This window comes from Vibrio paracholerae (genome assembly GCF_037672085.1).
Taxonomy (GTDB): Bacteria; Pseudomonadota; Gammaproteobacteria; order Enterobacterales; family Vibrionaceae; genus Vibrio; species Vibrio cholerae.
Window position 1 is genome coordinate 1 of sequence record NZ_JBBHLM010000002.1, and the last position, 57,671, is coordinate 57,671.

Annotated in this window: 52 protein-coding genes, 1 tRNA gene, 2 rRNA genes, 2 pseudogenes and 1 riboswitch (1 of these 58 running past the window's edge); of the genes and pseudogenes, 24 read left to right on the forward strand and 33 right to left on the reverse strand. The window is 49.7% G+C overall.

The features are described 5' to 3' along the window. The 10 genes from mnmG to R4537_RS05340 all read right to left on the reverse strand — a co-directional run. Positions 1-1,341: tRNA uridine-5-carboxymethylaminomethyl(34) synthesis enzyme MnmG (gene mnmG, locus R4537_RS05295; protein WP_340100842.1), on the reverse strand; the 1,341-nt coding region annotated here is incomplete at its 3' end. Between the two features lie 472 nt (positions 1,342-1,813). After that, entirely contained in the window at positions 1,814-2,248 is a 435-nt protein-coding gene (gene mioC / locus R4537_RS05300) for an FMN-binding protein MioC (RefSeq protein WP_000581313.1), read from the reverse strand. Positions 2,249-2,257: 9 nt separating this feature from the next. Further along, entirely contained in the window at positions 2,258-3,619 is a 1,362-nt protein-coding gene (gene mnmE, locus R4537_RS05305; RefSeq protein WP_000205963.1) for a tRNA uridine-5-carboxymethylaminomethyl(34) synthesis GTPase MnmE, read from the reverse strand. Between the two features lie 93 nt (positions 3,620-3,712). Then, positions 3,713-5,338: a membrane protein insertase YidC gene (gene yidC, locus R4537_RS05310; RefSeq protein WP_071178286.1), complete on the reverse strand. Its 1,626-nt coding sequence runs from the start codon at positions 5,336-5,338 to the stop codon at positions 3,713-3,715. A 2-nt stretch (positions 5,339-5,340) separates the two neighbouring features. Continuing rightward, positions 5,341-5,598 (reverse strand): membrane protein insertion efficiency factor YidD, encoded by a 258-nt coding sequence (gene yidD, locus R4537_RS05315; protein WP_001886301.1) that lies wholly within the window; start codon positions 5,596-5,598, stop codon positions 5,341-5,343. Continuing rightward, positions 5,565-5,888, reverse strand: a complete 324-nt coding sequence (gene rnpA, locus R4537_RS05320) for a ribonuclease P protein component (RefSeq protein ID WP_235859095.1) — start codon at positions 5,886-5,888, stop codon at positions 5,565-5,567. Before rnpA ends, yidD begins: the two co-directional genes overlap by 34 nt. A 45-nt stretch (positions 5,889-5,933) precedes the next feature. Beyond that, the gene (rpmH, locus tag R4537_RS05325; protein WP_000044781.1) at positions 5,934-6,071 is read right to left on the reverse strand and encodes a 50S ribosomal protein L34; all 138 of its coding nucleotides are present in this window, start codon (positions 6,069-6,071) and stop codon (positions 5,934-5,936) included. A 241-nt stretch (positions 6,072-6,312) separates the two neighbouring features. Beyond that, positions 6,313-7,050, reverse strand: coding sequence for an amino acid ABC transporter ATP-binding protein (locus R4537_RS05330; protein WP_071178288.1), 738 nt, complete (start codon positions 7,048-7,050; stop codon positions 6,313-6,315). After that, complete coding sequence (locus tag R4537_RS05335; protein ID WP_071178289.1) at positions 7,047-7,718, reverse strand: amino acid ABC transporter permease; 672 nt, start codon at positions 7,716-7,718, stop codon at positions 7,047-7,049. The genes R4537_RS05330 and R4537_RS05335 overlap by 4 nt, the downstream gene beginning before the upstream one ends. A gap of 77 nt (positions 7,719-7,795) precedes the next feature. Then, the gene (locus R4537_RS05340) at positions 7,796-8,542 is read right to left on the reverse strand and encodes an amino acid ABC transporter substrate-binding protein (RefSeq protein ID WP_000683499.1); all 747 of its coding nucleotides are present in this window, start codon (positions 8,540-8,542) and stop codon (positions 7,796-7,798) included. 311 nt (positions 8,543-8,853) lie between these two features. Between R4537_RS05340 and dnaA the strand changes: the two genes are divergently transcribed. The 6 genes and pseudogenes from dnaA (at position 8,854) to R4537_RS05370 (ending at position 16,637) form a co-directional block, all read left to right on the forward strand. After that, entirely contained in the window at positions 8,854-10,257 is a 1,404-nt protein-coding gene (dnaA, locus tag R4537_RS05345; RefSeq protein WP_000099214.1) for a chromosomal replication initiator protein DnaA, read from the forward strand. A gap of 57 nt (positions 10,258-10,314) precedes the next feature. After that, complete coding sequence (dnaN, locus tag R4537_RS05350) at positions 10,315-11,415, forward strand: DNA polymerase III subunit beta (RefSeq protein WP_071178290.1); 1,101 nt, start codon at positions 10,315-10,317, stop codon at positions 11,413-11,415. 17 nt (positions 11,416-11,432) lie between these two features. Continuing rightward, positions 11,433-12,524 (forward strand): DNA replication/repair protein RecF, encoded by a 1,092-nt coding sequence (gene recF / locus R4537_RS05355; RefSeq protein ID WP_001884355.1) that lies wholly within the window; start codon positions 11,433-11,435, stop codon positions 12,522-12,524. Positions 12,525-12,544: 20 nt separating this feature from the next. Further along, positions 12,545-14,962 carry a DNA topoisomerase (ATP-hydrolyzing) subunit B gene (gyrB, locus tag R4537_RS05360; protein ID WP_071178291.1) on the forward strand — a complete coding sequence of 806 codons (2,418 nt, stop codon included), beginning with the start codon at positions 12,545-12,547 and terminating at the stop codon, positions 14,960-14,962. Between the two features lie 418 nt (positions 14,963-15,380). Next, positions 15,381-15,804: pseudogene (locus tag R4537_RS05365) on the forward strand (transcription elongation factor GreAB). Between the two features lie 395 nt (positions 15,805-16,199). Beyond that, complete coding sequence (locus R4537_RS05370) at positions 16,200-16,637, forward strand: Hsp20 family protein (protein ID WP_001261062.1); 438 nt, start codon at positions 16,200-16,202, stop codon at positions 16,635-16,637. Between the two features lie 86 nt (positions 16,638-16,723). On the opposite strand, the gene R4537_RS05375 is transcribed toward R4537_RS05370, so the two are convergent. The 3 genes from R4537_RS05375 to glyQ all read right to left on the reverse strand — a co-directional run bounded on the left by R4537_RS05375 (position 16,724) and on the right by glyQ (position 21,312). Continuing rightward, a complete protein-coding gene (locus R4537_RS05375) occupies positions 16,724-17,980 on the reverse strand; it encodes a valine--pyruvate transaminase (RefSeq protein ID WP_071178293.1) in 1,257 nt (418 codons plus the stop codon). Positions 17,981-18,298: 318 nt separating this feature from the next. Then, on the reverse strand, positions 18,299-20,380 hold the full coding sequence (glyS, locus tag R4537_RS05380; protein ID WP_071178294.1) for a glycine--tRNA ligase subunit beta: 2,082 nt from the start codon (positions 20,378-20,380) through the stop codon (positions 18,299-18,301). A gap of 14 nt (positions 20,381-20,394) precedes the next feature. Then, positions 20,395-21,312 (reverse strand): glycine--tRNA ligase subunit alpha, encoded by a 918-nt coding sequence (gene glyQ, locus R4537_RS05385; protein ID WP_001174901.1) that lies wholly within the window; start codon positions 21,310-21,312, stop codon positions 20,395-20,397. A gap of 213 nt (positions 21,313-21,525) precedes the next feature. Beyond that, positions 21,526-21,636: riboswitch (yybP-ykoY riboswitch) on the forward strand. A 91-nt stretch (positions 21,637-21,727) separates the two neighbouring features. On the opposite strand from glyQ, the gene R4537_RS05390 reads away from it, so the two are divergent. Both R4537_RS05390 and R4537_RS05395 read left to right on the forward strand, forming a co-directional pair. After that, positions 21,728-22,282 carry a TMEM165/GDT1 family protein gene (locus R4537_RS05390; RefSeq protein ID WP_000114372.1) on the forward strand — a complete coding sequence of 185 codons (555 nt, stop codon included), beginning with the start codon at positions 21,728-21,730 and terminating at the stop codon, positions 22,280-22,282. Between the two features lie 105 nt (positions 22,283-22,387). Continuing rightward, complete coding sequence (locus tag R4537_RS05395; RefSeq protein WP_000957998.1) at positions 22,388-22,645, forward strand: hypothetical protein; 258 nt, start codon at positions 22,388-22,390, stop codon at positions 22,643-22,645. An 86-nt stretch (positions 22,646-22,731) separates the two neighbouring features. Here the strand turns inward: R4537_RS05395 and tusA are convergent, their stop codons facing one another. Continuing rightward, positions 22,732-22,980, reverse strand: a complete 249-nt coding sequence (tusA, locus tag R4537_RS05400) for a sulfurtransferase TusA (RefSeq protein ID WP_000143765.1) — start codon at positions 22,978-22,980, stop codon at positions 22,732-22,734. 135 nt (positions 22,981-23,115) lie between these two features. Between tusA and R4537_RS05405 the strand changes: the two genes are divergently transcribed. Then, positions 23,116-23,301 carry a hypothetical protein gene (locus R4537_RS05405; RefSeq protein WP_000958278.1) on the forward strand — a complete coding sequence of 62 codons (186 nt, stop codon included), beginning with the start codon at positions 23,116-23,118 and terminating at the stop codon, positions 23,299-23,301. A 162-nt stretch (positions 23,302-23,463) separates the two neighbouring features. Here the strand turns inward: R4537_RS05405 and acuI are convergent, their stop codons facing one another. The 6 genes and pseudogenes from acuI to ilvG all read right to left on the reverse strand — a co-directional run bounded on the left by acuI (position 23,464) and on the right by ilvG (position 30,972). Beyond that, positions 23,464-24,444 carry an acrylyl-CoA reductase (NADPH) gene (gene acuI / locus R4537_RS05410; protein WP_000481259.1) on the reverse strand — a complete coding sequence of 327 codons (981 nt, stop codon included), beginning with the start codon at positions 24,442-24,444 and terminating at the stop codon, positions 23,464-23,466. Positions 24,445-24,691: 247 nt separating this feature from the next. Further along, positions 24,692-26,225: pseudogene (gene ilvA, locus R4537_RS05415) on the reverse strand (threonine ammonia-lyase, biosynthetic). A 3-nt stretch (positions 26,226-26,228) separates the two neighbouring features. Further along, a complete protein-coding gene (ilvD, locus tag R4537_RS05420; RefSeq protein WP_071178295.1) occupies positions 26,229-28,070 on the reverse strand; it encodes a dihydroxy-acid dehydratase in 1,842 nt (613 codons plus the stop codon). A 9-nt stretch (positions 28,071-28,079) separates the two neighbouring features. Continuing rightward, positions 28,080-29,018, reverse strand: coding sequence for a branched-chain-amino-acid transaminase (ilvE, locus tag R4537_RS05425; protein WP_071178296.1), 939 nt, complete (start codon positions 29,016-29,018; stop codon positions 28,080-28,082). A gap of 11 nt (positions 29,019-29,029) precedes the next feature. Then, the gene (ilvM, locus tag R4537_RS05430; protein WP_001190201.1) at positions 29,030-29,314 is read right to left on the reverse strand and encodes an acetolactate synthase 2 small subunit; all 285 of its coding nucleotides are present in this window, start codon (positions 29,312-29,314) and stop codon (positions 29,030-29,032) included. A gap of 11 nt (positions 29,315-29,325) precedes the next feature. Continuing rightward, entirely contained in the window at positions 29,326-30,972 is a 1,647-nt protein-coding gene (ilvG, locus tag R4537_RS05435; RefSeq protein ID WP_000145258.1) for an acetolactate synthase 2 catalytic subunit, read from the reverse strand. Positions 30,973-31,505: 533 nt separating this feature from the next. On the opposite strand from ilvG, the gene R4537_RS05440 reads away from it, so the two are divergent. Beyond that, positions 31,506-33,029: a YifB family Mg chelatase-like AAA ATPase gene (locus tag R4537_RS05440; RefSeq protein ID WP_071178297.1), complete on the forward strand. Its 1,524-nt coding sequence runs from the start codon at positions 31,506-31,508 to the stop codon at positions 33,027-33,029. 94 nt (positions 33,030-33,123) lie between these two features. Here R4537_RS05440 and R4537_RS05445 read toward each other — a convergent pair whose 3' ends face one another. From R4537_RS05445 to R4537_RS05460, 4 genes are all read right to left on the reverse strand, one after another. After that, positions 33,124-33,729: a thiol:disulfide interchange protein DsbA/DsbL gene (locus R4537_RS05445; RefSeq protein ID WP_071178298.1), complete on the reverse strand. Its 606-nt coding sequence runs from the start codon at positions 33,727-33,729 to the stop codon at positions 33,124-33,126. 30 nt (positions 33,730-33,759) lie between these two features. After that, positions 33,760-34,746, reverse strand: coding sequence for a serine/threonine protein kinase (locus R4537_RS05450; protein WP_000189620.1), 987 nt, complete (start codon positions 34,744-34,746; stop codon positions 33,760-33,762). Positions 34,747-34,793: 47 nt separating this feature from the next. Then, the gene (gene ccoG, locus R4537_RS05455) at positions 34,794-36,218 is read right to left on the reverse strand and encodes a cytochrome c oxidase accessory protein CcoG (protein WP_071178299.1); all 1,425 of its coding nucleotides are present in this window, start codon (positions 36,216-36,218) and stop codon (positions 34,794-34,796) included. Between the two features lie 276 nt (positions 36,219-36,494). After that, positions 36,495-36,761 (reverse strand): YihD family protein, encoded by a 267-nt coding sequence (locus R4537_RS05460; RefSeq protein ID WP_000649654.1) that lies wholly within the window; start codon positions 36,759-36,761, stop codon positions 36,495-36,497. A gap of 152 nt (positions 36,762-36,913) precedes the next feature. Here R4537_RS05460 and R4537_RS05465 point away from each other — a divergent pair, with 152 nt between their 5' ends. From R4537_RS05465 to trhA, 3 genes are all read left to right on the forward strand, one after another. Then, complete coding sequence (locus R4537_RS05465) at positions 36,914-37,144, forward strand: hypothetical protein (protein ID WP_001051796.1); 231 nt, start codon at positions 36,914-36,916, stop codon at positions 37,142-37,144. A 300-nt stretch (positions 37,145-37,444) separates the two neighbouring features. Beyond that, positions 37,445-38,236 carry a sporulation protein gene (locus R4537_RS05470; protein WP_071178300.1) on the forward strand — a complete coding sequence of 264 codons (792 nt, stop codon included), beginning with the start codon at positions 37,445-37,447 and terminating at the stop codon, positions 38,234-38,236. A gap of 83 nt (positions 38,237-38,319) precedes the next feature. Then, complete coding sequence (gene trhA, locus R4537_RS05475) at positions 38,320-38,961, forward strand: PAQR family membrane homeostasis protein TrhA (protein ID WP_071178301.1); 642 nt, start codon at positions 38,320-38,322, stop codon at positions 38,959-38,961. A 38-nt stretch (positions 38,962-38,999) separates the two neighbouring features. Here trhA and R4537_RS05480 read toward each other — a convergent pair whose 3' ends face one another. The 6 genes from R4537_RS05480 to def all read right to left on the reverse strand — a co-directional run bounded on the left by R4537_RS05480 (position 39,000) and on the right by def (position 45,268). Then, the gene (locus tag R4537_RS05480) at positions 39,000-39,551 is read right to left on the reverse strand and encodes a DUF3157 family protein (protein WP_071178302.1); all 552 of its coding nucleotides are present in this window, start codon (positions 39,549-39,551) and stop codon (positions 39,000-39,002) included. Positions 39,552-39,562: 11 nt separating this feature from the next. Beyond that, positions 39,563-41,008 carry a TrkH family potassium uptake protein gene (locus R4537_RS05485; protein ID WP_000933527.1) on the reverse strand — a complete coding sequence of 482 codons (1,446 nt, stop codon included), beginning with the start codon at positions 41,006-41,008 and terminating at the stop codon, positions 39,563-39,565. 11 nt (positions 41,009-41,019) lie between these two features. Continuing rightward, positions 41,020-42,396: a Trk system potassium transporter TrkA gene (gene trkA, locus R4537_RS05490; RefSeq protein ID WP_000691366.1), complete on the reverse strand. Its 1,377-nt coding sequence runs from the start codon at positions 42,394-42,396 to the stop codon at positions 41,020-41,022. Positions 42,397-42,457: 61 nt separating this feature from the next. After that, a complete protein-coding gene (gene rsmB / locus R4537_RS05495) occupies positions 42,458-43,738 on the reverse strand; it encodes a 16S rRNA (cytosine(967)-C(5))-methyltransferase RsmB (RefSeq protein WP_001102805.1) in 1,281 nt (426 codons plus the stop codon). 55 nt (positions 43,739-43,793) lie between these two features. Further along, the gene (gene fmt, locus R4537_RS05500; RefSeq protein ID WP_071178303.1) at positions 43,794-44,741 is read right to left on the reverse strand and encodes a methionyl-tRNA formyltransferase; all 948 of its coding nucleotides are present in this window, start codon (positions 44,739-44,741) and stop codon (positions 43,794-43,796) included. Between the two features lie 17 nt (positions 44,742-44,758). After that, a complete protein-coding gene (gene def / locus R4537_RS05505; RefSeq protein ID WP_000115010.1) occupies positions 44,759-45,268 on the reverse strand; it encodes a peptide deformylase in 510 nt (169 codons plus the stop codon). Positions 45,269-45,407: 139 nt separating this feature from the next. On the opposite strand from def, the gene R4537_RS05510 reads away from it, so the two are divergent. The 4 genes from R4537_RS05510 to R4537_RS05525 are packed head-to-tail and all read left to right on the forward strand — an operon-like array spanning position 45,408 to position 48,700. Further along, entirely contained in the window at positions 45,408-46,535 is a 1,128-nt protein-coding gene (locus R4537_RS05510; protein WP_071178304.1) for a LysM peptidoglycan-binding domain-containing protein, read from the forward strand. Next, positions 46,535-47,650, forward strand: a complete 1,116-nt coding sequence (gene dprA, locus R4537_RS05515; RefSeq protein WP_071178305.1) for a DNA-processing protein DprA — start codon at positions 46,535-46,537, stop codon at positions 47,648-47,650. The genes R4537_RS05510 and dprA overlap by 1 nt, the downstream gene beginning before the upstream one ends. A 2-nt stretch (positions 47,651-47,652) precedes the next feature. Further along, complete coding sequence (locus tag R4537_RS05520) at positions 47,653-48,129, forward strand: DUF494 family protein (protein WP_000979770.1); 477 nt, start codon at positions 47,653-47,655, stop codon at positions 48,127-48,129. A gap of 4 nt (positions 48,130-48,133) precedes the next feature. Beyond that, entirely contained in the window at positions 48,134-48,700 is a 567-nt protein-coding gene (locus R4537_RS05525; protein ID WP_071178306.1) for a DNA topoisomerase family protein, read from the forward strand. A gap of 73 nt (positions 48,701-48,773) precedes the next feature. Here the strand turns inward: R4537_RS05525 and R4537_RS05530 are convergent, their stop codons facing one another. Both R4537_RS05530 and purE read right to left on the reverse strand, forming a co-directional pair. After that, positions 48,774-49,907 carry a 5-(carboxyamino)imidazole ribonucleotide synthase gene (locus tag R4537_RS05530; protein WP_071178307.1) on the reverse strand — a complete coding sequence of 378 codons (1,134 nt, stop codon included), beginning with the start codon at positions 49,905-49,907 and terminating at the stop codon, positions 48,774-48,776. A gap of 3 nt (positions 49,908-49,910) precedes the next feature. Next, positions 49,911-50,396 carry a 5-(carboxyamino)imidazole ribonucleotide mutase gene (gene purE / locus R4537_RS05535; protein ID WP_071178308.1) on the reverse strand — a complete coding sequence of 162 codons (486 nt, stop codon included), beginning with the start codon at positions 50,394-50,396 and terminating at the stop codon, positions 49,911-49,913. A 166-nt stretch (positions 50,397-50,562) separates the two neighbouring features. On the opposite strand from purE, the gene tsaC reads away from it, so the two are divergent. The 4 genes from tsaC to R4537_RS05555 all read left to right on the forward strand — a co-directional run bounded on the left by tsaC (position 50,563) and on the right by R4537_RS05555 (position 53,226). After that, positions 50,563-51,120, forward strand: coding sequence for an L-threonylcarbamoyladenylate synthase type 1 TsaC (gene tsaC / locus R4537_RS05540; RefSeq protein WP_069647589.1), 558 nt, complete (start codon positions 50,563-50,565; stop codon positions 51,118-51,120). Positions 51,121-51,138: 18 nt separating this feature from the next. Continuing rightward, the gene (gene hemF / locus R4537_RS05545; protein ID WP_071178309.1) at positions 51,139-52,056 is read left to right on the forward strand and encodes an oxygen-dependent coproporphyrinogen oxidase; all 918 of its coding nucleotides are present in this window, start codon (positions 51,139-51,141) and stop codon (positions 52,054-52,056) included. A 61-nt stretch (positions 52,057-52,117) separates the two neighbouring features. Next, complete coding sequence (gene aroE / locus R4537_RS05550; protein WP_071178310.1) at positions 52,118-52,954, forward strand: shikimate dehydrogenase; 837 nt, start codon at positions 52,118-52,120, stop codon at positions 52,952-52,954. Beyond that, a complete protein-coding gene (locus tag R4537_RS05555) occupies positions 52,951-53,226 on the forward strand; it encodes a DUF1488 family protein (RefSeq protein ID WP_071178311.1) in 276 nt (91 codons plus the stop codon). Before aroE ends, R4537_RS05555 begins: the two co-directional genes overlap by 4 nt. On the opposite strand, the gene R4537_RS05560 is transcribed toward R4537_RS05555, so the two are convergent. Beyond that, positions 53,207-53,758 carry a gamma carbonic anhydrase family protein gene (locus R4537_RS05560; RefSeq protein ID WP_071178312.1) on the reverse strand — a complete coding sequence of 184 codons (552 nt, stop codon included), beginning with the start codon at positions 53,756-53,758 and terminating at the stop codon, positions 53,207-53,209. The two genes, R4537_RS05555 and R4537_RS05560, sit on opposite strands and share 20 nt — an antisense overlap. Before the next feature lie 508 nt (positions 53,759-54,266). On the opposite strand from R4537_RS05560, the gene R4537_RS05565 reads away from it, so the two are divergent. From R4537_RS05565 to R4537_RS05575, 3 genes are all read left to right on the forward strand, one after another. Further along, positions 54,267-55,809, forward strand: a 16S ribosomal RNA gene (locus R4537_RS05565). A gap of 62 nt (positions 55,810-55,871) precedes the next feature. Continuing rightward, positions 55,872-55,947 (forward strand) — tRNA-Ala (locus R4537_RS05570). A gap of 301 nt (positions 55,948-56,248) precedes the next feature. Continuing rightward, positions 56,249-57,671: ribosomal RNA gene (locus tag R4537_RS05575) — 23S ribosomal RNA — on the forward strand (it continues 1,464 nt past the right edge of the window). The 16S and 23S rRNA genes sit together here with 1 tRNA gene alongside, the layout of an rRNA operon.

Here is a 57,671-nt window from a genome sequence, read left to right on the forward strand (position 1 = left end):
ACGCAGATCAGCGTTGTCTTCACGCAGCAGCAGACGATATTCCGCGCGCGAAGTGAACATACGGTAAGGCTCTTTCGTGCCCATGGTCGAGAGATCGTCGATCAACACGCCCATGTATGCCTGATCGCGACGTGGGCTCCAGCCTTCTTTGTCTTGGCTGTACAAGCTGGCGTTTAGACCCGCCATTAAGCCTTGCGCAGCGGCTTCTTCGTAACCGGTAGTGCCGTTGATTTGTCCTGCAAAGAACAAACCATGGATAAATTTGGTTTCATAGGTTTGCTTCAAATCACGTGGATCGAAGAAATCGTATTCAATCGCGTAACCGGGACGAACAATATGTGCGTTCTCAAAACCTTTCATTGAACGTACGATCTGCACTTGCACGTCAAATGGCAAACTGGTGGAAATGCCGTTCGGATAGAGTTCAGTGGTGGTTAAACCCTCCGGCTCAATAAAAATCTGGTGACTGTCTTTATCGGCAAAACGCATCACCTTATCTTCGATCGATGGACAGTAACGAGGGCCGATCCCTTCGATGATCCCGGCATACATTGGGCTGCGATCAAGGTTAGCGCGGATCACATCATGGGTGCGCTCATTGGTGTGCGTGATGTAACACGGAATTTGGCGTGGATGCTGCTCACGCTTGCCCATAAAGGAAAAAACTGGGGTTGGATTATCACCGTGCTGCGCTTCCAATACCGAGAAATCAACGCTATTGGCATCGATACGTGGTGGTGTGCCGGTTTTTAAGCGATCAACACGAAATGGCAGTTCACGCAGTCGGTGCGCCAAAGCGATCGATGGTGGATCCCCAGCACGACCTCCCGCATAGTTTTCAAGACCGATATGGATCTTACCACCCAGGAAAGTCCCGACCGTTAACACAACCGCTTTGGCATGAAACTTAAGACCCATCTGAGTCACTACACCGCGAATGTGATCATTCTCAACGATCACATCATCTACTGCTTGCTGGAACAAGGTGAGATTTGGAGTATTTTCTAACACATTGCGCACATAGGCTTTGTACAGGGCGCGATCAGCTTGTGCACGAGTAGCACGTACAGCAGGGCCTTTTGAAGCGTTCAGTGTGCGAAATTGAATACCTGCGTGATCAATAGCTTGCGCCATTAAACCGCCCATTGCATCCACTTCTTTGACTAAATGACCTTTACCGATACCGCCTATTGCGGGGTTACAGGACATTTGGCCTAGAGTGTCAATATTGTGGGTAAGAAGTAACGTACGTTGTCCTGTACGAGCTGCAGCGAGAGCGGCTTCCGTTCCTGCGTGACCGCCACCAACCACAATGACGTCAAATGTTTCGTGATAAAGCATGAACGACCTCAGGTATTCATCGAGACTATGAGTTAACAAAAGAGGCGTATTCTAACCTCTTTCGGTTGGCTAGAAAATCGCTTTCCTGTTTTTTCGATCAAGAGGCTAATTAAATATATATAAAGATCTATATAGAGATCTTTTTATTAGATCTACTATTAAGGAGCAGGATCTTTGTGGATAAGTGAAAAATGATCAACAAGATCATGCGATTCAGAAGGATCAGATCGTGTGATCAACCACTGATCTGATCAAGTATTAGCTGGGATCAAAATCCTATGTTATACACAGTCACCTTGGGATCTAAAAGTTATTATATGGATAACTATAGGAAGATCACCGGATAATCGTATAGTTATCCACACTAGATTAGGTTAAAAAAGCATCAGTCAATCTTTTCACTACCATTACGTTTATCCACAATCAAAAAAAAGAGCGGCATTAAGCCGCTCTTCATGGAATGGGTCATTATTTAAAAGCGATTGATAACGCGTTTTAGCCAAGCTTCGGCGGCATCTTCAGGCACTGGATGTTCTTGTATATCGATAGTAAAGCAGTTAGCCAGTGGTTTAGCTCCTATATCCCCCAGCAGCTGATAGGCATGTTTACCTGCCGCGCAGAAAGTATCGTAGCTTGAATCACCAATAGCGACCACGGCATAACGTAGTGCAGAGGTATTCGGTGGTGTATTCTGCAGAGCTTGAATAAAGGGCTGGATATTATCCGGGTATTCACCAGCCCCGTGGGTTGAGGTGATGATCAGCCAAGTCCCTTTAGCAGGGATCTCATTAATGTTGGGCTGGTTGTGAATTTTGGTGTCAAAGCCTTGTTCTTGCAGTAAATCACTCAGGTGGTCACCCACATATTCCGCACCGCCCAGGGTGCTGCCAGTAATGATATGAATCATAGCGTTACTCTATTTCCCAATACAGAATGATGAAAAAATGCGGCCAAGCAGATCATCTGAGCTGAACTCGCCAGTAATTTCGTTAAGGTGTTGCTGAGCTATACGCAGCTCTTCGGCGAGGATTTCTCCTGCCATATAGCCTTCAAGTTGTTGCTGGCCAATCGCTAAGTGTTCTGCGGCTCGCTCTAGGGCATCGAGATGACGGCGGCGTGCCATAAAGCCACCTTCCTGACTGCCTGAAAAACCCATGCACTCTTTGAGGTGCTGACGCAAGGCATCGACCCCTTGGCCTGTTTTGGCTGATAGGCGGATCAACGTCGGTTGGTTAACGTGGCAGATCCCAAGTGATTCACCGGTTTGATCGGCTTTATTACGGATCACCGTGATCCCAATATTCTCTGGCAGTTTGTCAACAAAATCAGGCCAGATGTCCTGTGGATCGGTGGCCTCTGTGGTGGTGCCATCGACCATAAACAGTACGCGATCGGCTTGGCGGATCTCTTCCCATGCACGCTCAATACCAATTTTTTCTACCGCATCAGAAGCGTCTCGTAACCCCGCAGTATCGATGATGTGCAGCGGCATCCCATCAATATGGATATGCTCACGCAGAACATCACGGGTGGTTCCTGCAATGTCGGTGACGATGGCAGACTCTTTACCCGAAAGCGCATTGAGTAGGCTCGATTTACCCGCATTAGGACGCCCAGCAATCACCACCTTCATCCCTTCGCGCATAATGGCACCTTGGTTGGCTTCACGGCGCACTGCGGCAAGATTATCTATGATGGTTTGCAGATCAGCGGAAACCTTACCATCGGCCAGAAAATCGATCTCTTCTTCTGGGAAATCAATCGCGGCTTCAACATAGATGCGCAGGTGAATCAGCGATTCCACCAAGGTATGGATGCGTTTAGAAAACTCGCCTTGCAGTGATTGCAGCGCGGATTTTGCGGCTTGCTCAGAGCTGGCATCAATCAGGTCTGCGATGGCTTCCGCTTGGGTTAAATCCATCTTGTCATTGAGGAAAGCGCGTTCTGAGAATTCACCAGGACGGGCTGGGCGCACCCCTTTAATCTGCAAAATACGCCGGATCAGCATATCCATGACCACTGGGCCACCGTGACCTTGCAGCTCAAGCACATCTTCACCGGTAAATGAATGAGGATTGGGGAAAAACAGCGCAATGCCTTGATCGAGCTGCTGGCCATCTTCATCGGTGAAAGGCAAGTATTCGGCATAGCGGGGTCTGAGCGTGCGTCCAGTGACTGTCTGCGCGACGTGGGCAGCCAGTGGGCCTGATACACGAATAATGCCGACACCACCACGGCCGGGTGCCGTAGCCTGCGCGACAATGGTATCTGTTGTCATAGTGTTACCTGAACAGGATTGAATTAGCGCCATTGTAATCAGCAGCCAACAAAAAGGCGACCTTTTGGCCGCCTCTTTATTACTCAATCAAACTTACTTGGAGTGTAAGCCTTTTTTCTCTAGCGCTTTGTAGATCAGCGTTTGCTGGATTAGCGTTACGATGTTCGACACCAACCAGTACAGAACCAGACCTGATGGGAACCACAGGAAGAAGAAAGTGAACATCACTGGCATGAAGGTCATGATCTTCTGTTGCATTGGATCGGTGATCGTGGTCGGGCTCATCTTCTGGATCACGAACATGCTAGCACCCATCAGCAGTGGCAAGATGTAGTAAGGATCTTGCGCGGACAAGTCATGAATCCAACCAAAGAATGGAGAGTGACGTAGCTCTACCGACTCCATCAGTGCCCAGTACAGCGCAATGAAAATCGGCATTTGCAGAAGGATAGGGAGACAGCCACCCAGTGGGTTTACTTTCTCTTTCTTATACAGCTCCATCATCTCTTGGCTCATTCGCTGGCGATCATCGCCAATCCGCTCACGCATCGCTTGCAGTTTAGGTTGCAGCATGCGCATTTTCGCCATTGAGGTGTACTGTGCTTTGGTCAGTGGGTACATTGCACCACGCACTATGAAGGTTAAGCAGATGATGGCTAAACCCCAGTTAATCACAACGCTTTGAATTACAGAAAGTAGCCAGTGTAGTGGTTTAGCAATAAACCATAACCACCCGTAATCAACAACCAGATCTAAGTGAGGAGCAACAGCGGCCATTTGTTCTTGCAGTTTTGGGCCTACCCATAAGGTCGCTTCAAACTCTGCTTTATCACCGTTGGCAATAGTTTTGTTTGGTGTACGGATACCCATATCACCTAGATTATTGATAACACGTGAGTAAAGCTGGGTTTGTGGCTCATCACGTGGAATCCATGCTGAAGCGAAGTAGTGCTGGATCATCGCGACCCAGTTTACCGTCACATCGTTTGGTGCACTGAGGTTGCGATCTTTCATGTCATCGAAGCTGTACTTCTTGTAACGCACGTCGCTGGTTGAGTATGCACCACCACGGTAAGTTGGCATGGCGAGGTTGCCACCAGAATCCAGCAGATTTTGGCGCAGGTGAGCATACATACCTAGTGTGGCTTCGCTACCTGAGTTGTTGGCGACGTCAAACACCACATCCACGGCGTAGCTACCACGCTTAAGAATGAAGGTTTTCGTATAGTCAATGCCATTAGCTTGATAGGTCATAGGAATGCGCAGTTCATCTTGGCCTTCGGCCAGAGTGAAACTATCGGCACTCACTTGGTAAGCTGGACGATTATTGCTGGTGACGTCAATGCCTTGTGGGCCGACTAAACCACTTTGAGCAATAAACTGATGGCCTTGGGTGTTTTGCAACAAGACAAAAGACTCAGGCGAATTAAGCTCTTCTGAGTATTGATTCAATTTTGCGCTAACCACATCGCCACCGAGCGTATCAATAGACAGAGTCAATACATCGCTAGTCACGGTGATGGTCTTGGCCTGCGCTACTGCATTGGGTGCAGGCGTTGGATCTAACTCATCGGAAAATGAAGGAGCAGGAGCTGCGCCTGTGGATTGGGCCTGCTGTGTCGCTTGCGGTGCCGGGTTCTTCGCTACTTGCCATTGTTGAAACAGTAGGAAAGAAACCAGTGCCAGAGCGATTAACAAGATATTACGTTGAGAATCCATCGTTATTTATCTCTGTCTTGTTTTTGGACTGGTGGAACGGGGTCAAAGCCCCCTTCGTTCAAAGGGTGGCATTTTAATAGACGTTTGGTGGATAACCAACATCCTTTTATAAAACCGTGAGCTCGCAGCGCTTCTATCGCATACGTGGAACAAGTAGGAGTGAATCGGCAACGTGGGCCGATAAGTGGACTAATAAACCACTGGTAAAGTTTTACAATACCAATAGCTAACCACGAGAAGGGCGAGAGAGGCGTTGCCATAGTTTGCCAAGCAAGTTAAACAGTTCTTCATTGCTCAAATCTTGCGCGCTCTTTTTCGCGATGACAACAAAATCTTTGTTAGCCAGTTGATTTTGATGTAAGCGAAAGCTTTCTCGGCAAACACGTTTGAATCGATTACGGCCGACGGCAGTTTTGATCTGCTTTTTAGGAACCGCGAGTCCCAAACGAGGATGAGAAAGGTTATTAGTGCGAGCGATGATTGTGAGATGAGGAGAACCAGCACTGTGAGCTTGCTGGAAGACTTTTTGATAATGTTCGGGAGTTAACAAACGTAACTCCCGATTGAATGCGTACGTACTCAAAATAATTCGAGATTATTTTGACAGGCGCTTACGGCCTTTTGCACGACGTGCATTCAGAACTTTACGACCGTTCGCAGTCGCCATGCGAGCACGGAAACCGTGAGTACGCTTGCGCTTCAGAACTGAAGGTTGAAAAGTGCGTTTAGACATGATGTTACCTTTACTGATCAGTAGTTTTAGGTTCTTGGTTAACCCGGCGTGGGCATTAAGGTCTTCACTGAAGACGCCGACGCCTCTCAACAAAGAGGCGGAATTGTAATCACTGTCACAAAAGGTGTCAATGATTGGGTTTTCCCCAGTCTGAACTCACTCGATGAGTTGGCTCATTCTGGTTGCCGCTTTATTTGCGGTCGGCCGATTATACGGACAAACCACAAAATCTCAAGGATCCTTAACGGATCCCGACTTGATTGAGGAATTTTCTTAAGCGCAGATCCTGTGGATGGTCAAAGATATCCTGTGGAGAACCTTGCTCGACAATCTTTCCTTCTGCCATAAAGATCACCCGATCGGCGACTTCTTTGGCAAACTGCATCTCATGAGTGACCACCAACATGGTTTGATGTTGAGTCGCCAATTTTTTCATAAGAGCCAACACTTCACCCACCCATTCAGGATCGAGGGCTGAGGTCGGTTCATCAAACAGCAGCAGTTCAGGTTGCAGCGCCATCGCGCGGCCAATCCCAACCCGTTGCTGCTGGCCGCCAGAGAGTGCCGCGGGATAGCTATCACCTTTATCGCCAAGGCCGATGTCATCGAGAATTTGCTGCGCTCGTTGGTGCGCTTGAGCTTTTTTCCAGCCGCGTACCGTGATCAAGGCCTCTGCAATGTTTTGCCGCGCGGTTAAATGAGCAAACAGTGCGTAGTTTTGAAACACAAAACCAGTTTTACGACGCAGTGCCAGCACATCAGCTTTGGTATGTTTTTGGGTATCGACAGTGAGTTTATCAATACGGATACTGCCTTGATCGGCCTGCTCAAGGAAGTTCACACAGCGCAGTAGAGTGGATTTACCTGTGCCACTGGAGCCGATGATGACCACGATCTCTCCGCGTTGGATTTCAAGATCAATGCCTTTTAGCACTTCACTGGTACCAAACCTTTTGTGGATATTCTGCAATTTAATCATCGTGCATACGCCTTATTGAGTTTCTTCTCCGCCCAAGATTGCAGGCGAGTGAGCACCAAAACGACCACCCAATAGATGAGGGCTACCGCCAAGAAGGCTTCGAAGAAACGGAAACTGGATGAGGCTTCCATCTGCGCTTTGGCCATGATCTCTGCTACGCCAAGGGTAAAGGCGAGGGAGGTTGATTTGATCATATCAATGAAGTAGTTCATCAATGAAGGCAGAGCAACGCGTGTGGCTTGTGGCAAAATGATCCGGCGCATCGCCTGCGAAGTGGTCATACCGACGGATAAGCTGGCTTCCATTTGGCTGCGATCAATACCGATGATCGCGGCGCGAATGCTTTCCGCCATGTAAGCGGCAAAATGCAGAGTTAAACCGATCACCGCAGCGCTGAATGCATCAAGTCCAACTAAGAGTGGGAAGACTTGCGGTAAACCGTAGTAGAGCAAAAATAGCTGTACGAGCAGCGGCGTTCCGCGGAAAAAGCTGATGTAGAGCTGGCTAAGGGGATCCAACACTGGCACTTTGAACACCCGAATATTGGCTAGAATCAGCGCCAAAATCAGCGCGAAAACCAGCCCCCAGCTGGCCATTTCCAGAGTCGTACCCAGATATTTGAGCAAGATTGGCAGCAGCTCAAGCATGTAGTGAAAGTCAAAACCCATCTGCTTTCCTTCCTAAAATAATCAAAGGTGGGAAAGTCCCACCTTTATAGAATAGAGTCTAGCTTGGTGAAGCAGAATTATTGCGAGATATCGGTACCGAACCATTTGAGCGCGATTTGGCTTAATGTACCGTCAGCACGCATGGCGGCGAGCGCTTTATTGACTTCACCTTGCAGTTGCTGACCTTTTTCGTTATTCACAAATGGCCACGCGTTTTCGATAGTTTCAAACGGTGAACCCGCGAGTTGCAGGGGTAAACCGGTCTTTTCGATCAGCTCAAGCGCAGACAGACGATCCATCACAAAGGCATCGGCACGGCCTAAAGCTACATCGTGTTCAATGCCAGTATCGTAGGTTTTGATGTTGATTTTGCCGTCTTTATCATGGTTGCGCAGGAGCTGTTCAAAGTTAGAACCTAAATTAACCGCAACGGTTTTGCCCGCTAAATCGTCAATGCCTTTAATCGCTTCATTGCCTTTACGCACCGTAATTTGCGCACCATCAATCACATACGGATCGGAGAATAGATATTTAGCCTTACGTGCATCTGTGATAGTGATTTGGTTAGAAATGGTGTCGATGCGCCCAGTTTCGAGCAGGCCAAACAAACCGGAGAAGTTCGCGGTAACAAACTCCACCTTATAATCATTACGTTTACCAATTTCATTCCACACATCCACTTCAAAGCCTTGTAGCTCGTCTTGTTTCACGAAGGTGAAGGGGAAATAACGGCCCGACATACCGACTTTCACCTCGGTAGCTGCCTGAACGGTGGCAGAAGAAAGGGCTAGGGCAGCCAGAGCGATGTTAAACCAGTGTTTCATTGTGTGACTCCTGTATAATTTATGACTATATCCTACTGGCAATTAAATCATTAAAAGAAATAACCAGTAGTTATTAACAATAACTGATCAAAATCAAAAACATGGGGATAACTACTAAAGATCTTGAGATATGTGGATCTTTATGTGGGTAGCACGGGCAAAATGTGTGAGGATCTTAGTTATCGGTCGAAAAATAATGTGAATAACTTAGATCTTATTCACTGGATCATCGATCCAGCGCTGGCGATCTGAGTTATCAACAGGTAGAATTGCTCCTCTTTACCGATCGTTGATTTTTGAGTGAGGGAATCGTGTCATCTTCGCTATGGTTGCAATGTTTGCAACGGCTTCAGGAAGAGCTACCTGCCGCAGAATTCAGTATGTGGGTGCGTCCGCTTCAAGCGGAGCTCAATGACAATACTCTCACTTTATTCGCCCCGAACCGCTTTGTGTTGGATTGGGTACGCGATAAGTACCTCAACAACATCAATCGTCTGCTGATGGAATTCAGTGGCAATGATGTGCCTAACTTGCGCTTTGAAGTGGGCAGTCGCCCTGTGGTGGCGCCAAAACCCGCGCCTGTACGTACGGCTGCGGATGTTGCGGCGGAATCGTCGGCACCTGCGCAATTGGCGCAGCGTAAACCTATCCATAAAACCTGGGATGATGACAGCGCTGCGGCTGATATTACTCACCGCTCGAATGTGAACCCGAAACACAAGTTCAATAACTTCGTGGAAGGTAAATCTAACCAGCTAGGTTTAGCGGCGGCTCGCCAAGTTTCCGATAACCCAGGTGCGGCGTATAACCCCCTCTTTTTGTATGGTGGCACCGGTTTGGGTAAAACTCACCTGCTGCATGCGGTGGGTAACGCGATTGTTGATAACAACCCGAACGCTAAAGTGGTGTACATGCACTCTGAGCGTTTCGTGCAAGACATGGTGAAAGCCCTGCAAAACAACGCGATTGAAGAATTCAAACGCTACTATCGCAGTGTGGATGCCTTGCTGATCGACGATATTCAATTCTTTGCCAACAAAGAGCGTTCGCAGGAAGAGTTCTTCCATACCTTTAACGCGCTGCTGGAAGGCAACCAACAAATTATTTTGACTTCTGACCGCTATCCGAAAGAGATCAGTGGTGTAGAAGATCGTCTCAAATCGCGCTTTGGCTGGGGTTTAACCGTGGCGATCGAGCCGCCGGAGTTGGAAACCCGCGTCGCGATCTTGATGAAAAAAGCTGAAGATCACCAAATTCATCTGCCGGATGAAGTGGCTTTCTTTATTGCGAAACGCTTGCGCTCTAACGTACGTGAGTTGGAAGGCGCACTGAACCGCGTGATCGCCAATGCCAACTTTACCGGTCGCCCGATCACGATTGATTTCGTGCGTGAAGCGCTGCGTGACTTATTAGCTCTGCAAGAAAAGCTGGTCACGATTGATAACATTCAGAAAACCGTTGCCGAATACTACAAAATTAAAGTGGCGGATCTGCTCTCAAAACGCCGTTCGCGCTCGGTCGCTCGTCCTCGTCAATTGGCGATGGCATTAGCTAAGGAGCTGACCAACCACAGCTTGCCTGAGATTGGCGATGCGTTTGGCGGTCGTGACCACACGACCGTGTTACACGCCTGCCGTAAAATCGAGCAGCTGCGCGAAGAGAGTCACGATATCAAAGAAGATTATTCGAACCTGATTCGTACGCTTTCCTCTTAATTTGCGCTATGGTTAGCGCACTTGCGTATTTCGCTTTCACCCGTTTAAGAGAAGACTATGAAATTTACCATTGAACGTAGCCACTTGATTAAACCCTTGCAACAGGTGTCCGGCACTTTAGGTGGCCGCGCCAGCTTGCCGATCTTGGGCAATTTATTGCTTAAGGTGGAAGAGAATCAACTGTCGATGACCGCCACTGATTTGGAAGTGGAACTGATCAGCCGCGTGACGTTAGAAGGTGAATTTGAAGCAGGCAGCATTACCGTTCCTGCGCGTAAGTTTTTAGATATTTGCCGTGGTTTGCCGGATAGTGCCGTGATCACTGTGCTGCTTGAAGGCGATCGCATTCAAGTGCGTTCTGGCCGTAGCCGTTTCTCACTCGCCACCTTGCCTGCCAGTGATTTTCCGAATATCGAAGATTGGCAAAGTGAAGTGCAAGTTTCGCTTACTCAAGCGGAATTGCGTGGCCTGATTGAGAAAACCCAGTTTTCCATGGCTAACCAAGATGTACGCTACTACTTAAACGGCATGCTGTTTGAAATTGATGGCACCACCTTGCGTTCGGTTGCGACCGATGGTCACCGTATGGCGGTGGCACAAGCTCAGCTTGGTGGGGATTTCGCGCAAAAGCAGATCATCGTACCGCGTAAAGGGGTGCTTGAGCTGGTGAAACTGCTCGATGCGCCAGAGCAACCTGTGGTGCTGCAAATCGGCCACTCTAACTTGCGTGCAGAAGTGAATCACTTTGTGTTTACTTCGAAGCTGGTTGATGGTCGTTTCCCTGATTATCGCCGCGTATTGCCGCAACATACCAGCAAAACACTACAAGCGGGTTGTGAAGAGTTACGTCAGGCGTTTTCGCGTGCTGCGATTTTGTCCAATGAAAAATTCCGTGGCGTGCGGGTTAATCTGGCTGACAACGAAATGCGCATTACTGCCAATAACCCAGAGCAAGAAGAAGCGGAAGAGCTACTGGATGTGAGCTTTGAAGGCGAGCCGATTGAGATTGGCTTTAACGTCAGCTACATCTTGGATGTGCTTAACACCCTGCGCTGCGACAATGTGCGCGTTTCGATGTCGGATGCCAACGCCAGTGCCTTGGTGGAGAATGTCGATGATGACAGCGCCATGTACGTGGTCATGCCAATTCGTCTGTAAGGTATAACCGAGTTACCATGCCGCTTTCCCGGTTAATGATCCAACAGTTTCGTAATATTAAAGCCTGTGATATTCGCCTATCAGCAGGCTTTAACTTTCTTATCGGGCCGAATGGCAGCGGTAAAACCAGCGTTCTTGAAGCGATTTATCTGCTCGGCCATGGCCGTTCATTTAAAAGCTCGCTGACCGGACGGATCATTCAAAATGAGTGCTCAGAACTGTTTGTGCATGGCCGGATTTGTGAGCATTCTTTGAGCTCTGATCAATTTGAGCTACCCGTTGGCATTAATAAGCAGCGTGACGGCTCAACTGAGGTTAAAATAGGCGGCCAAACGGGGCAAAAGTTGGCGCAGTTAGCGCAGATTTTGCCACTGCAATTGATTCATCCGGAAGGCTTTGAACTGCTGACCGATGGACCGAAACAGCGCCGTGCATTTATCGATTGGGGCGTGTTTCATACTGAGCCCGCTTTTTTTGATGCATGGGGGCGGTTTAAGCGGCTCAGCAAGCAGCGTAATGCACTGCTCAAAAGCGCGCAAAGCTATCGTGAACTCAGTTATTGGGATCAAGAATTAGCCCGTTTGGCTGAGCAGATTGACCAGTGGCGTGAAAGTTACGTCAATCAATTGAAAAATGTGGCAGAGCAGTTATGTCGCACATTTTTGCCAGAATTCGATATCGACTTAAAGTATTATCGAGGTTGGGAAAAAGATCAGCCTTATCAATCGATTCTGGAAAAAAACTTCGAACGGGATCAGCAGTTGGGCTATACCTTTAGCGGGCCTAACAAAGCGGATTTGCGGATTAAAGTAAACGCAACCCCGGTGGAAGATGTGTTGTCGCGGGGACAACTGAAGTTGATGGTGTGTGCGTTGCGCGTGGCGCAAGGGCAGCACCTGACCGAGTTGACAGGAAAGCAATGCATTTATCTTATCGATGATTTTGCTTCCGAATTGGATAGCCTACGTCGCCAACGTTTGGCAGATAGCCTAAAAGGGACGGGGGCGCAGGTTTTTGTAAGTTCTATTACCGAAAGCCAAGTGGCGGACATGTTAGATGAGTCCAGTAAAACATTTCACGTTGCCCACGGTGTAATAGAGCAAGGATAAACAGAGTGAGAGAGTAACTCATGTCGAACAATTACGATTCATCGAGTATTAAGGTACTGAAGGGTCTGGATGCGGTACGTAAGCGTCCGGGTATGTACATCGGCGACACTGATGATGGCACCGGTCTGCACCACATGGTTTTTGAGGTGGTGGATAACTCAATTGATGAAGCGTTGGCAGGTTACTGTAAAGACATCGTGGTCACCATCCACGAAGACAACTCAGTGTCAGTCAGCGATGACGGTCGTGGTATCCCGACCGAAATGCATCCTGAAGAGAAAGTGTCTGCGGCAGAAGTCATCATGACTGTACTGCACGCCGGCGGTAAATTTGACGACAACTCCTATAAAGTCTCCGGCGGTCTGCACGGGGTAGGTGTGTCGGTGGTGAACGCGCTATCGGAAAAAGTGCTGCTCACCATCTATCGTGGTGGCAAAATTCACTCTCAAACTTACCACCACGGTGTGCCACAAGCACCCTTGGCTGTAGTGGGTGAGACAGAGCGTACCGGTACAACCGTACGTTTCTGGCCAAGCGCACAAACCTTTACCAATATCGAATTTCATTACGACATTCTGGCTAAACGCCTACGTGAGCTGTCATTCTTGAACTCTGGCGTGTCGATCAAGCTGAGCGACGAACGTGAAGAAGATAAAAAAGATCACTTCATGTATGAAGGGGGTATTCAAGCGTTTGTGACCCACTTAAACCGTAACAAAACGCCGATTCATGAAAAAGTATTCCACTTCAACCAAGAGCGTGAAGATGGCATCAGCGTCGAAGTGGCAATGCAGTGGAACGATGGTTTCCAAGAAAACATCTACTGTTTTACCAACAACATCCCACAGCGTGATGGTGGTACCCACTTAGCCGGTTTCCGTGGTGCGTTGACCCGTACTTTGAACAACTACATGGACAAAGAAGGCTTCTCGAAGAAAGCGCAAGCGGCCACTTCTGGTGACGATGCGCGTGAAGGCTTAACGGCAGTGGTTTCGGTGAAAGTGCCGGATCCGAAATTCTCCAGCCAAACCAAAGATAAACTGGTTTCTTCTGAGGTTAAATCTGCGGTTGAGTCAGCCATGAATGAGAAATTGGCGGATTTCTTGGCGGAAAACCCAAGCGAAGCGAAACATGTTTGCTCTAAGATTATTGATGCGGCGCGTGCTCGTGAAGCGGCGCGTAAAGCCCGTGAGATGACTCGTCGTAAAGGCGCGCTAGATTTAGCTGGTTTACCAGGCAAACTGGCGGACTGTCAGGAAAAAGATCCAGCACTATCTGAACTCTACATAGTGGAAGGAGACTCTGCGGGTGGTTCAGCCAAACAAGGCCGTAACCGTAAGAATCAAGCGATTCTGCCGCTGAAAGGTAAGATCCTCAACGTAGAAAAAGCGCGTTTTGACAAGATGTTGTCTTCACAAGAAGTCGCGACCCTGATCACTGCATTAGGTTGTGGTATCGGCCGTGATGAATATAACCCAGATAAACTGCGTTATCACAACATCATCATCATGACCGATGCGGACGTCGACGGCTCGCACATTCGTACTCTGCTGTTGACCTTCTTCTACCGCCAAATGCCTGAACTGATTGAGCGTGGTTACATCTACATTGCTCAGCCACCACTGTATAAAGTGAAGAAAGGCAAACAAGAGCAGTACATCAAAGATGAAGATGCGATGAACCAGTACCAAGTGGCACTGGCGATGGATGGCGCAGAGTTGCACGTGAATGCCGATGCGCCTGCATTGGCGGGTGAACCGCTGGAGAAACTGGTTCAGCAATACAACGCCGCGATCAAACTGGTTGAGCGCATGAGCCGCCGCTATCCTTACGCGATGCTGCATGAGCTGATTTACGTACCTCGCATCAATGCCGAGCTGTGTGCGGATAAAGCCGCAGTTGAAGCATGGACCCAGCGTTTAGTGGAGCAACTGAATGCTAAAGAAGTCGGAGCGAGCCAATACAGTGTTCTGGTTGAACACAATGTTGAGTTGAATGTGTACCTACCAAAAATTCAGGTACGTACTCATGGTGTCTCTCATGAGTACTTATTGAGCGTCGATCTGATTAACTCAAAAGAGTACGCTAAGTTAGCTGATCTGTCTGAAGCGTTAGAGGGTTTGATTGAAGCGGGTGCGTTTATTAAACGTGGTGAGCGGATGCAACCTATCAGCAGCTTTGCGGCCGCATTGGAATGGTTAATTAAAGAGTCGCGCCGCGGTCTGTCTATCCAACGCTATAAAGGTCTGGGCGAAATGAACCCTGATCAGCTGTGGGAAACAACGATGGATCCAGAAACGCGTCGTATGATGCAAGTCACCATCGAAGATGCGGTAGGCGCGGACGAACTGTTCACTACGCTCATGGGCGATCAAGTTGAACCACGTCGTGCATTTATCGAAACCAACGCACTGAAAGTGGCCAACCTCGACGTGTAAGGGGTTGGTTGATTCACCGTGACAAAAAGCAGCGCTGTGGCGCTGCTTTTTTTATCTCTGCATTTTGTCCCTTCCCTCTGTTGGATGACGGCAGCCTCAAGCAATGACAAAAGGGAGCCATAAAAATTTTGTGTCGAATATCCTAGGTTGTTGGGCTAAAGCACCAAAATCAGAGGTTAACTAAGACTTTTCTATCCTGAAAACGGCTTTATTAGACTTTCCTTTTTTCTCTAAATTTCATGAGGTTGCATTCATTTTTTTAGTGTCTATAGTGGTCTGTGAACCCTATCGTTATTCCTTATTTTTTGACTGGAGGTCAGGATGGTCGCCTTTGTGAATTGAGCCGGGAGTGTATTTCACTCCCGGGCATACTCATCGATTTGTCACTGTTGGTAATGGAATGAGCAAAGGAAGTATCATGCTGAACCGGTTATCTTTGAATATTCGGCGTTTTCTCGCCGGTTGGTGGCTACGTAGCCGCTTTTTGACCTATCAATCTCCGCTGTTGCTGCTCGAATTGTTCGAGAAGCTGGAGCATCCTCGCTCGCCGATTGAACGAGCGCCACAGCGCATTAAGCTTGGGGATACGGTGAGCCTTGTTGATGCTCATCGCCAGTTGTCGTTTCAAGTCACTCTGACCACGTCTGAAAATCAGCACGAAGTGCAGGGTGGCGTGACGTGCGATTCCCTGCTTGGTGCCGCCTTACTTGGCCGCCGTCAGCATGAAGTGTTTAGCTTGTCGATTTGGGGACAAGCACGTTGCTTTGCCATTACTCACGTTCAGCACTCAATGCAGGGTAAGCCAACCAAGCTCTGCCCATGCTTGTTATGTCAGTAATTAGGAGTTTGTCATGAGTAAACAAGAGATGAAAAAACCGCAACTCAGCCTCAAAGAGAAGCGCAAGCTGAAGCAAGAAAAAGCGCAAGAGAGCTCAGTGATTAAGCCACGCAAAGGCCGTTAATTAAGGATAAAGTGCATTATCCAAATGACTAGCCCGACTCAATGTCGGGCTTTTTTTCAAAAAAATTTTTGGGCAAAAACTTGAAATGGTTTTGAGTGACCCTATATCTAAGTGTGAAGAGGATGCCGCTAGGACCTCTGAATGAGACTAACACCCTTGCTCAATTGAGGAGTGTGTTACCTAACTGAAATCACGCCGATTCAGGTCATAAGAATGGATCGGGCGACTTAACAAGTCATTGTTAAGACTATTGCTTAATCAAAGAGGATAGGAATATGAGAACTGTAGATTTTACTCCACTGTACCGCAACGCGATTGGCTTTGACCGTCTACTGAACATGATGGAAAACAGCGCGGCGAAAAACGCCCAAGGCGGATACCCTCCATACAATATCGAGCAAAAAGAAGACAACCAATATCGCATTACCATGGCGGTAGCGGGTTTTGGCGATGAAGAGATCGATATTACTCAACAAGAGAATACTTTGATTGTGCGCGGTGAGCGTAAACCCGAAGAGAGCAAAAACTACATCTATCAGGGCATTGCCGAGCGCGATTTTGAACGTAAATTCCAATTAGCGGATTACGTGAAAGTGACTGGCGCGACTATGGAACATGGTCTGCTGCACATTGATTTAGAGCGCGAAATTCCAGAAGCGATGCAGCCACGCAAAATTGCGATTAACGGCAAGCACCTACTGGAAAACAAATAACTCTGCGCAGCGTTTAACGCACTGAACGCGAGATAAAACGAAGCCCGCGAATTTCGCGGGCTTTTTGCATTGCTTAGTTTGGGTGTTTAGAGATTGGCTTGTTGATACGCTTTTTGTACTTCTTCGGCGATGATGGCAATGCCTTGTTCCATCGCTTGCTCTTTCTGCACATAGTTCATACGCAAGCATTCATGGGCATGTGGCCATTCTTGCGGCTGGCCGATAAAGAAATATTCGCCCGGTACAATCAATACGCCACGCGCTTTCAAACGTTGGTAAAGCTCCATCGTGGTGATCGGCAGTTCATCAAACCACAGCCAGAGGAAGATCGCCCCTTCTGGTTTATGGATGCGAAAACGCGGATCAGTAATCGCATTTTGCAGCAGCTCTACCGCATGTTGCGCTTTTTGGCGATAAAACGGTTTGATCACCTGCTCGCTAAGTCTCAGCAGATCGTCTTTTTCTATCATACGTTGTACCAACGCAGGCCCCATACTGCCGGGTGCTAAGCTAATGATGCCATTCATGTTGGTCAGCGCTTGAGTTACCGCTTGATTGGCGATCACGATGCCGCAGCGCAGACCGGGCAAGCCCAGTTTGGATAGGCTCATGCACAAGATGGTGTTGTCATTCCAAAACGGTTCAACGTCTTCAAAAATGATATTCGGGAAGGGTACGCCGTAAGCATTGTCGATAATTAAAGGCACACCGTTATCACGAGCTAATTGGTCGAGTTTGTGGATTTCCTCTTCGGTTAACACGTTACCGGTTGGGTTGGTGGGGCGAGACACACAGATCGCGGCTACCGATTCATCGACTTTCAGCTCAGAAAAGTCCACATGGTATTTGAACAGTCCTTGATCGAGCAGCTCAATCTCCGGACGGTAGGAGACAAAAATATCGTCATCAATGCCTGCATCACCGTAGCCAATGTATTCGGGCGCGAGGGGCAGGAGGATTTTTTTGTGTGCACCATCGGGCTGTTTACCGGCAAACAAGTTAAACAGGTAGAAAAAGCCACTCTGGCTGCCGTTGGTTAAAGTGATGTTCTTTTCGCTGATATTCCAGCCATACGTCTCACGCAGCAGTGTAGCGAGCGATTTTACAAACACATCTTTGCCCTGTGGACCATCGTAATTGGTCATGGCATTGAGCAGTGAACCATCGGCCAGCATTTCGGCGCTGGTGTTATGGAAATAATCGAGCATGGCAGGGATGGCAGCAGGATTACCGCCACCAAGCATGATCGCGCCTGGAGTGCGCAGACCATCGTTCAAATCATCCATTAACTGGGTAATACCGGAGTAGCGATTAAACTTTTCGCCAAAAGAGGAATACTGCATTGCTCGACTACCTAATGATTGCTGTGTGTTTGCGAAACGATATACCGGTGGAATCTCCGCCGTTTAGAATAGTTCTTGAACATACCGCAATGTATTTGCGAGGCAAAGCAATATTTTTGTGTCCCCTTCCTACTTGAAGCTGCAGCGGTGTTGGCTGCGTTCGTTCACCCCAATCACATAGTTTATCTATGCTCATGGGGATGAACTCACTTGCCGCCTACCTGCAACTCCAAGTCGTTTGGGGAGCGCGAGCAAAAACAAAGCCCAACTCAAAAGAGTTGGGCTTAAAGTTTGTTGACGAAATTATCGTGCTGCAGATTATTTTTGCAGCAGCGAAATGTCGGCAATTTGCAGGAACAGGTTACGCAGCTTGTTGAGCAGCGTGAGACGGTTCTTCTTCAGTGCTTCGTCGTCAGCCATCACCATCACGTTGTCGAAGAAGGCATCGACAGGCGCGCGCAGGCCTGCCAGTTTGCTCAGGGCTTCTTGGTAGTTACCGGTTGCAAACGCAGGTTCTAACGCTTCTGCCATGATTTCGACGGCTTCGGCTAAGGCTTTTTCCGCATCTTCTTGCAGCAGAGCGAGATCAATTTCTTCACCCAATTCGCCATCGTACTTCGCCAGAATGTTGCCTACACGCTTGTTGGCAGCGGCCAGTGCTTCGGCTTCTTCAAGAGCGCGGAAGTGCGATACCGCTTTCACACGCTGATCAAAGTCAGCGGGTTTGGTTGGGTTACGCGCCAGTACCGCTTGGATGATGTCGATGCTAAAGCCCGCATCTTGGTACCAAGTTGGGAAACGGCCAAGCATAAACTCGATCACTTCCTGCTCAACGTTGGCATTCGTCAGGCGGTCACCAAACAGGGATTTGGCTTTGGCAATCAAATCCACCAGATCTAACTGGTAGCCGTACTCAACCAGAATACGCAGTACACCCAGTGAAGCACGACGTAGCGCAAATGGGTCACTGCCTTTTGGCGCTTGGCCAATACCAAATATACCGACGATAGTATCGAGTTTGTCAGCCATCGCGACCGCAGCAGAAACCCCACGGCTTGGCAGTTCATCACCCGCAAAACGTGGCATGTACTGCTCGTTCAGCGCAACCGCCACTTCTTCTGCTTCACCATCGTGACGCGCATAGTGCATACCCATCACGCCTTGGGTGTCGGTAAATTCAAACACCATCGAGGTCATGAGATCACATTTTGCCAGTAGGCCTGCACGCTTAGATTTCTCCACGTCAGCACCGATCTGCTCTGCGATGTAGCCTGCCAGTTCAGTAATGCGGTCGGTTTTGTCTTTAATCGTGCCGAGTTGCTGTTGGAAAATCGCGTTTTCTAGCAGAGGTAAGCGATCCACCAATGGGCGCTTGCGGTCTGTATTAAAGAAGAATTCTGCATCCGCCAGACGTGGACGAACCACCTTCTCGTTACCTTCCACAATATGGCGAGGCTCTTTCGATTCGATGTTCGAAACGAAGATGAAGTTAGGCAGCAGTTTTTTGTTCGCGTCGCCCATTTTATGAGAATAAACGGGGAAGTATTTTTGGTCACCTTTCATGGTGTACACCAAAGCTTCTGCCGGAACTTTGAGGAATTTTTCTTCAAATTTTGCCGTCATCACCACTGGCCATTCCACCAGCGAGGTCACTTCTTCTACCAGCGCATCTTCCAGATCCGCGATACCGCCGAGCTGTTGAGCCGCTTGTTGTGAGCCTTCGATGATCATCGCTTTACGAGTCGCGTAGTCAGCGATGACTTTGCCGCGCTCTTCAAGAATCGCAGGATACTGCTCAGCCGATTCGATGGTGAATTCCGCTTCACCCATAAAGCGGTGACCACGGAGGGTGCGTGCAGAAGCAACACCCAAGATTTCGCCTTGGATTAGTTCGCTACCAAACAGAATGGTCAGAGTTTTCACTGGACGGATAAATTGGGTTTCTTTATCGCCCCAACGCATTGGTTTCGCAATCGGCAGGTTAGCCAGCGCTTTGGCCGCCATGTCCACAACCACAGAAGCGGTTTGTTGGCCTTGCACTTGTTCTTTGAACAGCAGCCATTCGCCTTTGTCTGTGACGAGACGTTCTGCTTGCTCTACCGTGATGCCATTGCCACGCGCCCAGCCTTCAGCGGCTTTGGTTGGCTTGCCATCGGCATCAAACGCAACGTTGACGGCAGGACCACGTTTTTCAACGACGCGATCCGGTTGGCTTTCTGCCAAATTGGCCACTTTTAGTGCCAAACGGCGTGGCGTGGCAAACCAAGTTACGCCTTCATGGGCGATGTCAGCTGTTGCCAGTTCTGCCGCAAAATTCGCCGCAAAGGCTTCAGCCAGTGTGCGCAGTTGCTTTGGTGGCAGCTCTTCTGTGCCTAGCTCAATTAAAAATTCTTTTGCCATGTGACGTCTTCCCCTTACTTCTGTTCTGACTTCTTACACATAGGGAAGCCCAGAGCTTCACGGGATGCGTAATAAGCTTCGGCGACCGATTTGGTTAGGTTGCGAATGCGCAGAATGTAGCGCTGACGCTCAGTCACTGAGATCGCTTTGCGTGCATCGAGCAAGTTGAAGGCGTGTGCCGCTTTCAAAATACGCTCGTAGGCTGGCAGAGGCAGTGGCTTTTCAAGCTCTAGCAGATATTTACACTCTTTTTCGCACTGGTCGAAGTAAGTGAAGAGGAAATCCACATCCGCGTGTTCAAAGTTGTAAGTGGATTGTTCAACTTCGTTTTGGTGGAAGATGTCACCGTAAGTTACTTTGCCCAGTGGACCATCGGTCCAGACCAGATCGTAAACCGAATCTACGCCCTGAATGTACATGGCTAGACGCTCAATACCGTAAGTGATTTCGCCGGTCACAGGCTTACACTCAAGACCGCCAACTTGCTGGAAGTAAGTAAACTGAGTCACTTCCATGCCGTTTAGCCACACTTCCCAGCCAAGACCCCAAGCACCTAAGGTTGGGTTTTCCCAGTTGTCTTCCACAAAGCGGATGTCATGCACACAAGGGTCAACGCCCAGTACGCGCAGTGAACCTAGGTACAGCTCTTGAATGTTGTCTGGTGAGGGTTTGATGATCACCTGGAACTGGTAGTAGTGCTGCAGACGGTTTGGGTTTTCACCGTAGCGGCCGTCAGTTGGGCGGCGTGAGGGTTGAACATACGCGGTTGCGATAGGTTCAGGGCCTAATGCTCGTAAGCAAGTCATCGGGTGAGAAGTACCTGCACCCACTTCCATGTCGAGAGGTTGCACAATAGTACAGCCTTGTTGGGCCCAATAATCCTGCAGCGCGAGGATCATACCCTGAAAGGTTTTGATGTCGTATTTTTGCATAGTCAGGTTCGCGCGATTCTTCTGTCTGAATTGATAAAAAATAACACTGAAGTATACCCAGATATTCCCTGACAAAGTAGCGGAAATCTTGCTGAATTAATCGACAATAATTTCTTTTACGCTCATTTTTCCCGACTTTTGTGCCAATTTCTCTCTGAGTCATGGAAAAGTGGGTAACGAGGGTTGCGATTCTGGATTCCGGTGGTTAGAATTCGCTCCGTCTTTGGGGAGTAGCTGGTCGCTAAGTTTTCAACTTGGTGATTCACACATCAACATATTTGGTACTCAATTACCATGGTGTGTGAGACCTGAGCCTTCAGGTTTAGCAAGACCTTAGACAAACAACGCGAACTGGGATAGGGCGTGATTGTTTGTCTACGGTTCGATAATAAATCCCTGTCCCACAGAGCATGTCATGAGCGTTTTAGCTATTTCGATTACTACTGTGGCTTTAGCCGAGATCGGGGATAAAACCCAGCTGTTATCCTTGTTACTCGCCAGCCGTTACCGTAAACCCATTCCGATTATTGCCGCCATTTTTCTTGCGACGTTAGCCAATCATGCACTGGCCGCTTGGTTAGGTGTGGTGGTGGCGGATTATCTTTCTCCCGACATTTTAAAATGGGTGTTGGTGGTCAGTTTCCTTGCGATGGCGGGTTGGGTTCTCATCCCAGATAAATTGGATGGAGAAGAGTCTATCTCTACTCGCGGTCCTTTTGTGGCAAGTTTTATTGCCTTCTTTATGGCTGAAATTGGCGATAAAACCCAAATTGCCACCTCGATTTTAGGGGCGCAGTATGCCGATGCCCTAAGCTGGGTGATTGTTGGGACGACCTTAGGTATGTTGCTTGCGAATGTTCCAGTGGTGCTGATTGGTAAATTGTCCGCCGACAAAATGCCGCTGGGTTTGATCCGTAAAGTAACGGCAGGGTTATTCTTGCTAATGGCACTGGCTACGGCGTTTTTTTGAGTCGTAACGCGCGGATTTCGACTGTGCAGCGTGACCTATCACCCATCCTGATGTGGATTATCATGCTAGGGTATGAGCAGGGTTCAAGAGTAAGAGGACACCATTATGCTGACTCGTTACATGGGGATGACACCAAAAAGCCAGAGTTACTTATTCAGTTTTGGCTTAGTGTTAACGTTACTCGGTATGGCGTTAACCGATTTATGGATGCCGATGGTGGTGGGCGCGATTGTGATGACGGCGTTAGCGGTCGAATCTTGGATTCGCGTTGCCCATATTATTCCGCTGCACGATGAAGTGCGAGCGCTGCAAAAACAACTCAATAGATTGCAAGCCGATCTGCGTAACCTCGAAGAAGAGTAAATCAGATTGCTATCAAAAAAGACTGCCTCGGCAGTCTTTTTTATTGTCATCCCTAAAGCACCGTTTTTAGCGGTGGTGATTGTTTGTTAGGCCAACCCTTTTTTAATCAAGTACTGATAGGGCAGTTGGTCGATCTGCGCACCGAGTAATTGGTGATCCATAAAGCGGCAAAAGCTGGGAATATCACGCGTGGTGGAGGGGTCATCGGCCGTAACCAATAACACTTCGCCGTCTTGCATCGTACGAATGGTTTTCCTGACCATCATCACTGGCTCTGGGCAGCGTAATCCTTCTGCTTCTAAAGTATGCGTGGCAATGTTCGGATTGAAAGTCATGCTAAAACCTGTTGGGTGTCACAATTAAGGCGTAGATGATACTGGTGGAGAAAAATTATTCAATAATCGCTTGGCAAAAGGATCATTTTGTTATAACTTCTTTAACAAGTTAGTAACAAGTTAGGCGGGGGAATGATGTTAACCACACTCGATAGACTGACCATCTATGCCGTTTTGTGTTTTATTTCCTTGTGTGCTTTGGGCTTGGGAGAGACCACACAAGCTCAATTGATGCCAGTGTTAGGTACCGCTGCCTCCATCTTTGGTATTTGGCTAGAGATGCGTAGCGAACAAGACACCACTCAGCAACCACATCGTTAACCAACGTGACTGACTACGCTCAATTACATTCCGACACTATCCCCATTTTTCTTGGGCTTCCCCGCTGAAAGGCGGGATTTTTTTGCCTGCCATTTAGACGTTCAAAATGAGAAACCCGCCAACAGTGCGGGTTTCTTTCCATTCGAATCAATACGTTTTGGCTTAGAGTTTAACGACCACGCGGCCTGTCACTTGGCCATTAGTAATCGCTTCGGCGTATTCTGGTACTTGTGACAAGCTGATTTCGTGGCACGCTTGAGCGTAGTAGCTTGCAGGCAATAACTCCGCCAGCTTCTTCCATGCAGCAAGGCGTTTCTCGACAGGGCAAGAGACGGAGTCAACGCCCTGTAAACGTACATTGCGCAGGATAAATGGCATGACTGTGGTCGGCAGATCAAAACCACCCGCTAGACCACAAGCGGCAACGACCCCGTTATAGTGCATTTGTGCCAGCACTTTTGCTAACACTTTACTGCCTACGGTATCGACCGCACCAACCCAGAGCTGTTTTTCGAGCGGTCTGGAGGCTTCACTAAATTCTTGGCGATCGATAACGCGCGAGGCACCGAGTTGTTCTAAAAGAGGGCCATTCTGTGCTACGCGTCCTGTCACCGCCACGACCTTATAGCCAAGCTGAGCAAGTAAAGTGACGGCGACAGAGCCGACACCGCCACTGGCTCCGGTGACTAAGATTTCGCCATCTTGCGGTTTGATGCCACCGTCAATCAGTGCCTGCACACACAACATAGCGGTAAAGCCTGCAGTACCAATCATCATGGCTTGTTGGCTGGTTAAGCCTTGTGGCAATTTCACCAACCAATCGGCATTTAATCGCGCTTTTTGCGCCATGCCCCCCCAATGATTTTCACCCACACCCCATCCGGTCAGAACCACGGCATCACCGACTTGATAACGCGCATCGGCTGATTCCAATACTGTGCCTGCAAAATCAATCCCCGGAACCATAGGAAATTCACGGATAATTTTGCCTTTGCCAGTAATGGCGAGACCATCTTTGTAATTGAGCGAAGAGTAGTTGACCGCTACCGTCACATTGCCTGCGGGCAGCTGATCATCGTTAATTTGAGTGACCGTCGCGTGAGTGGTTTTGTCTTGTTGAGTAAGCAGCAACGCGTTGAACATATGGGATTTCCCTCTGTTATGCCTTTTCTACCTGAATGGACAAGTAGTCGGGTATGAATGGTAAAGCCAAGCGAAAGCGAGGAGTATGCCAGCCTATCTATGGAGCGGACTGGATATAGAACAAGTTTTAGCAAGAATTGGTCAGGAATGAAATGGTTGATTTTTCAACACTTGACCTTGGCCACTTCGCTCGACGCTGATGGCTCGCCGGTAAAGAGAAAGAGCCCCACATAAGGTGGGGCGAAGATTATTTAGCTAGGAAGAAACGATACGCAGGGTTATCGGTTTCATCTTTATAGCGATAACCGAGTTCAACCAAATGCTCTGAAAAGCGCACCAGGTCTGGTGTGTCCAGTTCAAAACCACACAGTACGCGGCCGTAGTCTGCGCCGTGGTTGCGGTAGTTGAACAAGCTGATGTTCCAGTGGGTGCCGAGCATGCTCAAGAATTTGAGCAGTGCACCGGGGTATTCAGGAAACTCAAAGCTGTACAAACGCTCGGTTAGTGGTTTGGAAGGGCGACCACCAATCATGTAGCGAATGTGCAGCTTGGCCATTTCATCATCGGAGAGATCTTGCACCGGATAGCCGGATTGGCGCAGCTCGTGAATGATCGATTTCAGCTCTTCTGGACCGCCCACTAAGCGCACCCCGACAAAAATATTGGCCTGTTGGTCGTCACTGTAACGGTAGTTAAATTCGGTGACGGCGCGGTTACCAATAATTTGGCAGAAGTCGAAAAACGCCCCTTTGCGTTCTGGAATGGTCACCGCCAGTAAGCCTTCGCGTTTTTCACCCAGTTCGCAGCGCTCCGACACATAACGCAAACCGTGGAAGTTGGTGTTGGCGCCAGAAAGTACCGTCCCCAACTGTTTGCCTTTGAGCTGCTGCTGTTCGGCAAATTTCTTTAGTCCCGCCAGCGCCAATGCGCCAGAAGGTTCAGCGATGGCGCGCGTATCTTCAAAAATGTCTTTCACCGCCGCGCAGATTTCATCACTGGACACCGTCACGTGGCCATCAATGTATTGCTGGCAAAGGCGAAAGGTTTCATCGCCAATTCGTTTTACTGCGACACCATCAGCAAACATGCTGACTTGATCCAGCACCACAGGTTTACCCGCATCCAAAGCGGCTTTGAGGCAGGCAGAGTCTTCCGGTTCAACCGCGATGACTTGGATCTCCGGCATCAACTGTTTGACCAGAACCGCCACGCCCGCCGCTAAACCACCGCCACCGACCGGCACAAAAATGTAATCCAAATGACCGTTTTGCTGCAGCATTTCCATGCCAATCGTGCCTTGACCGGCAATCACCAAAGGGTGATCGAACGGAGGCACAAAGGTGTAGCCTTGCTCTTTGGATAAACGTTCGGCTTCGGCTTTGGCTTCATCGAAATTGCTGCCATGCAGCAGCACTTCGCCGCCAAAGCCGCGTACCGCTTCAACTTTAATGTCTGGCGTGGTGCGTGGCATGACAATCGTGGTTTTTGATGCCAAGTTTAGTCCCCGACAGCGCCATACCTTGGGCATGATTGCCTGCGGAAGCGGCAATCACGCCCGCGGCTTTTTGTGCTTCGCTGAGGTGCGACACCATGTTGTAAGCACCGCGCAGTTTAAACGAGTGTACTGGCTGGCGATCTTCACGTTTGATCTGCACTTGGTTACCAATCCGCGCCGAAAGACGCGGCATGGTTTGCAATGGCGTGACGTTCGCTACCTCATACACCGGAGAGCGCAAGATCTGGCGCAGATACTCTGCGCCAGTTTGATTGGTTAACCCCATGGCTTAGCCCTCAAGTTTGGACTTATCGCGCACTGCACCTTTGTCGGCGCTGGTTGCCATGCTGGCATAAGCTTTCAGCGCCAAAGAAACGGTACGCTGGCGATCCACTGGTTTCCAGCCGAGTTTATCTTGTTCAGCGCGGCGAGCTGCTAGCTCAGATTCGCTGACTTCGAGCGTGATCGAACGGTTGGGAATATCAATCGCGATGCTATCGCCACTGCGTACCAAGCCAATCGTACCGCCATTCGCCGCTTCCGGAGAGGCGTGACCAATCGACAAGCCGGACGTACCACCGGAGAAGCGGCCATCGGTCAGTAGCGCGCACTGTTTACCCAGTCCCATCGATTTGAGGTAAGTGGTTGGGTAGAGCATCTCTTGCATGCCCGGACCGCCTTTTGGCCCTTCATAACGAATAACCACGACGTCACCGGCTTTGACTTGGCCGCCAAGAATGCCGCTGACCGCATCCTCCTGACTTTCATACACCACAGCAGGACCACGGAATTTGAGGATACTTTCATCCACGCCAGCGGTTTTTACGATGCAGCCGTCAATCGCCAAGTTGCCTTTGAGTACGGCAAGGCCACCATCTTGACTGAAAGCGTGCGCTTTATCGCGAATACACCCCTCTTGGCGATCGTCATCGAGCGTATCCCAACGACAATCTTGTGAGAAAGCTTGAGTAGTGCGAATGCCAGCAGGGCCTGCGCGGAACATAGTATGTACCGCTGGATCGTTGGTTTGCTTCACATCGTATTGTGCCAGCTGCTCTTGCAGCGAAATGCCGAGTACGGTGCGGGTTTGATCCTTGAGTAGGCCTGCACGTTGCAGCTCACCCAAAATGCCCATTACGCCGCCCGCGCGGTGTACATCTTCCATATGGTATTTCTGAGTCGAAGGCGCGACTTTACATAAGTGTGGTACTTGGCGAGACATGCGATCGATATCAGTCATATCAAATTCCACGTCGCCTTCCTGCGCAGCGGCCAACAGATGTAACACCGTGTTGGTGGAGCCGCCCATCGCAATATCCAGCGCAATGGCGTTTTCAAACGCGGCTTTGTTGGCAATGTTGCGTGGCAAAACTGAGGCATCATCTTGCTCGTAGTAACGTTTGGTCAGCTCAACAATCCGTTGCCCTGCGGTCAAAAACAGCTGTTTGCGATCGGCATGCGTGGCGAGCAGTGAGCCGTTGCCCGGCTGAGAGAGACCCAGCGCTTCAGTCAAACAGTTCATCGAGTTGGCGGTAAACATCCCTGAGCAAGAGCCACACGTTGGGCACGCCGAGCGTTCGATCTGCTCACTCTGGGCATCCGATACTTTGGGGTCAGCGCCTTGGATCATGGCATCGACCAAGTCGAGCTTGATGATTTGGTCAGAAAGTTTGGTTTTTCCCGCTTCCATCGGGCCGCCAGAGACGAAAATCGCCGGGATATTGAGGCGCATTGCCGCCATCAGCATTCCCGGAGTGATTTTGTCACAGTTGGAGATACACACCATGGCATCGGCGCAGTGCGCGTTAACCATGTACTCGACGGAATCGGCGATCAGTTCACGCGATGGCAGCGAGTAGAGCATGCCGCCGTGACCCATGGCGATCCCGTCATCGACCGCAATGGTGTTGAATTCTTTGGCAATGCCGCCCGCGGCTTCAATTTCGCGCGCAACCAGTTGGCCGAGATCTTTTAAATGCACATGGCCGGGAACAAATTGAGTGAAGGAGTTGACCACTGCAATGATCGGTTTACCAAAATCTTCCTCTTTGACGCCAGTGGCGCGCCATAATGCGCGCGCACCCGCCATGTTACGTCCGTGTGTGGTGGTGGCGGAACGGTACTTAGGCATGGAAACTCCTTACTTTTCTGCTGGGTAAACGTAATCCAACCAGCCCCACTTATCTTCCGTGGTGCCTTTGAACAGACCAAAGTAAGCATCTTGTACCACTTTGGTGATGGGGCCGCGTTTTCCTGCGCCTACGGAAATCATATCCACGCTACGCACGGGAACCACTTCGGCTGCGGTGCCGGTCATGAAAATTTCGTCGGCCAGATAGAGCGCTTCGCGGGAGATGTTGGCTTCGCGCACTTCATAACCCATGTCGCGCGCCAGCGTCATGATCGAATCACGGGTGATGCCCGGTAGGATGGAGCTGGTGGTCGGTGGGGTCAGGATCACGCCGTTTTTCACCACGAAAATGTTTTCGCCCGCACCTTCAGAAAGATAACCATCGACACTCAGCGCGATGCCTTCCGCGTAACCGTGGCGACGTGCTTCACCACCAACCAGTAGAGAAGATAGGTAGTTACCACCCGCTTTTGCCGCGGTTGGAATGGTGTTCGGTGCCGCACGATGCCAGCTTGAAACCATGGCATCCACGCCATTTTCTAGTGCTTCTTCGCCAAGGTAAGCCCCCCAAGGGAAAGCGGCAATCATCAGATCCATTTCGGTGCCGACTGGCGGACACACGCCAAGACCCACGTTACCCACATACGCCAATGGGCGAATGTAAGCGTTATCGAGTTTGTTGACGCGCAAGGTTTCGCGCGTCGCTTCCATGATGGTCTCAATCGAATAGGGGATTGGGAAGCGGTAAATTTTGGCTGAATCAAGCAGGCGCTGCGCGTGTTCGCGATGGCGGAAGATGATAGGGCCTTTTGGCGTGTTGTAGCAGCGAACGCCTTCAAACACCGAAGTGCCGTAGTGCATTGCATGGGTGAGTACGTGAACGGTCGCATTCGCCCATGGGATCATTTCGCCATTGAACCAAATGTAATCAGCTGTTTTTGTTGCCATGATTGCCTTCCTTATGCACAAATCTTTTGTTGTAAGTTGTTATTGGGCAGCTCGTCATTTCTGATCGCTGTGACTTCCACAGTACGCACATCCCACAGTTTTTCAATTTGATTGGTCAGGGTCGTGATCGGTCTGTCACTGTCGACAATGATCTCAACGCTGGCGATTTTACTTTCATGATTTTGGGTTGCCGCGACTTGCTTGATGACAAATCCACGATGGCGCGTCACGCGCAACACGCGCTCTAATAACACCGGTTTATCGTCCGCTTTAATATCGAGTAGATAACGTTGCATGTGGCCTCTCCTTAGGTGTTCTCAAGCATGTCGGTATTGGATGCGCCCGGTGGCACCAGTGGCCACACGTTCTCTTCTTCATCAATCAGCACGTGCAGCAGATAAGCGGTTTTGCTGGCCAGCATTTCACGCAGCGCAGGTTCCACTTCTTCTTTGCGGCTGATGGTTTTGCCGGGGATGTTGAAGGCTTTGGCCAGCATCACGAAATCTGGGTTGTCATCCAAAATGGTTTCGCTGTGGCGACCATCAAAAAACAGTGATTGCCATTGGCGCACCATGCCCAAACGTTGGTTATCCAGTAGCACCATTTTGACGGGGATCTGGCGACGCTTGAGTGTGCCAAGTTCTTGCACGTTCATCATGAAAGAACCATCACCACTGATCAGGATCGATTGATCGTCAGGACGCGCAACCGCAGCACCCATTGCTGCCGGTAAACCAAAGCCCATGGTGCCAAGGCCTGCGGACGAGATGAAGTTTTGTGGTGCGCGTGGCTGAATGTGCTGCGCGGCCCACATTTGGTGTTGGCCAACGTCGGTCGAGACAATCGAAGAGTCCGGCATCATGTCCGACAGTTGCTTGAGCAGCAGTGGTGCGAAGATGTTGTCGCCCGGATGATCGTAGCGCCATTTGAACCCGCTACGCAGGCTCTCACTATGATGCACCCAAGGTGAAATATCGTGGCTCAGTTCCAACTGCGGCAGGATGAGGTTGATATCACCGCGCAGTGCAGCATGGGCATGACGCAGTTTGTTGAACTCGGCGGCATCGATATCGACATGGATCACTTTGGCGTGAGGCGCAAAGGTATCGAGCTTACCTGTCACGCGGTCATCGAAACGCGCGCCAACCGCGATCAGCAAATCACACTCTTGCACGATCAAGTTTGCCGCTTTGGTGCCGTGCATGCCGAGCATGCCAAGATAGTGTGGGTCGTGACGTTCAATGGTTCCTAAGCCTTTGAGTGTGCTCACTGAAGGCATAGGATTGAGGCGTAAAAACTCACGCACTGTGTTTGTGGCATTTGCCAGTTGCACACCACCACCGACATACAATACTGGGCGCTTACTTTGCGCGAGCAGCGCTTGTGCGTTGGCTAGCTGCGTTGCATCCACATGTGGCATAGCGGGTGGGGTAAAGCTTGGCAAAGCGGAGACCGGCGCTTTGCCGAGCTGTACGTCTTTGGCGATATCCACCAACACTGGGCCGGGACGACCGGTCTGCGCGACTTCAAACGCTTCGGCTAACGTGGGGGCTAGCTCGTTGATGTCGGTGACTAAGTAGCTGTGCTTGGTACAAGAGAGCGACATGCCGATCACATCCATCTCTTGAAACGCATCAGTACCAATGTGTGAGCTGGCAACTTGGCCAGTGATGGCGACGAGCGGAACCGAATCAAGAAAGGCATCCGCCAAACCTGTCACCAAGTTGGTGGCGCCGGGGCCAGATGTGGCCATGCACACCGCCACTTTCTGCGTTGAGCGCGCCATACCAATCGCGGCCATGGCCGCACCTTGTTCATGGCGGCAGAGGATGTGCTCAACACCTCCGTCATACAGCGCATCATAAATCGGCATGATAGCGCCGCCAGGGTAACCAAAAACGGTTTTGATGCCCTGTTGTTTCAATGCGGCAACGACTAACTGTGCTCCGGTCATCGTGCCTCCTTATGGCAACAATACGTGTCGCTGCCTTCCTGTGTGTTGTGTTTGCACTTCATGTGCCGCTCCCATTCTTCCTGCGTATTCTGGGGATATTCCAATGGATAAGTACTGACCTGTATCTATCCGAGCTTGGGTATAACCTGTTCAGAATGTGCTTTTTTTAGTCTGTCTGAGTTGTAAAAAAACCCCCGGACTTTTCAGTGCGGGGGTTTTTTTGGATTTGGTTACTTATTTTTCGCCCACTCGCCCCCGCGTCGTCACTAGAATGACCACGATAATTAGGTTAATTAGAGCGTTGATGCGAGCGTTCAAGTTCATAGTAAAGTCGTTTTTTAGGGTTGAACTAATATCTTACCAATGTGTTTGCGCTTCTAGTGTTAACACACATCTTCGTTACATGACAAGCAAAAACTCATTCTTTTTTCACATTCCCGTTTTATCTCACCACGCTATATAACCCATTCTGTGCTTTTTATCGCCACTTATTCAGGCGCTGAAGGCTTTTTGATCAAATACTAAGGGATGCAATGGGACTTGCGATCATTCATAGCCGCGCCAGTATTGGCGTGCAGGCACCTCCGGTCACGGTTGAGGTTCACATCAGTAACGGGATGCCGGGGTTTACCTTGGTAGGATTGCCAGAAACCACAGTAAAAGAGTCGCGCGATAGGGTGCGCAGCGCGATCATCAATTCTCGCTTTGAGTTTCCAGCAAAGCGCATTACGGTCAATTTAGCCCCAGCCGATTTACCCAAAGAGGGGGGACGTTTTGATTTGCCGATTGCACTCGGCATTTTGGCGGCCTCGGATCAAATTGCGCGAAATAAGCTCGAAAGTTACGAATTTATCGGCGAATTGGCGCTATCGGGCGAAATTCGTGGCGTGAAAGGGGTTTTGCCTGCCGCGCTCGCGGCTAACCAAGTGCAGCGCTGTTTGGTGGTGCCGCACAGTAATGGCGATCAGGCGGCTTTGGTCGGGGTTGAGCGGCATAAGTCGGCGCAAAGCTTACTCGAAGTGTGTGCAGACTTGTGTGGTCAGCAAACTCTATCTTTGTTTCAAAGTTCGCCCAGTGTGCAACAAGTGAGTCAGACGCGCGATCTGCAAGACATCATAGGTCAGCAGCAGGGAAAACGAGCTTTGGAAATCGCTGCGGCTGGTAATCACAACCTATTGTTTCTCGGCCCTCCGGGGACGGGTAAAACCATGCTCGCTTCACGGCTGTGCGATTTACTGCCAGAAATGAGTGATGAAGAGGCAATGGAAACAGCCTCGATTGCCTCTCTCACGCAGCAAGAGATAAACCAACACAACTGGAAATTGCGCCCTTTTCGTGCGCCGCATCATTCAAGCTCAATGGCGGCTTTAGTCGGGGGCGGCACCATTCCGCGCCCCGGTGAAATTTCTCTTGCCCATAATGGACTACTGTTTTTGGACGAAATGCCGGAGTTTGAGCGTAAAGTGCTTGATTCACTGCGTGAACCGCTGGAATCGGGGGAGATCGTGATTTCTCGCGCGCAGGGGAAAACCCGTTTTCCGGCGCGCTTTCAATTGGTCGGCGCGTTAAATCCAAGCCCCACGGGCTACTACGAAGGCAGTCAGGCCCGTGCCAATCCGCAGAGTATTTTGCGTTATTTGAGTCGGCTTTCAGGCCCTTTGTTGGATCGCTTTGATATGTCAATTGAGATCCCAGCGTTACCCAAAGGTACGCTCGCCAATGGGGGCGATCGTGGTGAATCGACGGCAGCTGTGCGCCAGCGAGTGTGGGTAGCGCGTGAGCGTATGTTGGCGCGAGCGGGCAAAGTGAACGCTTTGCTGCAAAGCCGAGAAATTGAACAGTATTGCCCTTTGCTTAAAGCGGATGCGGAATTTCTAGAAAGCGCGCTGCATCGCTTGGGTTTATCGATTCGGGCTTACCATCGCATCATTAAAGTGGCGCGAACCATAGCGGATTTGCAAGGTGAAGCGCAGATCGCTCGTCCACATCTTGCCGAGGCGTTGGGCTATCGAGCCATGGATCGCTTACTCAAACAGCTAACTGCTCAAAATGTGTAGAAAAAATTAAGGAGCCGTTGGCTCCTTAATCGTGGTCAATGTTTATCTGCTAGCTCAGCTTGACGCAGCATCGCCAAGTCGCTTGGGATAAATATTATTGTTTTTTGGTGAGTAAGAAGTTCACTAGTGCGAAATATTCATCCAGCGTTTTTACCGCTTGACCTTGTACCAAATAACGGTTGTTAACAACAACGGCAGGTACACCAGTTAGGCCGCTATCTTGGAACTGTTTATCAAAACGGCGCACCATTGAATCCACGGCAAAGCCGTTGTAAGCCGCATCAAATTTCTCGGCATCAATCCCTTCATCTAGAAAGATTTGGCGCAGTTCTTGTTCATCTTTTGGTGGCTTACGCAGAGTGTGGATGCGGTTAAACATCACTGGCACCATTTTATCTTCCACTTTCAGCGTAATCATGGTCGCGTACGCTTTGCTCATCGCTTGCCCCATGTTACCACCCATGAAAGAGACGTGGTTTTTCTCGAATTTTGCATCTTTCGGCAGTTGCTGCTTCAACTGAGCAATAATGGGTTCGAAAGTGTTACAGTGCGGGCAGTAAAATGAGAAGAACTCACTGACGACTGGTGAAGAAGAAGCGGGTGTTTTTAACACTTGGTAGTGTTCACCTTCTTTAAATTGAGCCGCATAGGCTGACACGCTTAACATCAGAGTTGCAACCAGTGCAAACAGCTTTTTCATGACTTTCTCCATTGGATTTATTGTGTTGGCTTACCACTGCGGCTGCAATGATAACGGGGGTTCTTGTAAAGTGGCAATCTGCTCTTTAAAAGCGAGGATCTGATTCTCCCAGTATTTCGCGTCATTAAACCACGGAAATGCGATTGGAAAAGCCGGATCTTGCCAGCGTTTGGCGAGCCATGCCATGTAGTGCACCATGCGTAGACCACGTAAAGGCTCGATTAGTTTCAATTGTTGAGGATTAAAATCGCAAAACTCTTGGTAGCCTTCCAAAACGATATCTAATTGGATCAGTTTGTCTTGGCGATCACCATGCAACAGCATCCAGAGATCTTGAATGGCAGGGCCGTTACGTGCGTCATCCAGATCGACAAACATCGGGCCATCGCGCCATAAAATATTGCCGGGGTGGCAGTCTCCGTGCAGACGGATCTGAGGCTGGGTGGGTACCCAATGCTGCTTGATTTCAGCAATCAAAATATCGAGATCGTGAAAAAAGACCCGCTGCAAATGGGCAGGAATGCAGTGACTGTACTCCAAGGTATGTCTGGGTTGATGTAAGTATTCATCCAGCGACAGAGTTGGGCGGTGGAGAAAGGGTTTACTTGCTCCGACTTTGTGAATGCGCCCCAGAAAGCGGCCAACCCACTCTAAGTGTTCCTCATTATCCACTTCGTATTGGCGACCGCCCATGCTGGTAAACAGGGCAAAACGGTAGCCTTGATAGTGGTGTAGCGTCGCGCCATTGAGTCTCAGCGGCGGGACGATCGGGATCTCTTCTTGTTCCAGTTCGAGCGCGAAATCATGCTCTTCTTGGATCTGCTCATCGGTCCAACGTTGTGGGCGATAAAATTTCACCACAAAGCGGCGACGCTCTTCATCGGTAAACTGGTAGACGCGGTTTTCATAGCTGTTGAGTGGCAAAAAGCCTGACTCAGCACGAATGCCGATACTTTCCAGCGCGTACCAAATCAGATCGGGAGTTAAAGCATCAAAATGAAACGTGGCTTGGGTCATTGAATAAAAAGGGCTCATTACTGAGCCCTTTACCATACTGGTGAGTGTCAGAGCTTTTGAATAAATCGGCTCTCGACTTCAAGGGTAAATTGGTGGCTTTCGTCGTGCAGTATAAACTGAATTGTCGTGACCGCAGAGCTGAGATTTTCTGGTTTGGCTCCGAGCGTCATCGGGAGATTGAGTACTTCACCCGGTTGCACAACCACACTTTGTTTGCCGTACCAAGAGACCGGATCCAATCCTTTCACCGACAGCTGATAGGTCTGTGGCTGCTGGGTTTTGTTGATCACCTTGAGGTTGTAAGTGTTTTCAATTTCGCCCGAGCTGTTGGTTCTAAACAGTTGAGTGCGATCGCGAAGAACGGTTAACCCCGCGGGATCCACGGCGGCCACTTGAGCAAAGAACAAGCCAATCATGACCAAGAACACCGCTCCATAACCGAGCAGTTTGGGGCGCATCACTTTGGTGTGTTTGCCAGATAGGCGATGTTCTGTGGTGTAGCTGATCAGCCCTTTCGCGTAGCCCATGCGTTCCATGGTGTTGTCACAAGCATCAATACACGCACCGCAGTTGATGCACTCATACTGCAAGCCGTCACGAATATCGATACCGGTTGGGCAGACTTGCACGCAGAGATCGCAATCAATACAGTCGCCTAAACCGAGCGCTTTGGGATCCGCTTTGCGAGAGCGTGGCCCACGTTGTTCGCCGCGCGCGACATCGTAGCCGACAATAAAGGTATCTTTATCGAACATGGCGGATTGGAAGCGCGCATATGGGCACATGTGAATACACATGATTGAGCGCATCCAGCCGGCGTTGCCGTAAGTACAAAGGGCAAAAAACAGTACCCAAAACACCGGCCAGAACGCAGCACTTAAAGTAAAGAAGTCGATCACCAGTGCGCGAATGGGCACAAAGTAGCCGACAAAAGTGAAACCAGTGACTAAGGCAATCGCCAACCAAGCGATATGCTTTAAGGTTTTACGCGCCACCAGTTCTGCCGTCATCGGACTGTTGTCTTGTTTGCGTCTTTTGTTGGCATTGCCTTCGAGTTTTTCTTCAAACCAGATGTACATAAACGTCCACACGGTTTGCGGGCAGAGATAACCACACCAGACACGGCCTAAGAAGGTAGTGATAAAGAACAGGCCGAAGGCGGCGATCATAAACAGCAGCGCTAGTAAGGTCAGATCTTGTGGGTAGAGGGTAGTTCCGAAGAAGTTAAATTGCTGGTGGCCGATATCGAGCAAGATGGCTTGCCGAGCGCCATAAGAGATCCAAGGAACCAACCCAAATAACAGCAGCAGAAACCAGCCACCATAACGGCGCAGTTTCTGGTAGGTGCCTTTACTTTCACGAACATAGATGTGATTACTTGGGTTAAAGCGATCCCCGCCTTGCCCTTTGTGGGTCTTGGGGTTGAACACTTTGGGAGTCACATCTTTAACATCGATTTTATCCTGACTCATGACACTATCCTTTTCAGGCATTCGGTGTGATTTCTTTTGTTCACACTCAAATACATTGCTCATTCCCTCTTAAAGGCTGATGTAAGAGGGGACTGATGGTTTTTTAGGCCGTAAGTATAGCGTCAATCAAACGTTTATTTCTTTAAGGCAATCAACCTTTAACAACAAATTTCCTTACAATTCTTCACCCTATTAACGACTTGATAAAAAAGCGGCTTTCGCCGCTTGCCCATTTTGGGGTTGGATGTGGGCTGCCGAACAACGTTATCAGCAGAATTACTTGATGATGCCTCGCGCACGTAAAATGGCGGTTTTGAAATCATCTTCATAATCTTTTTTAAGTCCCGGGATCACCGCATCTTTCGCGCTGTTACGCATCTTGAGATGGTAAATCAGCACATCATCGGTCAGATCTTCGAGAGCACCTTGGTAACCCGCTTCTTGAGCCAGTTTAAGCAAGAATTGAATTAAGTTGAGCTCGGAATCTTTGTGCCATTCAGGCTCAAGCAGTTGCAGTAGTTCTTCTACACGATGACATTTCATGACTTTCTCCACAATTTTTATATACCCTTCCTACTTGAAGCGGCAGGGGGGGCTACGTTCGTTCTCCCCAATCACATAGTCTATCTATGCTCATGGGGACTCACTCACTTGCCGCCTACCTGCAACTCCAAGTTGTTTGGGTATAGTGATTTGTGGCTAAAGGTATCAAAAGCGCTGAGCAATACCAATTCGCAGGGAAGAAAAAAGCGCAGGTTTTACTGCGCTTTTCAATTAAGCTGCCTGAACCACTTTGGTTTCGGGGGATGCGGTCAACGCATTTCTTTCAACCAGCGTGGGGGCTGTTGCTGTTTTTTTCGCAACGGGAGCCACTGCAAAACCACTGCGGCGACGCATTGCACTACGGTTTGTATTTGAAAACCTGACGGTTGTTGGGCGCATGACATAACCTAACTGTCAGGCATATCCATTGCCGATGCTACACCCTGGCTCATTATGAGTGGCTCTTGAGTACAGGACGTAACCGAGATTCACTCTTTTGGCGATTGCCGATCCGAACAATGAGACAGGAATAATGATATGCGTTCATATCGCAAATAGAGTAGCACCAGTTACTAAAATGATCGATAGTTGACCAATTTTGCGTAATATTTATTTTCAACTGCGTGGATTGAGTGAGACAAGGGTTAGCCCTTACTATGCAATTCTCACAACAGGAGGTGTCTATGTCGTTTATCAAGAAAACCCTCGCCAGTTTTGGGATTGGCTCTGCGAAAGTCGATTCGGTATTGCAGCAGGAAGTGCTCTATCCCGGCCAATCCGTTAAGGTCATCATCCATGTTTATGGCGGCGCAACAGCGCAAGTCATTGATAATATCGAGCTCAAACTTTGTTGCCGTTATATTGCGGAAGTGGCGGATGAGCGCGGTCAGCAACAAGGCCAGTCAATGCGCCGAGTTCCTCATACCTACACCTTAGCCAACTGGTCTTTGCCGTATGCCTTTACGATTGAGGCGGGTGAAACGCGTAATTTTGATATCGAACTCAGCATCCCTTGGAATACCCCAGTGACGATAGGGGATGCCAAAGTCTGGTTGGAGACTGGATTAGATATTGCGCTGGCGCTGGATCCTACCGATAAGGACATTCTCACCGTGCGCCCTGAGCCGATGATGGATGGTATTTTTAGTGCGCTGGAAGCACAAGGTTTACGTTTACGTCAGGTTGAGTGTGAGCAAGCCAAAGGCTTCGCACTGCCTTTTGTGCAAGAGTTCGAATTTGTCCCTACCACGGGGCCATTTCAAGGCCGCTGGCGTGAAGTTGAAATCGTGGCTTATCGTGATCCTGAAGCCTTACAGCTCTGGTTTGAGGTCGATCGTTATCAACGAGGCGCATCCGGCATGTTGGCCAGCTTGCTAGGGCGTGGTGAGCTCAAGCGACATCTCACTTTATCTGCGCACACATCACCACAGGAAGCCGGGGAGCAAGTGTTGGCGTTTCTTGATCGCAGCTGCTGATCACGCGGTATGAATTTTTAGCTAACACCTGTAAGCTCAATGTGCGATACTAAAGCCAAGTTTCAGACTCGGATTGAGTGAGCATGTCGAACAGTTATGGCTTTAAAGAAGAAGTGGCCAATGCGATAAGTCATGGCGTTGGCCTTATCTTAGGGATAGTTGGTTTAGTGCTGCTGTTGGTCAAAGCGGTGGATCAGCAAGCCGATGTATTGACCATTACCAGCATGAGCATTTATGGCGGCAGTATGATTGCGCTATTTTTGGCTTCTACGCTGTACCACGCTATCCCTTATCAACGTGCAAAACGTTGGCTAAAAACCTTTGATCACTGTGCTATTTATCTATTGATTGCGGGCAGTTATACGCCATTTCTACTGGTCAGCTTGCGCACACCACTGGCGGTTGGTTTGATGATTGTGATCTGGTCGCTCGCGCTTATTGGCATTCTGATGAAAATTGCTTTTGTCTACCGCTTCAAAAAGCTCTCTTTGGTGACGTATCTGACCATGGGTTGGCTTTCGCTGATCGTGATTTACCAGCTTGCTATTCATCTTGAGGTGGGAGGGCTCACTCTGCTGGCGGCGGGTGGACTTATCTATTCACTCGGGGTGATTTTCTACGTCGCCAAACGGATCCCTTACAACCATGCCATTTGGCACGCTTTTGTGCTGGCGGGATGCGCATGCCATTTCTTGGCCATTTATCTGTATGTCGAGCCGATTTAGCTTTGACGGATAAGATAGATAAAAGAGGAAACGCGCATTTAGCGCGTTTCAATCTGTTTGATGGTAGCGTGTAGTGTGTACTGACTCTGCTCTGCGAGGTTTAACTCCAGTGGTTTACCTTCCACCGAAGTGCGCGGGCGCAAATAGGTTTCCGACATACGTTTGATCGACTGCCAAATCGTCACTTCCTGCTCTTCACTCCACACGCCTTGTGCATCCTGTACTCGAATCGCGAGACGAACCGCAATCACTGACTGACTACTCTGGTTGGTGATGGCACTGCTCAGTTTGAGTTTTCCATGCTCATAGCGCGGAGCGCTCAGTACCACATCGACGCCTGAATCACTGAGTTGCAAAACAGGGCGATGATCACCCACAGTGATTGTCACACCACTCAATGTCGGTTGAGCGATCACCGGTGCAGCGAGCACGAGAGGAGTCAGCTCGTTTGTCTGCTGAGTCTCTTGTGGCACATACTGCCAAGTAAAGTCATCGTTGAGCTGAATATAGCGGCCATCCTTGAGCTGTACGGTTTCACCTGCCCAAGTGGATAAGCTCACTATGCTGGCTGCCAATATGAGTTTTTTCATTATGTTTCCTTTTAGTGACGCCAGAATGCAGGGAAAAAGAGCACTAAAATCGTCAGAATTTCTAAACGTCCCATCAACATTCCAAAGCTCAAGAGCCATTTGGCGGCATCCGGTAGAGGGGCAAAGTTACCCGTTGGGCCAATGATGCTGCCCATACCTGGACCCACGTTAGCCACGGCAGTGACCGCGCCAGAGATACTGGTCACCGAATCCAATCCCATTGCCGATAACGCGCCAGCCAGTACCACGATAGTGATGAAAAACGTCAAGCCAAAGGCGACTACGGAGCGGATGATCTCTTCATTGACCGGGCGCTTGTTATAGCGCTGGATAAAAATGCCAGAAGGGTGGATGAGGTTCAGCAGTTGCTTTTTGAGCAGTGCCATCGCGATTTGGAAACGAAAGACCTTAATTCCGCCAGAGGTAGAGCCCGAGCAAGCGCCGGCCATCAATAGGAAGGCAAAAATGGTTGAGGGGAGCGCGCCCCACGCGGTGAAATCATCCAGACCATAGCCCGTGGTTGTGACGACGGAGACAATGTTAAACATCGAAACTCGCAGCGCATCCAATATCGCGTAATCGTTTTTGAGCCACAACCAACCTGCGACCAGCAAACTGGAGATCATAAAGAGCCAGAAGAAGCCGCGTACCTGCTCATCTTTGAGTAGGGCTCGTGCACTCTGTTTGCGCAGAGCCTGCACAAACAGTAAAAATGGCAGGCCGCCGAGAAACATAAAGAGTGTGCCAACCCAGTGCGCGCCGTGTGAGAAGCGGTTCATCGAGCTATCACTGGTCGAGTAGCCGCCGGTGGAAAGCGTGGTAAAGGCGTGATTAATCGCTTCAAACGGCGTCATACCCGTGGCGATATAGCTCAAAAAACAGAGCCCAGTCAAAACCAGATACACCGCCACAATGTTTTTCGCGACGGTTTTCGCGCGCGGGCTGCTTTTATCCGACCAATCAGACGATTCGGTTTGGAACAGCTTCATCCCCCCAACGTTGAGCATCGGCAACACCGCTACCGCCATCACGATAAAGCCCACCCCACCTAACCATTGCAAAATGGAGCGCCATAGCAAAATACTGGGCGGCATATCATCTAGGCCACTGAGTACCGTGGAGCCTGTGGTGGTAAGGCCGGACATGGTTTCAAAATAGGCATCGGTAAAGCTGATGTGGTTGATAAACACAAAAGGCAGAGCAGCAAATGCGCTGGCAATTGTCCATACCAAGCTGGTGATCAGGAACATATCACGTACGTTGAGCCGAAAATGTTCAGTGCGACCGATACTTAAGCAGAGAAACGCCACCAGATGGGTAATGATGACGGCTTGCGCGAAATCGAGAAAACCGCCGCTGCCAGTAAAAAATGCCACTAGAGTCGGCACGTACATGAATAGGGCTAGCTTAGACAGTACCAGCCCGATGATAAACGTAATTGGGCGTAAGTTGAGCATAGCGCCAACCTTTACAAGAAGAATGGGCTCGGCTGGAATAGCGTTTCCACGTCGGGCACATATTTTTTATCGACCAAGAACATGACGACGTGATCGTCTTGCTCGATGACAGTGCGGTCATGGGCAATCAGCACTTCTTCGCCCCGCACAATAGCGCCAATTGTCGTGCCCGGAGGCAGTTTAATATCGCCCACCGCTCGTCCTACTACCTTAGAGGTTGATTCATCGCCATGGGCGATCGCTTCAATTGCTTCTGCCGCTCCACGGCGTAATGAAGAGACGTTGACAATATCGGCGCGGCGCACGTGAGTGAGTAGCGCAGAAATGGTCGCTTGCTGCGGGGAGATCGCCACATCAATCACACCGCCTTGGACTAAATCGACATAGCCGCTGCGCTGGATAAGCACCATGGCTTTCTTGGCTCCCATGCGTTTGGCAAGCATGGCCGACATGATGTTGGTTTCATCTTCATTGGTGAGGGCGATAAACACATCGACCTGATCGATATTCTCTTCAGACAGCAGCTCTTGGTCCGCGGCATCTCCACAAAAGACGATGGTATTTTCCAACTGTTCAGATAACTGTTCCGCACGTTGGTAATTGTGTTCAATCAGCTTAACGCTGTAAGTTTGCTCTAAGCGTTTAGCGAGGCTGGCGCCTATGTTACCGCCGCCGACAATCATGATCCGACGATACGGTTTTTCAAGGCGCTGCAACTCACTCATCACCGAGCGAATATGGTTACTCGCGGCGACGAAAAACACTTCATCATCCGCTTCAATAATGGTGGTGCCTTGCGGACGAATTGGGCGTCCCTGACGGAAAATCGCCGCCACGCGAGTATCGATGTGCGGCATGTGATCGCGCAGGGCAGAAAGGGCGTTACCAACCAGTGGACCACCGTAATACGCTTTGACGGCCACCAAGCTGACTTTTTCTTCGGCGAAGCTCACCACTTGCAGCGCGCCCGGATACTGGATCAAGCGCTCGATATAGCTGGTGACCAGTTCTTCCGGTGCAATCAGGTGATCGACCGGGACCGCGCCAGATTGAAACAGCGCTTCTTTTTCAGCGAGATATTGCGGAGAGCGGATACGCGCAATCCGGTTGGGCGTGTTAAACAGAGTAAAGGCGACCTGACAAGCGGCCATGTTGGTTTCATCGGTATTGGTGACCGCGACCAGCATGTCAGCATCTTGTGCGCCAGCTTCGCGTAGCACATCAGGGTGGCTGGCGTGGCCATTGACTACACGCAAATCATATTTATCTTGTAAATCGCGCAGTCGGTCAGCGTTTTTATCGACCACAGTAATGTCGTTGTTTTCGCCTACCAAGTTTTCAGCGAGCGTGCCGCCGACTTGTCCTGCACCAAGAATGATGATTTTCATAACTTGTTCTCTTTGTTTGCTCACGCCCAAGGTGAGTTGTGGCTCACCTTGGTTGACCGAATCAGTGCTGTTTGCTTAATACGGCGTAATAGAAACCGTCCATCGCTTCCTCTCCGGGAAGGATTTGGCGGCCGGGCTGCGCGGGATCGGAACCCACTAAGCGCGCATCTGGCGTGCGTTCAAGGAACGCTTTGACCTGTAGGCGGTTTTCTTGTGGTGTGATCGAACACGTTGCGTAGACCAAACTACCACCGGGTTTGAGTTGTTGCCACATCGCATCCAAAATTTCGCGCTGTAGCTCGGCTAATGCCGCGATATCGTCTGCGCGGCGCAGCCATTTGATGTCGGGATGGCGGCGAATCACGCCGGTCGCCGAACAAGGCGCATCCAACAAGATGCGGTCAAACTGTTCGCCTTGCCACCACTGTTGCGGGTAACGCGCATCGCCACAAATCACTTGCGCAGTGAGCTGTAAACGCTGCAGGTTTTCTCGCACGCGTTTGAGGCGAGTTTCATCACAATCAATCGCGACGACTTGGCTCTCTGGTGTGCGCTCCAAGATGTGCGCAGTTTTGCCACCGGGGGCAGCGCAGCAATCTAAAATCAGCTCTCCTGCTTGCGGTGCAAGGTAAGTCAGTGCTAACTGCGCAGCGGCATCTTGTACTGAAACCCAACCTTCAGCGAAACCCGGCAGTTGGTGTACATCGCAAGGCGTTTCTAAGCACAGCGCATCTTCGGCTTGCGCATGAGGCGTAGTGACGATGCCAGCTTGTTCGAGCAGGGCTTGATACTCAGCACGAGTATGGTGCTGATGGTTGACGCGTAGCCACATCGGCGCTTTGCTGTTGTTGGCTTCAACAATCTGTTGCCACTGCTCTGGGTAGCTCTCTTTGAGCAATTTCAATAACCAGCCCGGATGGCCGTAGCGCCCAGCATCATGGCTGGTGGCTTGAGCATCTAAGCCTTCTTGGTCACGCTGATAGTTACGCAGCACCGCATTGATCAAGCCACGCAGACGAGGGCCTTGCAAATCTTGCGCGCCTTCGACGGTTTCCCCTACCGCAGCATGGGCGGGAATGCGCATAAAGCTCAGTTGGTATAAGCCAACGAGGATTAGGAAGTGGAATACGCGTTGTTTGCCTTTCAACGGTTTTTCCATCAGAGCTTGGCTGATGGATTCCAAACGCGGCAATTGGCGCAAAACGCCGTAGCAGATCTCTTGCAGCAGGGCGTGATCGCGTGGGCGAATTTGCTGCTGAGCCGCAGGCAAAGCATTGGACAGTGAGTGCCCTAAATCAACCACTTGGTAAAGAGCCGACGCAGCAGCGGCGCGAACATTCATAATAAAACCTAAACAAAAAGCCAAACCCTAGCCATCCATCGGCTAGGGTTCAGGATTAACTGAGTTGGGAACCGACACTAAACCAGTCGGCACGCGCATTGAGAATATCTTGTACCGGTAAGGCTTTTTTGCCCGGAATTTGTAGGCTTTCGAGCACCAACACGCCTTGTCCGGTTGCGACGTAAATGCCGCTTTTATCGGCTTGGACAATGGTGCCCGGAGCTTGAGTCACCGCGTGGGGTTCCACTTGGGCTTGCCAGACTTTGATGCTGTTTTCCGCCACCTCAAAATGGCTCATCGGCCATGGATTAAAGGCACGAATACAGCGCTCAATGTGTGTCGCTGCATCACTCCAGTTAATACGTGCTTCTTCTTTGCTGAGTTTATGCGCGTAGTTCGCCAATCCATCATCTTGTTTGACCGCAACCGCTGTGCCTTGAGCGATATCTTGTAAGCACTCAAGCAGCGCTTGTGGACCAAGTTCTGCCAGTTTGTCGTACATCGAGGCACTGGTGTCGCTCGCTTCGATCGGTAGCGTCGCGATTTTCAGCATATCGCCGGTATCAAGGCCGACATCCATCTGCATGATGGTGACGCCAGTTTCGCTATCACCCGCCCAAATGGAGCGCTGGATCGGCGCAGCACCCCGCCAACGCGGCAGAATCGAACCGTGCACATTAATACAGCCAAGTTTAGGTGTATCCAAAACTACTTTAGGCAGTAGCAAGCCGTAAGCCACGACCACCATTAAATCGGCGTTGAGTGCGGCAAGTTGTTGTTTAGACTCGTCTGATTTAAAGTTTTCTGGCTGATAAACCGGAACGTTGTGCTCAAGTGCAAGGGTTTTGACTGGGCTAGCGGTGAGTTTTTTGCCGCGCCCCGCTGGGCGATCCGGTTGGGTGTAGACCGCAATAATCTCATGCTCCGAAGACAATAACGCCGCCAAGTGACGGGCGGCGAAATCCGGAGTACCTGCAAAGACAATACGTAGTGATTGGCTCAAGGTTACCTCACAGTAATTTATTTTTTCTCATTGAAGCGTTTGATTTTCTCTAGCTTCTCTTTGATGCGGTTGCGTTTGAGTGGTGACAGATAGTCAACAAACAGTTTGCCCGCGAGGTGATCGAGTTCGTGCTGTACACAGATAGCCAGCAGGTCATCTGCATCAAACTGGTACTCTTGACCATTGCGATCCAGCGCTTTTACGGTTACTTCTGCGGCGCGAGGCACTAAAGCTCGCGCACCCGGGACGGACAAACAGCCTTCTTCAATGCCATCTTCACCGCGCTTTTCGATGATCTCTGGGTTAATCAACACCATAGGCTGATCGCGAGTTTCAGAAATATCGATCACCACGATACGTTGGTGAATATCGACTTGGGTCGCCGCTAAACCGATGCCTTCTTCGGCATACATGGTTTCCAACATATCATCGACGATTTGTTGGATTTCTGGGGTGACTTGTTCGACCGGTTTCGCAACGGTACGCAGTCGATCATCTGGGAATGTTAATACTTGCAATACAGACATATACACTCGAAATGTTGAACTGTGCCGAAACAGCTTAATGTGTGTTGGCTCAATTCTAGACATTTTATGACCCAAATGACAGCATCCGGACGTGATTTCTCCGAAACCCAGTCATTTTTTCGACCAAGGAAGCAAGGTCATGGCACGATTAACCCGTTATATTGCCTACGCTTTATTGCCTTTCACTCTGCTCAGTGGACAGGTGACCGCCGATGAGCAAACGCCGCTGGCACTCAAACCCAATGCACCGACTACCTATACCGTGGTGAAAGGTGACACCTTGTGGGATATTTCCGCTTTGTATCTCGACAGTCCATGGCTGTGGCCGAGACTTTGGCAAGTGAACCCAGAAATTGATAACCCACATTTGATCTACCCCGGTGATAAATTGACGCTGTTTTGGCGTGATGGGCAACCCGTACTCAGTCTAAAACCGATGCGCAAACTGAGCCCGCAAGTACGTGTGTTGGAAAAACAAGCTGTTCCGACTGTGCAAGAAGGCTTGGTGCTGCCTTATTTACAATCTGACCGTTTGATGGCGAAAACCGCCTTGCAAGGTAGCGTGCGTGTGATTGGCTCCAGTGAGGGTCGTCAATATCTCACCAAGCAAGATCAGCTTTACATCTCCGGTGTACACAGCGAGAAAAAGTGGGGGATTTATCGCGAGGTAGCACAATATCAACGTGATGATGAAGTCATGGTGGCGCTGCGTTTAGTGGCGGTGGGTGAATTGGCAATGACTGGGGGCAACTTTAGTGGACTAAGCTTGCAAGAGCAAAATCAAGAGATTTTAGCCAATGATATTGCTTTGCCAGAAGTCGATCTTGAGGAGCGCCAACTGTCGACAACCTTCTATCCGCAGCCAGCACCTGCAGGGAGTGAAGCTCGCATTCTGGGTTCGCTTGAAGGGAGTCAATACGCCGGACAGAATCAAGTGGTAGTGATTGACCAAGGCCGCAGTGATGGTGTCGCGCAAGGCAGTATGTTTGAACTGTATCAAGCCGCAGTCCAAGTCAAAGCTAAGCAAGATTCGTCTACTTTCCTGTCTGAGCGTTCGAACACGGACGTACAGTTACCAAGTGTAAAAGTGGGCGCCTTGATGGTGATTCGTCCTTATGAGCGTTTTAGCTTGGCACTCATTACCAATAGTTCGGCACCGATCAGTGCTGAAGTGCACGCACTGTCTCCGCAGGTAGCACCTCAAACCGAGCAGCCAGAGGTGGTGCAATTGTCTGAACAAACCGATTTGGTTGATGATGTCAGTTAATGAAAGATCAGGATTTAGCGGCATGGTTGGCGCTCTGTTTTACTCCTAAACTAGGCAGCAAAACCATTTCTCACCTGCTTGCGACCCGTTTGCCAGCCCAGTTGCAAAGTTTTACGCCTAAGCAATGGTTGGCCAGCGGGCTTAAGCCCGAACAACTGGTGTTTTTAACCACTCAAGCGGCTAAGCAAGCCGAGCAGTGTTTGCAATGGCGTGCCGCAGCCAATAACCGCTATATCGTCACTCCTCATTGCCCGCTTTACCCTCGTTTATTGAAAGAGATTAACTCATCGCCTCCCATCCTGTTTATCGAAGGAATATGGGAAGCGGTGCATGACCCTGCGGTGGCTATCGTCGGTAGCCGCAATGCCAGTGTTGATGGGCGGCAGATCGCTCGCCAATTTGCCACTGAGCTCGCGCAGTCGGGTTTAGTGGTCACCAGTGGTTTAGCGCTTGGTATTGATGGCTATGCGCACGATGGAGCTTTGCAAGCACAAGGGCAAACCGTGGCAGTATTAGGTTCAGGGCTGGCGCAGGTTTACCCCAAACAGCATCAAGGGTTAGCGGAGCGAATCATCGCCCAAGGGGCCTTGGTTTCTGAGTTTGCCCCTCACACACCTCCTAAAGCCGATCACTTTCCGCGCCGTAACCGAATTATCAGCGGCTTATCGCTCGGTGTTGTGGTGGTAGAAGCTGCGGAGAAAAGCGGTTCACTCATCACCGCACGCTACGCCGCTGAGCAAGGGCGTGAGGTTTTTGTGGTTCCCGGCTCGATTTTTAATGCCGCCAGCCAAGGTAGCAATCAATTGATTCGCCAAGGCGCTTGCTTGGTACAAAGTGTGCAACAAATTCATCAAGAGCTCAAAAATGCGCTGACTTGGTCACTCTCTGAACAAGTTCCTTATCAAGCAACACTTTTTTCTGCTGTACAGGGCGATGAAGAATTGCCATTTCCCGAGCTGTTAGCTAACGTAGGAATAGAAGCTACACCTATTGATATTCTCGCAAGCCGGACCCAGATACCGGTGCAAGATATCATGATGCAGCTCTTGGAGCTTGAGCTCCTTGGGCATGTGGTTGCAGTACCTGGTGGCTATATTAGAAAGGGGAGAGGCTAGCTATGATGATGGATATTTTGATGTATCTGTTCGAAACCTACGTCCATAGCGATGCAGATTTGCAAGTGGATCAGGACCAGCTGGAAGATGAACTGCTGCGCGCTGGGTTTCACCAAAAAGACATCTACAAGGCCCTCCACTGGTTGGAAGAGCTGGCGGCTTTGCAACAAACCGATGCACAAACCGCGATTGCGAAAAGTGCACCCACTTCAATGCGTATTTACGCGCCGGAAGAGATCGAACGACTGGATCTCGAATCGCGTGGTTTTCTGCTGTTTCTTGAACACATCAATGTGCTGACCCCAGAAACTCGTGAAATGGTGATCGACCGTGTCATGGGATTAGAAACCGATGAGTTTGAACTCGACGATTTAAAGTGGATTATTATGATGGTGCTGTTTAATGTGCCGGGCAATGAAAATGCTTATACCTTGATGGAAGAGCTATTGTATAGCCAAGAGCAAGGTATCTTGCATTAACCCTATGAGCCGTAAAATCGATCCACAACTGTTTGCTGCTCATGAGCATGCGCTGCAATCTTCCCCTTGTCCGCAATGTGGCGCAGCGTTACAACTGCGCCACGGCAAACATGGTCCTTTTTTAGGTTGCACCGCATATCCAGAGTGTGACTACATCAAACCTCTGCATCAAAATGATGGGCATATCATCAAAGAACTCGGTGTGCCTTGTCCTGAGTGTGGACATGAGCTGGTGCTACGCCAAGGTCGTTACGGGATGTTTATTGGCTGTAGTCACTACCCGCAGTGCCACCATATCGAGTCGATGGATTCCCCTTCGCATGAGGAAACATCGCCAGATATCCTTTGCCCGGAATGCAGCAAAGGCCACCTTATCGAACGCAAATCTCGCTTCGGCAAGCTATTTTATGCTTGTGATGCTTACCCTAAATGCAAATTTGCGCTAAACGCTAAGCCGATTGCTCAGACTTGTGCAATGTGTGGCTTTGCGGTGATGGTGGAAAAGAAAAGTGCAGCAGGCATGCGCTATCAATGTGCTAATCGTCAATGTGGGCATATTCAGGACAGCTAGCTTCATCATGCTCATCGTATACAAAGTTAAAGCCGCGTTAGACGCGGCTTTGTTCCATCATGAGATATGCTGACTAATCTTGAATCTGATTGGCTACGGCGTGTACGGCAGGAAAAGCCTTCTCATCTAACATAGTTGCTAATTGGCATAATTTGCGCTGTAACTCACCACTGTAATCAGCGGTTACATTGATATGCCCCATTTTGCGTCCTGGGCGTTTGGCTTTACCGTACCAATGTACGTGGCAGCCTTCTAGGGCCAATACTTCTGTGGGCAGTTGGTCTTCACCGAGAATATTGATCATTGCGGTTTCACGAACCAGTTTGGTGCTACCCAGCGGTAAACCACACACTGCGCGTAAGTGGTTTTCGAACTGACAGGTTTCTGCGCCTTGTTGAGTCCAGTGACCGGAGTTATGAACTCGTGGTGCAATTTCATTGACCAATAACTGGCCTTGTACTTCAAAAAACTCCAGCGCTAATACACCGACATAATTGAGCTGCTCGGCTACCGCTTTAAACATGGCTTCCGCTTGAGCTTGTAGCGCAGGAGCATCAATGGCGGTAGAAAGGCTCAACACACCTTGGGTATGAACGTTCTCCGCTAAAGGATACACCACCACATCGCCGGCTAGGTTACGTGCGCCGACCAGTGACACTTCGCGATCAAAAGCGACAAACTCTTCTGCCACAATTGCTTGTTCGGGGTTGGCTGCCAGATATTGCGCAAGTTCTTGCCAAACCGATTCGATCTGGGCTGGTTCTTTCAAACGCCATTGACCTTTTCCATCGTAGCCTCCGAGTGCACTTTTTAGCACCATAGGCAATCCAATCTCGGCTATTGCAGCGCTCAGATCTTCTCGGCTGCGGATCATCGCATAACGTGCATTCGCCACTTGGGCGCGATCCAGCAAGGCTTTTTCTAAACGACGATCGCCACCGGCTTTGATGGCTTCAGCGCTTGGGTAAAGCTTGCCACTGCGTGCACAGAGATCGAGGATCGGATGCGGAATGTGTTCAAACTCCGCGGTGATAACGTCAGCTTGCTCAATCGCTTGCTCCAATCCATGGCCGAGCACGGTTTGGGTTAAGGGATGAACAATGTTTTCGCTACCGACATCAAAGGCAATTGTCTCAATATTGAGTGGTGCTCCGGCGAGCGACATCATGCGCGCCAGCTGACCAGCGCCGAGAACCAACACACGCATCTGTTACTCCTCAGCTGGGTTTGGGTTATCTAACACAGATTGAGTCTGCTTAGCGCGGAAAGCTTCCACTTTACTCATCACTTCTGGGTTATGAATGCCGATGATTTGTGCGGCAAGTAATCCTGCATTCGCGGCACCAGCTTCACCAATGGCGAGCGTACCCACCGCAATGCCTTTTGGCATCTGCACAATGGAGTATAACGAGTCGAGCCCAGACAGAGCGCGAGATTGAACGGGCACACCTAACACTGGCAAGCTAGTGAATGCGGCGGCCATTCCGGGAAGATGCGCAGCACCGCCCGCTCCAGCGATGATCACTTGTAAACCGCGTTCTTTGGCGCTAGAGGCGTAGTCGGCCAAAAGATGAGGAGTACGGTGCGCAGAAACCACTTTGGTCTCGTAAGCCACACCAAACTGGTCAAGCATCTCTGCTGCGTGTTTCATGGTTGGCCAGTCTGACTTGGAACCCATGATAATACCGACTGTCATCTCAAACTCCTTCAGTGTTATTTATCGGACAAACAAGCCCGTTTGCGGCGCATTATACGGGGATTTTTTTCTCAAGCAAACGTTTGCTTTTTCTGGTTGATGAGAAGAACTGGTCAATTACTCCACGATTTGTACACTGAGCACAAATGAAAGAGGAGTGGCTCTCGTGGAGAATCTACAACAGGCGGTGGATGCGCTACGCAAAGGTTGCGTTATTGCCTATCCAACCGAAGGGGTGTTTGGTTTGGGGTGTGATCCGGATAACCAAACCGCTATGCAGCACTTATTGGCGATCAAGCAGCGTCCCGTGGAAAAAGGAGTGATCTTAATTGCCGCTAGCTATGCGCAGTTGCGCCCTTATGTCGATGAAACGCAATTAACCGCAGAGCAACTGACACAAGTGTTGGCTTCATGGCCCGCGCCACTGACTTGGGTCATGCCAGCCTGCGGTGATACGCCAAGCTGGGTTCGTGGTCAGTTTGATACCGTTGCCGTGCGTGTTTCGGATCATCCGGTCGTTCAGAAGTTATGTCTCGCCTTTGGGAAGCCACTGACTTCAACCAGTGCTAATCTAAGTGGCCAGCCCGCGTGCGTAACTCAACAAGAGGTTATGGTTCAGCTAGGCAATCAGATTGCTGTTGTAGTAGAAGGGAAGACCAGTGGCCGTCATGGACCGAGCGAAATTCGTGATGCTCGCAGCTTACAAGTGTTAAGACAGGGATAACCCTGCGCAGGAGAGAATGTGGAGTCGATAGTCGATAAACAAGCAGTGAAGCACTTTTTACTGCAGCTACAAGATAAGATTTGCCAACAATTAGAAGCCACAGATGGCCAAGCGCAATTTATCGAAGATGCGTGGCAGCGTGAACCGGGTGAGAAACTAGGTGGTGGTGGTCGTACGCGAGTCATGCGTGAGGGCGCTGTTTTCGAACAAGGTGGCGTGAACTTTTCCCATGTATTTGGTGAGCAGATGCCCGCCTCTGCGACGGCCCATCGTCCAGAATTGGCCGGTCGCCGCTTTGAAGCTATGGGCGTTTCTCTGGTCATGCACCCGAAAAATCCGTATGTCCCGACCTCTCATGCCAATGTGCGCTTTTTTATTGCTGAAAAAGAGGGCGAAGCTCCGATCTGGTGGTTTGGTGGTGGTTTTGACCTTACGCCGTTTTATCCCTTTATTGAGGATGGCCAGCACTGGCATCAAACCGCTAAAAATATCTGCGCCCCTTTTGGGGCAGAAATCTATAACGAACATAAAGCATGGTGTGATCGCTACTTCTACTTACCGCATCGCAATGAAACACGCGGCATTGGTGGATTGTTTTTTGATGATCTCAATGAATGGCCATTCGAGCAATGTTTCGCTTATATACAGGCGGTCGGCGAAGGTTATACCCAAGCTTATGTGCCGATTGTCGAAAAACGCAAAAACACGCCCTTTACAGAGCGAGAGCGCCAATTTCAACTCTATCGTCGCGGTCGATACGTTGAATTTAACTTGGTGTTGGATCGCGGCACTCTGTTTGGCCTGCAAACCGGTGGGCGTACCGAATCAATCTTGATGTCGATGCCTCCGTTAGCGCGTTGGGAATACGCATATCAACCGCAAGCAGGAACGCCAGAAGCTAAGCTAAGCGAGTTTTTAGTGCCTCGTGAATGGTGACAGGCAACGTTCTGAGTGATAGGGTCGCGCAAGTGACCCTTTTGATTTTTTAGGCAAGGATATGGCTTCTCAAATCGATCAGTATGCCGTTTTTGGTAACCCCATTAATCACAGTAAATCCCCCTTTATTCATACGCTGTTTGCACGACAAACCCAGCAGTCCATGATCTATACCGCACAGTGCGCGCCAGTGGATGGGTTTACTGAGGCGGCAAAACATTTTTTTGCGCAAGGTGGACGAGGTTGTAATGTTACCGTGCCATTTAAAGAGGAGGCGTACCGCTTTGCCGATCGCTTAACGGAGCGCGCGCGTTTAGCCGGTGCGGTAAACACGTTAAAAAAGCTGGATGATGGCGAAATACTCGGAGACAACACCGATGGTGAAGGCTTAGTGCAAGATTTGCTCGCGCAGCAAGTGCTACTGAAAGGCGCGACGATTTTGTTGATTGGTGCCGGTGGTGCGGCGCGTGGCGTGCTCAAGCCGTTATTAGATCAGCAGCCCGCCTCCATTACAGTCACTAATCGTACCTTTGCGAAAGCGGAGCAGTTGGCGGAGCTTGTGGCCGCTTATGGTGAGATAAAGGCGCAAGCGTTCGAACAGCTTAAACAAAGTTATGATGTGATCATCAACTCGACCTCTGCCAGTCTCGATGGCGAATTGCCCGCGATTGATCCGGTGATCTTTTCATCTCGCTCCGTCTGCTATGACATGATGTATGGCAAAGGCTACACCGTGTTTAATCAATGGGCGCGACAACATGGCTGCGCGCAAGTGATCGATGGTTTAGGCATGTTAGTGGGACAAGCGGCTGAAAGTTTTATGCTATGGCGTGGTTTACGTCCGGGCACGAAACAAATTTTGCGTGAACTGCGTAAAAATCTAGAAGGTGCGCTATGAACCAATCCATCCTGTTTCCCGATTTACAGCATTGGGATGAGGCAAAACAAGCTGTTGTATTTTTTGCTCAGCAAAACGGAGCATTAATTGAATGTTTTGTGTCGCGACAAGTTCTTCAAGAGTTCTCAGCTGAAGCTTTAGCGGAGTCGCAACACGTGATGACGGCATTCAGTGAGTGGCGTTTTGACCTAGAGGAGCTCGCCGAACAGGCGATTGAAAACGAAATGTTTAACTCTCTAGGCCAAATTGAGATCACTCGCGAACGGTTTTAACGTCATTCAGATAGTCATTCTTACTCTGAACATAATTACTGGACGATTTTACGAGAAAAGCACGCTCCTTATCATTGAGAGGACGTGCTTGCTTGACCGGGCTACCCATGTACAGAAAGCCACTTTCGAGCCTTTTACCGGGCGGAACTAAACTTCCTGCACCGATCATGACATCATTTTCAATCACCGCACCATCCAACACGATAGACCCCATGCCGACGAGAACTCGATCATGAATGGTGCAGCCGTGCAGCATAACCTTATGGCCAACGGTCACATCATCCCCAATGCATAACGGATACCCATTCGGGTTTTCGGCATTTTTGTGAGTGACATGCAGTACCGAACCATCTTGAATATTGGTGCGTTTACCAATCCGAATGTGGTTAACATCGCCCCGTGCTGCCACTAAAGGCCAAATACTGGCATCGTTGCCCAGTTCTATATCACCCACAAGCACAGCACTGCTATCTACATAAACCCCTTCACCAAGCTTGGGCACAATGCCTTTGTAGCTACGAATTGAACTCATCATTTCACCCTTTTATAAGCAAGTGTTAGGTATAGTAGATGGCTTAATCATTAACAAATAGCCTGTTCTGCCTAAAACATCACCAAGTGCTCGAAAACTTTAAAAAACTTCTAAAAAGTACTTGCCAATATAACTAGGTTCTCTATAATCCGCCCTCACTGATACGGCAGACGCAGTAAGCGTTAGCAGTGATTCAGCTCGGTGTTTTAGGTGGCGAAATCGCCAACGAAAATAAACTGAAAAAAAGTGTTTGACACAACAGTTTATCTCGCTAAAATGGCCGCCTCTTCTGAAGCAGACCGCTAAGAAGAACGCTCTTTAACAATATAAACCAATCAATCTGTGTGGGCACTCGTTGATGATAATCAAAAAAGATTTATCAATGAACTGAGTGACCATTTGAATGAGCAATCATTCAGCACAGTCAATTCAACATTACTTCGCTTTTTATTAAGCAAAGAATGTAATCAGTATTCATTGAGCCGAAGCGAAAGCTTCACAAAACTTTTAATTGAAGAGTTTGATCATGGCTCAGATTGAACGCTGGCGGCAGGCCTAACACATGCAAGTCGAGCGGCAGCACAGAGGAACTTGTTCCTTGGGTGGCGAGCGGCGGACGGGTGAGTAATGCCTGGGAAATTGCCCGGTAGAGGGGGATAACCATTGGAAACGATGGCTAATACCGCATAACCTCGTAAGAGCAAAGCAGGGGACCTTCGGGCCTTGCGCTACCGGATATGCCCAGGTGGGATTAGCTAGTTGGTGAGGTAAGGGCTCACCAAGGCGACGATCCCTAGCTGGTCTGAGAGGATGATCAGCCACACTGGAACTGAGACACGGTCCAGACTCCTACGGGAGGCAGCAGTGGGGAATATTGCACAATGGGCGCAAGCCTGATGCAGCCATGCCGCGTGTATGAAGAAGGCCTTCGGGTTGTAAAGTACTTTCAGTAGGGAGGAAGGTGGTTAAGTTAATACCTTAATCATTTGACGTTACCTACAGAAGAAGCACCGGCTAACTCCGTGCCAGCAGCCGCGGTAATACGGAGGGTGCAAGCGTTAATCGGAATTACTGGGCGTAAAGCGCATGCAGGTGGTTTGTTAAGTCAGATGTGAAAGCCCTGGGCTCAACCTAGGAGTTGCATTTGAAACTGACAAGCTAGAGTACTGTAGAGGGGGGTAGAATTTCAGGTGTAGCGGTGAAATGCGTAGAGATCTGAAGGAATACCGGTGGCGAAGGCGGCCCCCTGGACAGATACTGACACTCAGATGCGAAAGCGTGGGGAGCAAACAGGATTAGATACCCTGGTAGTCCACGCCGTAAACGATGTCTACTTGGAGGTTGTGACCTAGAGTCGTGGCTTTCGGAGCTAACGCGTTAAGTAGACCGCCTGGGGAGTACGGTCGCAAGATTAAAACTCAAATGAATTGACGGGGGCCCGCACAAGCGGTGGAGCATGTGGTTTAATTCGATGCAACGCGAAGAACCTTACCTACTCTTGACATCCAGAGAATCTAGCGGAGACGCTGGAGTGCCTTCGGGAGCTCTGAGACAGGTGCTGCATGGCTGTCGTCAGCTCGTGTTGTGAAATGTTGGGTTAAGTCCCGCAACGAGCGCAACCCTTATCCTTGTTTGCCAGCACGTAATGGTGGGAACTCCAGGGAGACTGCCGGTGATAAACCGGAGGAAGGTGGGGACGACGTCAAGTCATCATGGCCCTTACGAGTAGGGCTACACACGTGCTACAATGGCGTATACAGAGGGCAGCGATACCGCGAGGTGGAGCGAATCTCACAAAGTACGTCGTAGTCCGGATTGGAGTCTGCAACTCGACTCCATGAAGTCGGAATCGCTAGTAATCGCAAATCAGAATGTTGCGGTGAATACGTTCCCGGGCCTTGTACACACCGCCCGTCACACCATGGGAGTGGGCTGCAAAAGAAGCAGGTAGTTTAACCTTCGGGAGGACGCTTGCCACTTTGTGGTTCATGACTGGGGTGAAGTCGTAACAAGGTAGCGCTAGGGGAACCTGGCGCTGGATCACCTCCTTACACGATGATTATCGTGATGAGTGTCCACACAGATTGATTCGGTTTAGATTTGAGCATTAAGTGGGGCTATAGCTCAGCTGGGAGAGCGCTTGCATGGCATGCAAGAGGTCTGCGGTTCGATCCCGCATAGCTCCACCATCTTTAAGCGTTTTCGCTGAGAATGTTTAAAAATGGTTCATATTTTCTTTAAATAGAAAGGGAATCTTGCTCTTTAACAATTTGGAAAGCTGACAAAACAACAATTTATTGTTGTTTGTAAAGTTCTCAATGTTTATCGAAAGATAAACACCAACAACACATTCAAGTGTGCTTGGTATCGAATAAGACTTCGGTCTTGTTCAAATTTGAGTCCGGCAAAATCTGTCTCGCACTCATGTAAATTAAACGCGAGACAACTTAGGTTGTTTAAACAGCAATCCGAAACTCCTTCGGGTTGTATGGTTAAGTGACTAAGCGTACACGGTGGATGCCTAGGCAGTCAGAGGCGATGAAGGACGTACTAACTTGCGATAAGCGCAGATAAGGCAGTAAGAGCCGTTTGAGTCTGCGATTTCCGAATGGGGAAACCCAACTGCATAAGCAGTTACTGTTAACTGAATACATAGGTTAACAGAGCAAACCGGGGGAACTGAAACATCTAAGTACCCCGAGGAGAAGAAATCAACCGAGATTCCGGTAGTAGCGGCGAGCGAACCTGGATTAGCCCTTAAGCACTCGGTGAAGTAGGTGAACAAGCTGGAAAGCTTGGCGATACAGGGTGATAGCCCCGTAACCGACGCTTCATCGAGCGTGAAATCGAGTAGGGCGGGACACGTGATATCCTGTCTGAATATGGGGGGACCATCCTCCAAGGCTAAATACTCCTGACTGACCGATAGTGAACCAGTACCGTGAGGGAAAGGCGAAAAGAACCCCTGTGAGGGGAGTGAAATAGAACCTGAAACCGTGTACGTACAAGCAGTAGGAGCACCTTCGTGGTGTGACTGCGTACCTTTTGTATAATGGGTCAGCGACTTATATTCAGTGGCAAGGTTAACCGTATAGGGGAGCCGTAGCGAAAGCGAGTCTTAACTGGGCGCTCAGTCTCTGGATATAGACCCGAAACCGGGTGATCTAGCCATGGGCAGGTTGAAGGTTGAGTAACATCAACTGGAGGACCGAACCGACTAATGTTGAAAAATTAGCGGATGACTTGTGGCTAGGGGTGAAAGGCCAATCAAACTCGGAGATAGCTGGTTCTCCCCGAAAGCTATTTAGGTAGCGCCTCGGACGAATACTACTGGGGGTAGAGCACTGTTAAGGCTAGGGGGTCATCCCGACTTACCAACCCTTTGCAAACTCCGAATACCAGTAAGTACTATCCGGGAGACACACGGCGGGTGCTAACGTCCGTCGTGGAGAGGGAAACAACCCAGACCGCCAGCTAAGGTCCCAAAGTATTGCTAAGTGGGAAACGATGTGGGAAGGCTCAGACAGCTAGGATGTTGGCTTAGAAGCAGCCATCATTTAAAGAAAGCGTAATAGCTCACTAGTCGAGTCGGCCTGCGCGGAAGATGTAACGGGGCTAAGCAATACACCGAAGCTGCGGCAATATCTTTTAGATATTGGGTAGGGGAGCGTTCTGTAAGCCGTTGAAGGTGGTCTGTAAGGGCTGCTGGAGGTATCAGAAGTGCGAATGCTGACATGAGTAACGACAAAGGGGGTGAAAAACCTCCTCGCCGGAAGACCAAGGGTTCCTGTCCAACGTTAATCGGGGCAGGGTGAGTCGACCCCTAAGGTGAGGCCGAAAGGCGTAATCGATGGGAAACGGGTTAATATTCCCGTACTTCTGACTATTGCGATGGGGGGACGGAGAAGGCTAG

What these genes read in the sequence shown, in the direction of transcription:
- R4537_RS05440 (WP_071178297.1), top strand. Translation starts at nt 31,506, where the DNA reads ATGGGACTTGCGATCATTCATAGCCGCGCCAGTATTGGCGTGCAGGCA.
- R4537_RS05375 (WP_071178293.1), bottom strand. Translation starts at nt 17,980, where the DNA reads ATGCAGTATTCCTCTTTTGGCGAAAAGTTTAATCGCTACTCCGGTATT.
- R4537_RS05450 (WP_000189620.1), bottom strand. Translation starts at nt 34,746, where the DNA reads ATGACCCAAGCCACGTTTCATTTTGATGCTTTAACTCCCGATCTGATT.
- R4537_RS05445 (WP_071178298.1), bottom strand. Translation starts at nt 33,729, where the DNA reads ATGAAAAAGCTGTTTGCACTGGTTGCAACTCTGATGTTAAGCGTGTCA.
- R4537_RS05390 (WP_000114372.1), top strand. Translation starts at nt 21,728, where the DNA reads ATGAGCGTTTTAGCTATTTCGATTACTACTGTGGCTTTAGCCGAGATC.
- R4537_RS05530 (WP_071178307.1), bottom strand. Translation starts at nt 49,907, where the DNA reads ATGCGTGTGTTGGTTCTCGGCGCTGGTCAGCTGGCGCGCATGATGTCG.
- R4537_RS05405 (WP_000958278.1), top strand. Translation starts at nt 23,116, where the DNA reads ATGTTAACCACACTCGATAGACTGACCATCTATGCCGTTTTGTGTTTT.
- purE (WP_071178308.1), bottom strand. Translation starts at nt 50,396, where the DNA reads ATGACAGTCGGTATTATCATGGGTTCCAAGTCAGACTGGCCAACCATG.
- gyrB (WP_071178291.1), top strand. Translation starts at nt 12,545, where the DNA reads ATGTCGAACAATTACGATTCATCGAGTATTAAGGTACTGAAGGGTCTG.
- R4537_RS05485 (WP_000933527.1), bottom strand. Translation starts at nt 41,008, where the DNA reads ATGCTCAACTTACGCCCAATTACGTTTATCATCGGGCTGGTACTGTCT.
- R4537_RS05335 (WP_071178289.1), bottom strand. Translation starts at nt 7,718, where the DNA reads ATGGGTTTTGACTTTCACTACATGCTTGAGCTGCTGCCAATCTTGCTC.
- ccoG (WP_071178299.1), bottom strand. Translation starts at nt 36,218, where the DNA reads ATGAGTCAGGATAAAATCGATGTTAAAGATGTGACTCCCAAAGTGTTC.
- dprA (WP_071178305.1), top strand. Translation starts at nt 46,535, where the DNA reads ATGAAAGATCAGGATTTAGCGGCATGGTTGGCGCTCTGTTTTACTCCT.
- R4537_RS05330 (WP_071178288.1), bottom strand. Translation starts at nt 7,050, where the DNA reads ATGATTAAATTGCAGAATATCCACAAAAGGTTTGGTACCAGTGAAGTG.
- rpmH (WP_000044781.1), bottom strand. Translation starts at nt 6,071, where the DNA reads ATGTCTAAACGCACTTTTCAACCTTCAGTTCTGAAGCGCAAGCGTACT.
- trkA (WP_000691366.1), bottom strand. Translation starts at nt 42,396, where the DNA reads ATGAAAATCATCATTCTTGGTGCAGGACAAGTCGGCGGCACGCTCGCT.
- ilvE (WP_071178296.1), bottom strand. Translation starts at nt 29,018, where the DNA reads ATGGCAACAAAAACAGCTGATTACATTTGGTTCAATGGCGAAATGATC.
- aroE (WP_071178310.1), top strand. Translation starts at nt 52,118, where the DNA reads ATGGCTTCTCAAATCGATCAGTATGCCGTTTTTGGTAACCCCATTAAT.
- R4537_RS05555 (WP_071178311.1), top strand. Translation starts at nt 52,951, where the DNA reads ATGAACCAATCCATCCTGTTTCCCGATTTACAGCATTGGGATGAGGCA.
- glyQ (WP_001174901.1), bottom strand. Translation starts at nt 21,312, where the DNA reads ATGCAAAAATACGACATCAAAACCTTTCAGGGTATGATCCTCGCGCTG.
- mnmE (WP_000205963.1), bottom strand. Translation starts at nt 3,619, where the DNA reads ATGACAACAGATACCATTGTCGCGCAGGCTACGGCACCCGGCCGTGGT.
- R4537_RS05510 (WP_071178304.1), top strand. Translation starts at nt 45,408, where the DNA reads ATGGCACGATTAACCCGTTATATTGCCTACGCTTTATTGCCTTTCACT.
- yidD (WP_001886301.1), bottom strand. Translation starts at nt 5,598, where the DNA reads ATGGCAACGCCTCTCTCGCCCTTCTCGTGGTTAGCTATTGGTATTGTA.
- trhA (WP_071178301.1), top strand. Translation starts at nt 38,320, where the DNA reads ATGTCGAACAGTTATGGCTTTAAAGAAGAAGTGGCCAATGCGATAAGT.
- recF (WP_001884355.1), top strand. Translation starts at nt 11,433, where the DNA reads ATGCCGCTTTCCCGGTTAATGATCCAACAGTTTCGTAATATTAAAGCC.
- R4537_RS05470 (WP_071178300.1), top strand. Translation starts at nt 37,445, where the DNA reads ATGTCGTTTATCAAGAAAACCCTCGCCAGTTTTGGGATTGGCTCTGCG.
- glyS (WP_071178294.1), bottom strand. Translation starts at nt 20,380, where the DNA reads ATGGCAAAAGAATTTTTAATTGAGCTAGGCACAGAAGAGCTGCCACCA.
- dnaN (WP_071178290.1), top strand. Translation starts at nt 10,315, where the DNA reads ATGAAATTTACCATTGAACGTAGCCACTTGATTAAACCCTTGCAACAG.
- yidC (WP_071178286.1), bottom strand. Translation starts at nt 5,338, where the DNA reads ATGGATTCTCAACGTAATATCTTGTTAATCGCTCTGGCACTGGTTTCT.
- def (WP_000115010.1), bottom strand. Translation starts at nt 45,268, where the DNA reads ATGTCTGTATTGCAAGTATTAACATTCCCAGATGATCGACTGCGTACC.
- R4537_RS05370 (WP_001261062.1), top strand. Translation starts at nt 16,200, where the DNA reads ATGAGAACTGTAGATTTTACTCCACTGTACCGCAACGCGATTGGCTTT.
- R4537_RS05480 (WP_071178302.1), bottom strand. Translation starts at nt 39,551, where the DNA reads ATGAAAAAACTCATATTGGCAGCCAGCATAGTGAGCTTATCCACTTGG.
- R4537_RS05395 (WP_000957998.1), top strand. Translation starts at nt 22,388, where the DNA reads ATGCTGACTCGTTACATGGGGATGACACCAAAAAGCCAGAGTTACTTA.
- ilvM (WP_001190201.1), bottom strand. Translation starts at nt 29,314, where the DNA reads ATGCAACGTTATCTACTCGATATTAAAGCGGACGATAAACCGGTGTTA.
- ilvG (WP_000145258.1), bottom strand. Translation starts at nt 30,972, where the DNA reads ATGACCGGAGCACAGTTAGTCGTTGCCGCATTGAAACAACAGGGCATC.
- R4537_RS05460 (WP_000649654.1), bottom strand. Translation starts at nt 36,761, where the DNA reads ATGAAATGTCATCGTGTAGAAGAACTACTGCAACTGCTTGAGCCTGAA.
- R4537_RS05560 (WP_071178312.1), bottom strand. Translation starts at nt 53,758, where the DNA reads ATGAGTTCAATTCGTAGCTACAAAGGCATTGTGCCCAAGCTTGGTGAA.
- mioC (WP_000581313.1), bottom strand. Translation starts at nt 2,248, where the DNA reads ATGATTCATATCATTACTGGCAGCACCCTGGGCGGTGCGGAATATGTG.
- acuI (WP_000481259.1), bottom strand. Translation starts at nt 24,444, where the DNA reads ATGTTCAACGCGTTGCTGCTTACTCAACAAGACAAAACCACTCACGCG.
- R4537_RS05340 (WP_000683499.1), bottom strand. Translation starts at nt 8,542, where the DNA reads ATGAAACACTGGTTTAACATCGCTCTGGCTGCCCTAGCCCTTTCTTCT.
- rsmB (WP_001102805.1), bottom strand. Translation starts at nt 43,738, where the DNA reads ATGAATGTTCGCGCCGCTGCTGCGTCGGCTCTTTACCAAGTGGTTGAT.
- ilvD (WP_071178295.1), bottom strand. Translation starts at nt 28,070, where the DNA reads ATGCCTAAGTACCGTTCCGCCACCACCACACACGGACGTAACATGGCG.
- R4537_RS05525 (WP_071178306.1), top strand. Translation starts at nt 48,134, where the DNA reads ATGAGCCGTAAAATCGATCCACAACTGTTTGCTGCTCATGAGCATGCG.
- tusA (WP_000143765.1), bottom strand. Translation starts at nt 22,980, where the DNA reads ATGACTTTCAATCCGAACATTGCCACGCATACTTTAGAAGCAGAAGGA.
- R4537_RS05520 (WP_000979770.1), top strand. Translation starts at nt 47,653, where the DNA reads ATGATGATGGATATTTTGATGTATCTGTTCGAAACCTACGTCCATAGC.